This is a genomic window from Dyella japonica A8 (assembly GCF_000725385.1).
GTDB classification, from domain to species: Bacteria; Pseudomonadota; Gammaproteobacteria; order Xanthomonadales; family Rhodanobacteraceae; genus Dyella; species Dyella japonica_C.
This window is the reverse complement of record NZ_CP008884.1, coordinates 400,766-457,516: the sequence shown is the minus strand read 5'-3', so window position 1 is coordinate 457,516 and position 56,751 is coordinate 400,766. Positions and strand designations below refer to the sequence as shown.

53 protein-coding genes, 1 pseudogene and 1 riboswitch (2 of these 55 only partly in view) are annotated in these 56,751 nt (G+C 61.8%); of the genes and pseudogenes, 34 read left to right on the top strand and 20 right to left on the bottom strand.

The window, feature by feature from the left end; genetic code table 11:
* A protein-coding gene (locus HY57_RS22010; protein ID WP_235186602.1) for a hypothetical protein crosses the window boundary here: on the bottom strand, nt 1-593 show its 5' portion. It extends 172 nt beyond the left edge of the window; only the first 593 of its 765 coding nucleotides appear in the window; its start codon is at nt 591-593; its stop codon lies beyond the left edge, outside the window.
* On the opposite strand from HY57_RS22010, the gene HY57_RS22005 reads away from it, so the two are divergent.
* From HY57_RS22005 to HY57_RS01905, 4 genes are all read left to right on the top strand, one after another.
* Nucleotides 580-1,737: a YadA family autotransporter adhesin gene (locus tag HY57_RS22005; protein WP_235186601.1), complete on the top strand. Its 1,158-nt coding sequence runs from the start codon at nt 580-582 to the stop codon at nt 1,735-1,737. The two genes, HY57_RS22010 and HY57_RS22005, sit on opposite strands and share 14 nt — an antisense overlap.
* Before the next feature lie 221 nt (nt 1,738-1,958).
* Complete coding sequence (locus tag HY57_RS01915) at nt 1,959-3,098, top strand: DUF2827 domain-containing protein (RefSeq protein WP_019465253.1); 1,140 nt, start codon at nt 1,959-1,961, stop codon at nt 3,096-3,098.
* Nucleotides 3,095-4,285: a DUF2827 domain-containing protein gene (locus HY57_RS01910; protein ID WP_019465254.1), complete on the top strand. Its 1,191-nt coding sequence runs from the start codon at nt 3,095-3,097 to the stop codon at nt 4,283-4,285. Before HY57_RS01915 ends, HY57_RS01910 begins: the two co-directional genes overlap by 4 nt.
* Nucleotides 4,282-5,424 (top strand): DUF2827 domain-containing protein, encoded by a 1,143-nt coding sequence (locus HY57_RS01905; RefSeq protein ID WP_019465255.1) that lies wholly within the window; start codon nt 4,282-4,284, stop codon nt 5,422-5,424. Before HY57_RS01910 ends, HY57_RS01905 begins: the two co-directional genes overlap by 4 nt.
* A 121-nt stretch (nt 5,425-5,545) precedes the next feature.
* On the opposite strand, the gene HY57_RS01900 is transcribed toward HY57_RS01905, so the two are convergent.
* The 6 genes and pseudogenes from HY57_RS01900 to HY57_RS22245 all read right to left on the bottom strand — a co-directional run.
* Nucleotides 5,546-7,750 (bottom strand): putative bifunctional diguanylate cyclase/phosphodiesterase, encoded by a 2,205-nt coding sequence (locus HY57_RS01900; protein ID WP_081500646.1) that lies wholly within the window; start codon nt 7,748-7,750, stop codon nt 5,546-5,548.
* A 23-nt stretch (nt 7,751-7,773) separates the two neighbouring features.
* Entirely contained in the window at nt 7,774-7,953 is a 180-nt protein-coding gene (locus HY57_RS21445; RefSeq protein ID WP_144240748.1) for a hypothetical protein, read from the bottom strand.
* A gap of 283 nt (nt 7,954-8,236) precedes the next feature.
* Nucleotides 8,237-8,917, bottom strand: a complete 681-nt coding sequence (locus HY57_RS22200; RefSeq protein ID WP_026033922.1) for a response regulator transcription factor — start codon at nt 8,915-8,917, stop codon at nt 8,237-8,239.
* A gap of 201 nt (nt 8,918-9,118) precedes the next feature.
* Nucleotides 9,119-9,517: an STAS domain-containing protein gene (locus HY57_RS21065; protein ID WP_081500647.1), complete on the bottom strand. Its 399-nt coding sequence runs from the start codon at nt 9,515-9,517 to the stop codon at nt 9,119-9,121.
* Between the two features lie 760 nt (nt 9,518-10,277).
* The gene (locus HY57_RS22250) at nt 10,278-10,712 is read right to left on the bottom strand and encodes a ThiF family adenylyltransferase (protein WP_318024221.1); all 435 of its coding nucleotides are present in this window, start codon (nt 10,710-10,712) and stop codon (nt 10,278-10,280) included.
* An 18-nt stretch (nt 10,713-10,730) separates the two neighbouring features.
* A pseudogene (locus HY57_RS22245) lies at nt 10,731-11,152 on the bottom strand (DUF6791 domain-containing protein); the annotation flags it as partial.
* A gap of 226 nt (nt 11,153-11,378) precedes the next feature.
* Here HY57_RS22245 and HY57_RS01885 point away from each other — a divergent pair.
* The 3 genes from HY57_RS01885 (at nt 11,379) to HY57_RS01875 (ending at nt 13,572) form a co-directional block, all read left to right on the top strand.
* On the top strand, nt 11,379-11,882 hold the full coding sequence (locus HY57_RS01885; RefSeq protein ID WP_019465259.1) for an AAA family ATPase: 504 nt from the start codon (nt 11,379-11,381) through the stop codon (nt 11,880-11,882).
* A 330-nt stretch (nt 11,883-12,212) separates the two neighbouring features.
* Nucleotides 12,213-12,584 (top strand): TIR domain-containing protein, encoded by a 372-nt coding sequence (locus tag HY57_RS01880; protein WP_019465260.1) that lies wholly within the window; start codon nt 12,213-12,215, stop codon nt 12,582-12,584.
* 13 nt (nt 12,585-12,597) lie between these two features.
* Nucleotides 12,598-13,572 (top strand): caspase family protein, encoded by a 975-nt coding sequence (locus HY57_RS01875; protein ID WP_019465261.1) that lies wholly within the window; start codon nt 12,598-12,600, stop codon nt 13,570-13,572.
* A 77-nt stretch (nt 13,573-13,649) separates the two neighbouring features.
* Here the strand turns inward: HY57_RS01875 and HY57_RS01870 are convergent, their stop codons facing one another.
* Both HY57_RS01870 and HY57_RS21440 read right to left on the bottom strand, forming a co-directional pair.
* Nucleotides 13,650-14,531, bottom strand: a complete 882-nt coding sequence (locus tag HY57_RS01870; RefSeq protein ID WP_026033923.1) for a hypothetical protein — start codon at nt 14,529-14,531, stop codon at nt 13,650-13,652.
* Between the two features lie 10 nt (nt 14,532-14,541).
* Nucleotides 14,542-16,257, bottom strand: a complete 1,716-nt coding sequence (locus HY57_RS21440; protein WP_144240747.1) for a hypothetical protein — start codon at nt 16,255-16,257, stop codon at nt 14,542-14,544.
* Nucleotides 16,258-16,474: 217 nt separating this feature from the next.
* On the opposite strand from HY57_RS21440, the gene HY57_RS01865 reads away from it, so the two are divergent.
* On the top strand, nt 16,475-16,954 hold the full coding sequence (locus tag HY57_RS01865) for a toll/interleukin-1 receptor domain-containing protein (RefSeq protein WP_019465263.1): 480 nt from the start codon (nt 16,475-16,477) through the stop codon (nt 16,952-16,954).
* A gap of 118 nt (nt 16,955-17,072) precedes the next feature.
* Here HY57_RS01865 and HY57_RS01860 read toward each other — a convergent pair whose 3' ends face one another.
* Nucleotides 17,073-18,080 (bottom strand): hypothetical protein, encoded by a 1,008-nt coding sequence (locus HY57_RS01860; protein WP_144240746.1) that lies wholly within the window; start codon nt 18,078-18,080, stop codon nt 17,073-17,075.
* 746 nt (nt 18,081-18,826) lie between these two features.
* Nucleotides 18,827-19,039, bottom strand: a riboswitch (cobalamin riboswitch).
* 1,268 nt (nt 19,040-20,307) lie between these two features.
* Here HY57_RS01860 and HY57_RS01850 point away from each other — a divergent pair.
* The 7 genes from HY57_RS01850 to HY57_RS01820 all read left to right on the top strand — a co-directional run bounded on the left by HY57_RS01850 (nt 20,308) and on the right by HY57_RS01820 (nt 25,977).
* Entirely contained in the window at nt 20,308-21,348 is a 1,041-nt protein-coding gene (locus tag HY57_RS01850) for a Dyp-type peroxidase (protein ID WP_019465267.1), read from the top strand.
* Complete coding sequence (locus tag HY57_RS01845; RefSeq protein WP_019465268.1) at nt 21,341-22,144, top strand: family 1 encapsulin nanocompartment shell protein; 804 nt, start codon at nt 21,341-21,343, stop codon at nt 22,142-22,144. Before HY57_RS01850 ends, HY57_RS01845 begins: the two co-directional genes overlap by 8 nt.
* Nucleotides 22,145-22,232: 88 nt before the next feature.
* Complete coding sequence (locus tag HY57_RS01840) at nt 22,233-22,430, top strand: hypothetical protein (protein ID WP_019465269.1); 198 nt, start codon at nt 22,233-22,235, stop codon at nt 22,428-22,430.
* 87 nt (nt 22,431-22,517) lie between these two features.
* Nucleotides 22,518-22,790: a hypothetical protein gene (locus tag HY57_RS01835; RefSeq protein ID WP_144240745.1), complete on the top strand. Its 273-nt coding sequence runs from the start codon at nt 22,518-22,520 to the stop codon at nt 22,788-22,790.
* A gap of 114 nt (nt 22,791-22,904) precedes the next feature.
* On the top strand, nt 22,905-25,184 hold the full coding sequence (locus HY57_RS01830) for an FdhF/YdeP family oxidoreductase (protein WP_019465271.1): 2,280 nt from the start codon (nt 22,905-22,907) through the stop codon (nt 25,182-25,184).
* A gap of 32 nt (nt 25,185-25,216) precedes the next feature.
* Nucleotides 25,217-25,432, top strand: a complete 216-nt coding sequence (locus HY57_RS01825) for a DUF2945 domain-containing protein (protein WP_019465272.1) — start codon at nt 25,217-25,219, stop codon at nt 25,430-25,432.
* Entirely contained in the window at nt 25,429-25,977 is a 549-nt protein-coding gene (locus tag HY57_RS01820) for a DUF488 family protein (protein ID WP_019465273.1), read from the top strand. Before HY57_RS01825 ends, HY57_RS01820 begins: the two co-directional genes overlap by 4 nt.
* Before the next feature lie 28 nt (nt 25,978-26,005).
* Here the strand turns inward: HY57_RS01820 and HY57_RS01815 are convergent, their stop codons facing one another.
* Nucleotides 26,006-27,028, bottom strand: a complete 1,023-nt coding sequence (locus HY57_RS01815; protein WP_081500649.1) for an alpha/beta fold hydrolase — start codon at nt 27,026-27,028, stop codon at nt 26,006-26,008.
* A gap of 130 nt (nt 27,029-27,158) precedes the next feature.
* Complete coding sequence (locus HY57_RS01810; RefSeq protein WP_026033925.1) at nt 27,159-28,142, bottom strand: GlxA family transcriptional regulator; 984 nt, start codon at nt 28,140-28,142, stop codon at nt 27,159-27,161.
* Between the two features lie 386 nt (nt 28,143-28,528).
* Here HY57_RS01810 and HY57_RS01805 point away from each other — a divergent pair, with 386 nt between their 5' ends.
* Both HY57_RS01805 and HY57_RS01800 read left to right on the top strand, forming a co-directional pair.
* Nucleotides 28,529-28,939: a nuclear transport factor 2 family protein gene (locus tag HY57_RS01805; protein WP_019465276.1), complete on the top strand. Its 411-nt coding sequence runs from the start codon at nt 28,529-28,531 to the stop codon at nt 28,937-28,939.
* Entirely contained in the window at nt 28,936-29,547 is a 612-nt protein-coding gene (locus HY57_RS01800; RefSeq protein ID WP_019465277.1) for a LysE family translocator, read from the top strand. Before HY57_RS01805 ends, HY57_RS01800 begins: the two co-directional genes overlap by 4 nt.
* Nucleotides 29,548-29,571: 24 nt before the next feature.
* On the opposite strand, the gene HY57_RS01795 is transcribed toward HY57_RS01800, so the two are convergent.
* The gene (locus HY57_RS01795) at nt 29,572-30,039 is read right to left on the bottom strand and encodes a hypothetical protein (protein WP_019465278.1); all 468 of its coding nucleotides are present in this window, start codon (nt 30,037-30,039) and stop codon (nt 29,572-29,574) included.
* A 113-nt stretch (nt 30,040-30,152) separates the two neighbouring features.
* On the opposite strand from HY57_RS01795, the gene HY57_RS20710 reads away from it, so the two are divergent.
* Together HY57_RS20710 and HY57_RS01785 are read left to right on the top strand one after the other, a co-directional pair.
* Complete coding sequence (locus tag HY57_RS20710) at nt 30,153-31,277, top strand: sensor histidine kinase (protein WP_051821630.1); 1,125 nt, start codon at nt 30,153-30,155, stop codon at nt 31,275-31,277.
* Nucleotides 31,274-32,026, top strand: coding sequence for a LytR/AlgR family response regulator transcription factor (locus HY57_RS01785; RefSeq protein WP_019465280.1), 753 nt, complete (start codon nt 31,274-31,276; stop codon nt 32,024-32,026). The genes HY57_RS20710 and HY57_RS01785 overlap by 4 nt, the downstream gene beginning before the upstream one ends.
* 35 nt (nt 32,027-32,061) lie before the next feature.
* On the opposite strand, the gene HY57_RS01780 is transcribed toward HY57_RS01785, so the two are convergent.
* Nucleotides 32,062-32,403, bottom strand: coding sequence for a GDSL-type esterase/lipase family protein (locus HY57_RS01780; RefSeq protein ID WP_019465281.1), 342 nt, complete (start codon nt 32,401-32,403; stop codon nt 32,062-32,064).
* Nucleotides 32,400-32,783, bottom strand: coding sequence for a DUF5329 domain-containing protein (locus tag HY57_RS01775; protein WP_026033927.1), 384 nt, complete (start codon nt 32,781-32,783; stop codon nt 32,400-32,402). The genes HY57_RS01780 and HY57_RS01775 overlap by 4 nt, the downstream gene beginning before the upstream one ends.
* A 256-nt stretch (nt 32,784-33,039) precedes the next feature.
* Here HY57_RS01775 and HY57_RS01770 point away from each other — a divergent pair, with 256 nt between their 5' ends.
* Entirely contained in the window at nt 33,040-34,605 is a 1,566-nt protein-coding gene (locus tag HY57_RS01770; protein ID WP_038579219.1) for a phospholipase D family protein, read from the top strand.
* Between the two features lie 42 nt (nt 34,606-34,647).
* On the opposite strand, the gene HY57_RS21885 is transcribed toward HY57_RS01770, so the two are convergent.
* On the bottom strand, nt 34,648-34,791 hold the full coding sequence (locus tag HY57_RS21885; RefSeq protein WP_019465284.1) for a hypothetical protein: 144 nt from the start codon (nt 34,789-34,791) through the stop codon (nt 34,648-34,650).
* Between the two features lie 211 nt (nt 34,792-35,002).
* On the opposite strand from HY57_RS21885, the gene HY57_RS01765 reads away from it, so the two are divergent.
* Nucleotides 35,003-35,263 carry a hypothetical protein gene (locus tag HY57_RS01765; protein WP_019465285.1) on the top strand — a complete coding sequence of 87 codons (261 nt, stop codon included), beginning with the start codon at nt 35,003-35,005 and terminating at the stop codon, nt 35,261-35,263.
* Between the two features lie 13 nt (nt 35,264-35,276).
* Here HY57_RS01765 and HY57_RS01760 read toward each other — a convergent pair whose 3' ends face one another.
* Complete coding sequence (locus HY57_RS01760; RefSeq protein ID WP_019465286.1) at nt 35,277-36,110, bottom strand: helix-turn-helix transcriptional regulator; 834 nt, start codon at nt 36,108-36,110, stop codon at nt 35,277-35,279.
* A gap of 167 nt (nt 36,111-36,277) precedes the next feature.
* Here HY57_RS01760 and HY57_RS01755 point away from each other — a divergent pair, with 167 nt between their 5' ends.
* From HY57_RS01755 to HY57_RS01740, 4 genes are all read left to right on the top strand, one after another.
* Complete coding sequence (locus tag HY57_RS01755; RefSeq protein WP_019465287.1) at nt 36,278-37,147, top strand: isocitrate lyase/PEP mutase family protein; 870 nt, start codon at nt 36,278-36,280, stop codon at nt 37,145-37,147.
* An 8-nt stretch (nt 37,148-37,155) separates the two neighbouring features.
* Nucleotides 37,156-37,458 (top strand): hypothetical protein, encoded by a 303-nt coding sequence (locus HY57_RS22240; RefSeq protein ID WP_019465288.1) that lies wholly within the window; start codon nt 37,156-37,158, stop codon nt 37,456-37,458.
* Nucleotides 37,459-37,641: 183 nt separating this feature from the next.
* Nucleotides 37,642-38,916, top strand: coding sequence for an MFS transporter (locus HY57_RS01745; protein WP_019465289.1), 1,275 nt, complete (start codon nt 37,642-37,644; stop codon nt 38,914-38,916).
* Between the two features lie 36 nt (nt 38,917-38,952).
* Entirely contained in the window at nt 38,953-39,420 is a 468-nt protein-coding gene (locus HY57_RS01740; RefSeq protein ID WP_019465290.1) for a GNAT family N-acetyltransferase, read from the top strand.
* Between the two features lie 3 nt (nt 39,421-39,423).
* Here the strand turns inward: HY57_RS01740 and HY57_RS01735 are convergent, their stop codons facing one another.
* A complete protein-coding gene (locus tag HY57_RS01735; protein WP_019465291.1) occupies nt 39,424-39,864 on the bottom strand; it encodes a hypothetical protein in 441 nt (146 codons plus the stop codon).
* A 206-nt stretch (nt 39,865-40,070) separates the two neighbouring features.
* On the opposite strand from HY57_RS01735, the gene HY57_RS01730 reads away from it, so the two are divergent.
* From HY57_RS01730 to HY57_RS01710, 4 genes are all read left to right on the top strand, one after another.
* Nucleotides 40,071-40,913, top strand: a complete 843-nt coding sequence (locus tag HY57_RS01730; protein ID WP_026033930.1) for a class I SAM-dependent methyltransferase — start codon at nt 40,071-40,073, stop codon at nt 40,911-40,913.
* Between the two features lie 49 nt (nt 40,914-40,962).
* Nucleotides 40,963-41,367 (top strand): GFA family protein, encoded by a 405-nt coding sequence (locus tag HY57_RS01725; RefSeq protein WP_026033931.1) that lies wholly within the window; start codon nt 40,963-40,965, stop codon nt 41,365-41,367.
* Nucleotides 41,368-41,710: 343 nt separating this feature from the next.
* On the top strand, nt 41,711-42,169 hold the full coding sequence (locus HY57_RS01720) for an Hsp20 family protein (protein WP_019465294.1): 459 nt from the start codon (nt 41,711-41,713) through the stop codon (nt 42,167-42,169).
* Nucleotides 42,170-42,381: 212 nt separating this feature from the next.
* Entirely contained in the window at nt 42,382-43,854 is a 1,473-nt protein-coding gene (locus tag HY57_RS01710) for a DUF2252 domain-containing protein (protein ID WP_192813451.1), read from the top strand.
* On the opposite strand, the gene HY57_RS01705 is transcribed toward HY57_RS01710, so the two are convergent.
* On the bottom strand, nt 43,851-44,879 hold the full coding sequence (locus tag HY57_RS01705; RefSeq protein ID WP_019465296.1) for a PHB depolymerase family esterase: 1,029 nt from the start codon (nt 44,877-44,879) through the stop codon (nt 43,851-43,853). The two genes, HY57_RS01710 and HY57_RS01705, sit on opposite strands and share 4 nt — an antisense overlap.
* 107 nt (nt 44,880-44,986) lie before the next feature.
* Here HY57_RS01705 and HY57_RS01700 point away from each other — a divergent pair, with 107 nt between their 5' ends.
* Both HY57_RS01700 and HY57_RS01695 read left to right on the top strand, forming a co-directional pair.
* Complete coding sequence (locus HY57_RS01700; RefSeq protein WP_019465297.1) at nt 44,987-46,732, top strand: alkaline phosphatase; 1,746 nt, start codon at nt 44,987-44,989, stop codon at nt 46,730-46,732.
* A 431-nt stretch (nt 46,733-47,163) separates the two neighbouring features.
* Complete coding sequence (locus HY57_RS01695) at nt 47,164-49,494, top strand: TonB-dependent receptor (RefSeq protein WP_019463570.1); 2,331 nt, start codon at nt 47,164-47,166, stop codon at nt 49,492-49,494.
* 213 nt (nt 49,495-49,707) lie between these two features.
* Here HY57_RS01695 and HY57_RS01690 read toward each other — a convergent pair whose 3' ends face one another.
* Nucleotides 49,708-51,015, bottom strand: a complete 1,308-nt coding sequence (locus HY57_RS01690) for an alpha/beta hydrolase family protein (RefSeq protein WP_019463571.1) — start codon at nt 51,013-51,015, stop codon at nt 49,708-49,710.
* Nucleotides 51,016-51,261: 246 nt separating this feature from the next.
* Between HY57_RS01690 and HY57_RS01685 the strand changes: the two genes are divergently transcribed.
* From HY57_RS01685 to HY57_RS01675, 3 genes are all read left to right on the top strand, one after another.
* A complete protein-coding gene (locus HY57_RS01685) occupies nt 51,262-52,332 on the top strand; it encodes a glycerophosphodiester phosphodiesterase (RefSeq protein WP_019463572.1) in 1,071 nt (356 codons plus the stop codon).
* Nucleotides 52,333-53,450: 1,118 nt separating this feature from the next.
* Nucleotides 53,451-55,757: a TonB-dependent receptor gene (locus HY57_RS01680; protein WP_019466040.1), complete on the top strand. Its 2,307-nt coding sequence runs from the start codon at nt 53,451-53,453 to the stop codon at nt 55,755-55,757.
* Between the two features lie 652 nt (nt 55,758-56,409).
* Nucleotides 56,410-56,751: the 5' portion of a lysoplasmalogenase gene (locus HY57_RS01675; protein WP_100218239.1), read on the top strand. The gene runs 369 nt beyond the window's last position; 342 of the gene's 711 nt are visible here — the first part of the coding sequence; it begins with the start codon at nt 56,410-56,412; the stop codon falls past the right edge of the window.

The window sequence follows — 56,751 nt, the reverse complement described above, 5'->3', positions numbered from 1 at the left end:
AGCAACGTCGCGTCGTTGTCGTCGGGGCTGAGCACGACCAACAGCAATGTGGGATCGCTGTCGACCGGCTTGAGCAGCACCAGTAGCAGCGTCGCATCACTGTCGACATCCACGTCGTCCTCGATAGCGACGGACCAGAGCAATATCACGTCGCTGTCGTCGGGGTTAAGCACGACCGACAGCAATGTGGGATCGCTATCGACCGGCTTGAGCGGCACCAACAGCAATGTGGCGTCGCTCTCAACGGGCCTGAGCGCGACCAGTAGCAACGTTGCGTCGTTGTCGACGGGACTGAGCACGACCAACAGCAATGTGGGATCGCTGTCGACCGGCTTGAGCAGCACCAATAGCAATGTGGCGTCGCTCTCAACGGGCTTGAGTGCGACCAGCAGCAACGTCGCGTCGTTGTCGACGGGCTTTAGCACCACCAGCAGCAATGTCACATCGCTATCAACGTCGACGTCTTCGGCAATCTCCACGAACACGAGCTCTATCGCGTCACTTTCATCGCTGACATCAAGTGGCTTGAGTACAGCCAGCAGCGGTATCACGTCGCTTTCAACGAGTATGAGTGGCGTTGTGAATAACGTCACATCTTTGTCGACGGGATTGAGTGCCGCAAACAGCAATGTGAAATCGCTATCGACCTCGGTTTCGACCGGTATATCCACGAATGCAAGTGACATCCAGTCGCTGTCTATGTCGACGTCGAGCGGATTGAGTACAGCCAATAGTGGAATTACATCGCTGTCGACTGGACTGAATACGATCGGTAGCAATGTCAACTCGTTGTCCACATCGACAGCGAGCAGCCTGAATACTGAGAGCAGTGGTATCGCTTCGTTGTCGACGGGATTGAGAAGCAACAACAGTGCCGTCGCTTCACTGTCGACAAGCGTAACCACGACCAACGGCAATGTAGCCGCACTATCGACGAGCCTGGGCGCCACCAATACGAACGTCAACAGCCTGTCTACCAGCGTGTCCACGGCATCCGTGCAGATCCAGGCGCTCGTGAATGGCCAAGCGGGTGTTTGCACGGTGAGCAATGGCGCTATGACGTGCTCTGTGATCGGGCAACAACCAGCCCGTGCCAGTGGGATGGGTGCAGTCGCGCAAGGTATCGCCGCCAATGCAAACGGCTCAGGCGCAATAGCGGTGGGTCAGTCGGCGCAGGCCACTACCAGTGGTTCGGTGGCTATAGGCCAGGGCGCTCAGGCCACAGGAGATCCAACCGTGGCGATAGGCAATAACGCCGTAGCCAGCGGCGCCAATAGCGTAGCCCTGGGTGCCAATAGCGTGGCCGCGGGTGCAAATAGTGTAGCGCTTGGTGCAGGCTCGGTGGCCAACGAAGCCAACACGGTTTCCGTTGGTTCCGCCGGCAATCAGCGCCGCATCACTAACGTGGCTCCAGGTATCAATCCCAATGATGCGGTCACTTTGGCGCAGCTTCAGCAGGCAACGGGTAACGCCACCAATCTGACTACCACTGTCAACAATCTGGCTCGCTCCACCTATTCAGGCATAGCCATGAGCGGTGCGTTGGCCGGCATTCCGGCCGTCGGCAAGGACGATCGATTCATCGTCGGCGCAGGTGTTAGCAAATACGCCGGATATTCGGCGGTGGCGGTAGGAATGGGTGCGCGCATTGGTGACAACATACAGGCAAAGTTTGGTGTCAGTGCGGGAGACGGTAACCATGTCATGGTGAACGCGGGCGTCGGAATTTCGTGGTAATGCTGGCTTATGGCGCAAGGCTACAGGGTTCGTTTGATCGTGCTATCCAACACAAGTCCTTGGAATGTGCGTGGCAATGGCCCTGTGCCGCGCCTTCGGTCGTGGTGACGTGAACGCAATTTGCAGCGCTTCGCGTCCTGCGAGCGCTGGGGCGCCAGCTGCTTGGATGGTGATTGCCTTAACACGCAAGGCGTTCGATGCCGGATTGGTACAACTAACTTATGTCCAATGATTCAGATCTTCTTCGCATCGGTATCACTATCGGATTGTCCAGCCCAACGGAGACGTTGTGGAATAACGGCATCAAACAGAATGCCATTTACCTGGCGGAGACGCTCAGGCAGTGCCCAAACGTCGGTTCGGTGACGTTGGTCAATACGACTTCCGTGCCGCTTGAAGAAAGCATGCCGTGGAATACGTCTCGCTGGCCCGTAAAGGGGCTGGGTGAGATCAAGGATTACTTAGACGTATTGATTGAACTGGGTGGTCAGGTTGGTGCCGACGCAACCGATTACTTGAAGCAACGCGGTACACACCTGGTGTCTTATTGCTGCGGTTTCGAATACGTCCATGCCATGGAGTCGATCCTATTTAAACGGCCGATGTGGGGATATAACTTATTCGTGAACCAGCGCTACGATGCCATTTGGATGGTGCCTCAGGTTGATTACATAAGCCGTCACTATTTTCAAACCCTGAGGCGACGTCAGGCGCGCACCGTACCCTTTGTGTGGTCACCAGTTCTTCTCGATCAGCGCTGTCGTGAGCTGTCGAAAGTAGCCGAGTATGTTCCACACCGGGATGCAAAGCGGCTGAGCATCATGGAGCCCAACCATGACATCGTGAAGTTTTGCCTGTATCCGATTCTGATTGCCGAGGAGGCATATCGACGCCGGCCCCAGGACATAGCGAGCCTGTATGTCACCAATACCGAATCCATGGCAAGCGATAGCGCCGAGTTCATCGCACTGATGAATCACCTTGACCTAGTGCGTGACCACAAGGCCACCTTCCTTGGTCGCTATGACACGCCCTACTTCTTGAGCGAATTCACAGACGTGGTTGTATCGCATCAATGGGAGAATCCGCTTAATTACTTCTACTTCGATGTTTGTTGGATGGGTTATCCGTTGGTGCACAACGCGAACATGTGCTCCGATCTTGGCTATTACTACCCTGACAATGATGTCCAGATCGGTGCCGATACTTTGCTCCATGCAATAGCGACGCATGACCAGCAGTGGGAAGAGTATCGACGCCGGCAGCGAACGCTCATTACCCGCTATCTGCCACAGAATAGGTCCGTCATAGCTCAGTACGCACAGCTCCTGACGGAACTCAGGATAACCCCTCCAATATGACTAAAGCTCCATCCCTGAAGGAAGGTCAGTTGGGCCGTAAAATCAATGTCGGCATTTCCGTGTTTGCCGTGCAAGGCGCTGAGCTTTGGTCAAGTGGACTCAACCAGAATCTGGCATTCCTGGTGACACTGCTGCGCGACAGCGAGCGGGTAGGGCGCATCGTTTTGCTCAACGGTGGTGATCAGCCACGGCTGCCGGCGGGGTTGAATTTTGATCTATTGGACACCCCTCTTGTGGCGCCCTCAGAGGTCACTCATGAGCTGGATCTTGTTATCGAAATGGGAGCGCAGCTTCCTTTGGAGTGGCTTCGCCATGTGCGTGCGCTAGGCACCAAGATCGTCACCTTCTTCGTGGGACATACATTCGCGGATCTCGCCGAAAGTCCGCTCTTTGGGAAAGAGGCCGGGCACATTTTTAATGGCACTCCATGGCACGAAGTCTGGACGTTGCCGCACCACATGAAGACCAGCGGACCCTTACTGAAGACGGTGACGCGCGTGCCCGTGCACGCCGTGCCACACATATGGGCCCCCACTTTTATTCAGAAGCGACTGCAAGGCCTTGGCGAAGTAGGTCGGTCCTTCGGCTTTCGGCCGAGGCAGCCTGGTGCGGTTCGCCACGGCTGGCGTGCTGCCATCTTCGAGCCCAACATATCAGTGGTAAAGAATAGCGTTCTACCAATGCTGGTATGTGAGAAGGCCTATAGAAGCAAGCCTGAATCGATTGCGTTGATGATGGTTATGAATAGCTACCATATGAAGGAGCACTACACCTTCAATCGCTTTGCTTCCAATCTCGATTTGACTCGCAACTCTCATGCAAGTTACGAACCTCGTTTGGATTTTGCTGACTGCATGACGCGGTATGCCATGGACGTCGTCGTCTCGCACCATTGGGAGTGCGACATGAACTACCTGTACTACGATGCTCTCTATGGTGGATATCCTCTCGTGCACAATTCGCAATTTCTACGAGGTCACGGCGCAGGGCTGTACTACCCCGATTTCGACGCCGCTACGGGTGGCGCTTGTCTCATTGAGGCTTGGGAGAAAGACGCAGACTACTGGAGCGATTACGCCGCGTGCGCGCGACGCTTGCTGGCACGCCTTTCCCCGGGGCATCCCGACAATATTAGTGAATTTGTCCATCGCATCGAAATGCTAGTCGACAACGTGGTGAGCGAATGAGCGAACAAGCTGGAAGAAGGATTGATGCCAATCGCTTGAAGGTGGGCGTTACTTTGCATTTGCGTGAGAACGTTCAATCGATATGGGAGAACGGGATCTTTCAGAACTGCGTCTTTCTAGTTCAGCTTCTCAAACTGAGCCCTGTCGTCGAAGAAGCAGTGTTGGTGCGTGGGGGAGAGGGCAAGGTGGCTCATCCATCCATGATGCTGGAAGGTACGGGAATCGAGTTGATGGAGGTGGGCGATGCCTACGAGAAGCTCGATGTCGTTATCGAGATGAGTTCTCAGCTTAGTGATGATTGGGTCAAGGCTTATCGTCAATCGGGTGGGCGATACGTATGGATGAGAGTCGGCAATGACTATGTGATCGATATAGAAAGGGCAATGTTTAACAAGCCGCACAGTGGTCTGTCGAGCGACAAACCTTACGATGCCGTTTGGACCATTCCTGAGTACGAGCGGAGTTGCGGAGACTATTTTTCCATGATGGCACGTGCACCTCTTCGCATTGTTCCACATCTATGGAATCCATATTTTCTTGACCGCGCGATCGCTACGCTTCCAACGCAAACACCTTGGGGGTATCAGTCGGGCAAAGACCGTTGGCGAATGTGCGTCTTTGAGCCCAACGTATGCATGGTCAAGACGTCATTCATTCCCATGCTTGTGTGCGAGGAGGCCTATCGCGCCAGGCCTTCAATGTTTGAATCTGTGCGCGTATGCAATAGCCTGCATATGAAGGACCACGTGAAGTTTCTTCACTTCGCGAGGAGCCTTGACATCGTCAACCACGGCTTGACCACGTTTGAGGGACGCTACCCGCTGGCTGATTTCATGGCTAGTTGCGGAGACTGCGTGATCTCCCATCATTGGGAGAATGGCCAGAACTATCTATATTATGAGGTCCTGTACGGTGGATATCCGTTGATTCACAACTCCGAATTCATTCGTAACTATGGCTACTACTATCCCGACTTCGACTGCCAGGAAGGAGGTCGCATGCTTCTGCAGACTTTTGAGCGACACGATTCTGAAGTGGGTGACTATCGTCGAAATGTGATGGCGCTGTTGAGTACGCTGGATGTGGCCAACACAGAAAATGTACTTGCATATACGCGCGAGCTACAGCGCCTGTACTGAATGATGCTGGCTGCTGGTTTTATCAACTGCCGTATTGCCATGTGCTCATGCTTTGGCTTCAGATGGCCTTTTAAGACATGTCTTGACGGCTAAAATGATCTAGTTTGTTTGTCCCAACAAATTAAGGCATGTTCTTCTTGGAGTTTTGCAAGAAGCTCGTGACGTCACCTGCCGATGTGGGAGCACTGAAATAGTTACCTTGTGCGTAGTCGCATCCAAGGACGTGAAGCAGTCGGCATTGCGCCTCAGTCTCGACGCCCTCCACAAGGGGATCCATATGAAGGTGACGTGCCATGGCAATAATACTGGCCAACATACCCTCCGCACGAGCGTTGGCCGGGGCGTCATTGATAAACCTACGATCGATTTTTATGAGGTCAACGGGGAACTGTTGAAGATAGGCTAGCGACGAGTAGCCAGTGCCAAAGTCGTCAATGGCCAGAGTAACGCCTAGCTTCTTGATATCTTGAAGAACGTCCCTGGTACTTGAATGGTGTTCCATCAGGGTGGTTTCTGTAATTTCCAGCTCCAGCATTTCTGGCTGCGCTCCTGTTGATGCCAGAGATGCGCGGATCTGCGCAATGAGATCGGGGCTGGTTAAATGGCTTGGCGAAAGATTGACGGAGATGCGGAAGCCCGAAAGGCCAAGGGACTGCCACGCCGACAGTTGCTTGCAGGCTTGCATAACAACCCATTGACCGATCGGTACAATTAGGCCGGTCTGTTCGGCATGAGCTATAAACGCAGCGGGAGAGACCATGCCTACACCAGGACGATTCCACCGCAGCAGCGCCTCAACGGCGCGAATTGCTCCCGTTGCGAGACAGATCTGAGGCTGATAGTAGAGCTCGAACTCGTTGAGCTCCAGCGCACGCCTGAGGCTGGCGTCAAGGTCAAGGAACTGCCGCGCGACGTAGGTAAGTGTCGGGTTGTAGAAGCAAAACGAATTCCGCGCTTGCCTCTTGGCATGTGACAATGCAGTGTCGGCATTCGTTAGCATCGTAATGCTATCGCATCCCCCAGTGGGGTAGACGCTTATACCGATCGTGCAGCCGATGTAGACGTCATTACCGTTGACATCGAACGGGCTGGACATGGCGGCGATGATCCTTTTGGCGGTGTCTTCGACCTCTGCCAGGCCCGAGCGCCCGGCTAGGATGATGGCAAATTCGTCGCTTCCCAGCCGAGCTACGGTGTTTGCGTCAGGAGACGCACAAGAAATCCTTTCCGCCACATGTTGAAGGAGCTTGTTCCCGGCGAGGTGACCGAGGCTCTCATTGACGCGTTTGAAGAAGTCCAGATCAATCAAAAGTACCGCCAGCTTCTCGTCACCCTTCAGGCCGATGCGAATGCGGTGATCGATCTGCTCCATTGCCAATGTACGATTTGGTAGTCCGGTGATCTCATCGTAATGCGCTTTGTAGTCGAGCTGGTCTTCATAGCGCTTAATGCGGCTAAGGTCGGTGGCTACGCCTGCATAGTGAGTCGTATTTCCGTTGCGATCCCTCACCGAATTGATGGCCCATCGGACGGGATAGCGCTCACCATTCTTGCGCTTATTCCATATTTCGCCCTGCCAGGTATGGGTATGGCGAACGGATGACCAAATGGCCTGCATGAGCCCGAAATCCCGGTCTGCAACGTCTAGCAATCCGGGTGTCTGCCCGAGGACTTCTTGCTCAGAGTAGCCGGTGATGGTGCAGAGTGCCTGATTTACGGAGATGATCCGGCCGCTTGTATCGGTGATCATCACCCCTTCACTGGTACTTTCCACGACCTTTGCGGCCTGACTAAGCCGCTCTTCGGCACGCTTTCGATCAGTTATGTCTCGAGCGATACCGAGTACGCCAAGGAGATCGCCATTGGCGTGGTACACAGCCGTCTTTATAGATTCAAGAACATAGACGTCACCCGTCCTAGCGTCGACGTACTTTCCCTCGGAGGTGACGGACACCTCTCCCGCGAGGATGGTTTGATCCACGGTGAGATGTCGGCGTGCCGTTTCGCAATCGAAGAGGTCGGCGTCCCTCTTCCCAATTACGTCGTCAACCTGAAGGCCGAGATTTCGCGCAGCTCGGGAATTGCACGCAATATATGTTCCATCGTGGTCCTTAATCCACATCGCATCGGGGCTGCTTTCCAACAACGCACGCAATAGCGCCTTCTGTCGCCCCGGCTTAGCGAAAGGCTTTCCCATGCGGCCGATAAATGAACGGGCGCCTTTGAAGGTTGGCATGCAAAATTGCGAGATGACACGATTCCACCGTTCTCTCGTGCGCCCGCTAAGACGTTTGATGGGGTCGATAGTGCCAAGTAGAACATTCATGCGACGGCTGCCTTGCTGGTCCTTCAAATGGCGTTGTCATTGGTATTGAGGGTAGTGCTGGCAGGTAAGTGGAAAAGTAGAGAAAGCAACCGTTGAGGCCGGCTAGTGCGCCGTTTCCCACAAGGAAAACCGGCCGCAGCACCTGCATTCCTGAGAATGCTATTGCCGAAAAACTGGCCAAAACGCGTTTCCAGGAAACTCATGATGCCGAGGCTCCATGAGCAAATTCAGGCCGCCGGGACCAAAAGGGGGTAGATCCCGGCGGCCTTCGGCGACTTCGCCGACGCATACGCGTTTCACGCATGCGGAAAACGGTCGATACTCAAGTTGGGGAAAATTTGCCGATCAATGTGCCCGGCAGCCTCAGCTGCCGAATCCAAAGTATCACTGCAAAAGTGGAGTTGATATTAGATCAATCCGAAAAACGTGGTTTGGAAAGTGGGTTAGTTTCAGCGCGATTGATGGAACACTGGCACGTCGACTGGGTTACAGCAGTCCGCTGGTTTTGGCGTACTCGTAAAGTTCCGTATTGTTCGAGATGGCCAACTTACGCATGGCATCGCATTTTTGCTTGCTTACAGTCTTAATGCTTCGACTGAGGCGGTCAGCGATCTGTGTCATTGTCAATCCAAGAGCGAATAGGCGTACAACTTCTGCTTCGCGTCGGGAGAGGTCGCTGCGATGCGATCGCTCATGAATCAATCCTTCGCCATGGACGTGCAGGTCAACTGTCCCCTCCAGGTGGGATCGCCAGGCATCGCATAGGTAAACACGCCCTTGCGTAACTGCTCTAACGGCAAGGACCAGTTCGTTCATCATTGACGCCTTTCCTACCAACCCTGCAATGCCTGTAGCAAGCATGCATCGAATCAGTGACCGGTTATGAATCATCGTTAGGACGATGATGGGAAGTTTTGGATAGGTTCGCCGCAGCCGACGGAGGAGAATGAGGCCATCACCGCTCGCATGCGCGAAAGGCATAGAGAAATCCGTGATCAATAGATCGCAGGGACGAGATCGGAGCATGGCCATTAGCTCCTCGCCATCGGCAGCCTCACCCACAATCTGTATATCGTCCACATCCTTCAGGAGTGTTCTAACCCCAAGCATGACTACAGGGTGATCATCTGCGATTACGACACGGGTGCTCGAGTGACCATTTTGCATAAACTGGACCCGCAACATAGTACTTGGCTGGCAATTTCGATCGCTTCAGTGATTTGCCGAAGACACTTCTAGGTGACTGATTCTGTCGGCACGGCGCATGACATTAGTCTGCGGATCGATATCGGCCCTATCTTCTCTATCGGCTCAACGCCTTGAGTACATTTGGCGATATTCGAGGTCGCGACGAGCAGAGAAGGATACTCATGAACTGTTATCATCATCATCTCCATGGACGATCTTTCCTTGGATGTGATCAAGGTAGTGGTCTAGTTCCGCCAAGCTCGAGAACACGTCGTTAATAGGCGCTGCTTTGATGATCTCGAATACCCTACGAACTTGAGCCTGCGGATTGGCGAACAGGATTTGACCGTTGCGTGCCCGCATCGATCTTCGGAGTTTTGCAATACTTCGCAATCCCGCACTGCTAATGTATTCAAGACCAGAGAGATCCAGAACGACTGTGCCACCCATGGGCATCGCTTGAAGTACAGTGACGACCGCTTCGTCGAATTCACTAAACGTGAGCGAGTCGAGCCTTCCTCGTAAGTGGATTGCGGCATATCTCGGCGAACAATTTTCCGTATCTAGGTCGATCGTCATGGTCGCACTTGCACTCGGATGGAGTGACTTGGGCTAAGTCGAATGCAACTCAGCCTCTCGTCACTGATGTCGTAGAGAGCTATGTCTTCCTTGAGCTTGGAGTGATGCTATGTCTGATGTCCTTAACCTGCGTCTCTATGGCCGACGCAAACTCGTTGAAGCCGGTTCATGCCGAGATTCGGCGGTGACTGCCGAAACGTATTGCGGGTAGGATCGAGCGTCTTGGACTGATCAGTTGCGTCTATTAGATGTAGGGGTGTTCCTGAGGACTCTTCTGGCAATCTCAGGATTTCAGTCCACTTTGATCGGCACCGCAGGTAAAGCGAATACACGGGGGGTTGGTATCCGCTTCGGCACATCCTTATACAGCCTACGGTGTCGAGAAAAGCAGACTATGGATCAGGCCTGCATTCGGATGCTTGGAGAATCATTACGAAGCAACTGACGCTGGTGGCCTCCGGTAGAATCGACCCTTCAATGGCGTTCCGCGTCGTTAATGGCGCGGAGTTCCTGCACGTTTCATGCGTTACGGTTACATGCGTTACGATTAGTGCGTAAGAAGGCACTAGAACCCATCTTTCAGCGATGAGCGCATCCCCACCTCTACACTTCGACAAGAAGCGCAAGATATACGCGACTAAGCAATTTGGCTGTCCGCTACGCCGAGATCAGAATGGCGAGATAAGGACGTGTTTATCTACGTAAAAAATGAAAAAACCGGCCTTTTACATGTACCTCGTGGTGATGTGAGAGAGGCGATTCAATGTTGCAGCGTGCGGGCTGCCCTAAGGCGTCGGGCGTCGGCTCGGTCGACGCAGGCGAACACGTAGTCGAAGTCGCGAAGGAGATGAGCGTTGTCCGCAGTGATCATTTCCGCGTGCGGGACGATGTGCCGGCGCATGGCCTGATAGACGCCGGCCAGATACCCGACCTTGGTCGGCGTCGCTTGAAGGGTCTCGATGGGCGCCGCACCTGGATAGCGAAACACGTTGTGCTGCTGGAGAACATCGCCGTCCCAGAGATCGATCTTGGCGACAGGCGTTCTCGCCACGAGGTCGAGCACATAGGCACCGGTGCCCCCCAGACCAACAATCGCGATGCGCCGCGATTTCAGGCGGCCGGTGGGTACACCAATGTGGGCTCGCGTCGAAGCGGTGTCTTTGTATGCGAACGCGGACTCATTGCCGTCGGCCAAGACGAGCGGAAGCGTACGCGCACTGATCCCTGGCGAGAGGTGCTTGGCATGCCCTTCGAGCTGCGCCACATACTTGGTGACCTTCTCGTAGTAGAACCGATAGAGAAGGTCAGCCGTCCGCGGTTTTGCCGAGAGATAGTGGTTCACGGTGATGCTATTCACCACCGTGGTCGCGCTGTTGTTGATGATGGCCGACAACGGATGTACCTGCGTATCGCAGGGACGTTTACCGATGAAATAGGCCGTGTGCTCCTGCGGCTTGACCGCGATGGCGCCGGTCAAATCCAGGCGGAACGCAAGCGTTCCGCGCTCCACACCGCGTCCGAGTTGACGTAGGGCGCGTCGTGGACGAGCAGATAGCCATCCTGCACCTCCAGATGAAAGCCCTCATTCCGCAGGCGCAACAGATCAGGACTACGAGCGGTCAGTGAGGAAGACATCGAATTCCATGCCCTGCTTGAGGTGGGCGGACTGGCCCTTGACCAACGTGCCGCTCGGGTTCTGTTTCGGTCCCTTGGGGTGTCTCGCTGCTTGTTCTGTCGGCGGCCGAATGGGGTAACTTGACCCTCCAGTTCTTGCGAATGGTAAGGTCTGCTTTCGACCCAAAGCCGACCCTTTGCTTTGGCATCGCCACCTACTTACACCATCAAGGAAGACTTCACCGAAATGGCAACGATTCACCTGGTTGAAGGGCCGGTTGGCGCCGGCAAATCCACGTTCGTCGCCGAACTCCGAAAGCAATACGCGGCACCGGGTTTTATCCTGGATGCGTGGTTCGTCAGGCTATATAGCCCGGATCGTCCTGCGACGAACGCGATGGAGTGGTACATCGCCAGGAAGGCGCGTTGCCTTGATCAGATCTGGATGGCGGCCCGGGAGGTTCTGGATGCGGGCCATGATGTCGTCCTTGAGCTCGGGCTGGTCGAACGGGCTAGCCGCGAACACTTCTACGCACAGGTGAGCGAGGCCGGATACGACTTGGCCATATACTTGCTGGATGCCCCGCGCGAGGTGCGACGGGAGCGTGTCCGCAAGCGCAATCTGGAACGAGGCCCGACATACGCGATGGACGTGCCTGATGCGTTTTTCGAGCTGGCAAGCGATCACTGGGAGCCGATCGGAGAGGTTGAACGTGAAATATATGATGTACGTGTAGTTGGTTTAGCTTGAAGGTCTGCTTTCGACACAAAGCGGACATCGGAAAAGGGGGGCGATGTCATTTTCTAGATGGGCCGGGCTATTTGCCTCACTGCTTTTGGGCGGCTGTTGCTACTTTGGGCCATGCGATCGGCTTACCTACGTAGCGGGCGTGGTGAAAGATGCCAAATCCGCCCAGCCAATTGAGAGCGCTTCTGTCCATACTTGAATCCGAGGACACGCATCTGCTGGTGTCGACTCCAAGGCGGGTAGCGCGGACCTGTTCTCAAGGTTGACTGCGCTTCAGTGCTCTAGTCGCCAACGGAGCGTTCCATTGTCACTGCTTCACATAGGGAGATCAGTATGGCCGAAAAAAAGGTTGTATTTGTGGCTTTTGCAATTGAAGACGAGCGCTCGCGCGACCTACTTAAGGGGCAGTCTCTGCATACAAAGTCTCCCTTTGAGTATATCGATATGTCTGTCAAGGAGGCCTACACCTCCGAGTGGAAGGAACACGTTCGCAATCGAATAAGACGATCTGATGGCGTCATTGCGCTAGTAAGTAAGAACTCACTAGCGTCTACCGGCCAGAAGTGGGAGATAGCCTGCGCTCGCGAGGAGAAACGTCCGGTACTCGGCCTCTGGATCTACAGTCATGACCGGACCGTTATCCAAGGACTGAAGACGGTGCCTTGGACTTGGGATGCAATCAAGGACTTTATCGACGGCCTTTAGTTTGGGAGCTAAAATGCGAATTGCGCTGATTGTTGGAATCGACTTCTACGAGCATCTAAAGCCGCTCACCGGTTGTGTGGCAGACGCCTACTCGGTGCAATCCGTTCTTAGTCGTCACGGTGACGGAACGGTCAATTTTGATACAACCTTGCTCACCAGCGTGGGGCCTGAGCAGAAGGTAGACCGGCGACAGCTCAAGGAACACGTCAGAAAACTATTCAATGCCAAAGCGGAGATTGCGCTGTTTTATTTTGCAGGCCATGGGCAAGTGGAGGCGACTGGCGGATATGTGGTGGCGTCAGATGCCACGCAAGGAGACGAAGGACTGTCCCTCTCTGAGATCATGACGCTAGCAAACGCCTCTCCCGCCCAGAACAAGATCATCGTCCTCGATAGCTGCTACTCGGGAGCTGCCGGAGCGATCCCTGGTGTGAGTAACCTCGCGTCGCTGTCAGAGGGGATGACGATTCTCACCGCATCCACAGCCGATCAGCCTGCGATTGAAGAAGATGGTCGGGGGGTATTCACAACACTTCTTGTAGACGCACTTTTTGGGGGAGCGGCAAATCTTACCGGCGATATCACTCCTGGAAGCGTCTACGCACACGTCGATCAATCGCTTGGCGGATGGGAGCAGCGTCCGGTGTTCAAGACAAACGTGCAGGAGTTTGTATCGCTTCGTAAGGTTGCACCCCCTATTGACCTAAGTGATCTGCAGCGAATCTCGGAGTTTTTTCCTTTTCCCGGTGCCGAATTCGGGCTCGACCCATCGTTCGAACCGGAGATGAAGGGGCGCGATCCAGGTATGCCCAATCCCGACCCCGAGAACACTTGGCGATTTGCAATCCTTCAGCGTTACAACCGTCTCAATTTGGTCGTGCCAGTCAATGCGCCCCATATGTGGCATGCGGCAATGGAGAGCAAGAGCTGCAAGCTAACTGTTCTTGGAGAGCACTACAGGCGACTTGTTGCCAAAGGTCGACTTTGACAATCTCGATGTAAGCACTACGCGATACGGATCGGTTCGAGCAGCACTCGGTCGCCCCAGTTCGTGGCTGAAGGCGCTTAATCGGATATGGCGTCGTAGACCCACTGCGCGACAACTGGGTCATCGAAATATCCCGCGATGCCATGGCAATTCGAAGTGTGATTGAATACGTCGCTCTTATTGATGATCGATGGCTTGATATCAAAGTTGACGTTGTCCAGTGGGTATAAGGCCACGACATCTCGCGGGTCTCTAGCGTTACGCCATTCAAAAACGCAGGGCGGATGCTTGATAGGGCTAAGCTTTTCGCGGATAGAGCGAATTCCTAGCGGCGATCCCAGGGTGACTAGTAGCGGGATTTTTACTTCTTTGGGGTCCAAGTCCCTAAGAACGTTGTAGGCCACAATCGTTCCAAGTGAATGGGCAACCACGACGCTACAATCACGAATCGCCTTACGTACTCCATCATTGATGTAGGTGCGCGCTCGGTCATTTGTGAGGTAGATGTATACATCGTAGGTTGCCAATGCTATCGCTGCACCTGTGCCCGGAAGGCGTTGGTCCATGACTCTGAGCGCTGCCTGGACCCAAGGCAAGTTCTGAATTCCGCGCTGTATGACTCGGCGTTGATCGACAGGTAATTCTTCTGCAATCTCGGCATCGGTGATGCCCAATCCATTGACGTAATCTTCAAGCATCCGATTGATAAACGAAGCTGATGTAATGTCGATCTCCGCTCCGCGAACAATAATTCTGGCTGCATCGTCGACGCTACTTCCGTTGGTCAGATCGAACAGAGAGTCGCCGTAGTAAGGGAAGTGAATGCGCGAATCAGTAATGGGTACATCTAGGCTGTCTTTGCCAAGACCTCTTGCCCAGGCATCTACCCAACTGGCTTTCAATTCGATCGCATTTTTCCCTTCCTGCGAACGACCATGAATCAGCACCAGGTCTTTCATGATCTTCTCCCTAATAATTAGCCAGTAGTTCGCCGCCCATTTGATCGAACCATTGATCAAGTAGGCGCACTCCATCGATCGAATACAATGACCAGGTCGACGGAAGAATGTATGGGCGCAGCTGTGACAATTTTTCCGCGTGCGATCCGCCTAGCGCACTAACTAGAGCCCAGCCTCGGGTGAGCATGGGCGTCGTTGGCATTGTCGGCCGGCTATCTCTCGGCTCCATAAGAAACTGCCGAGACAAAAACGCTGCATCAAAGATGTCCATACCCAACTCATTTTTCAGGTACCGTCGCATGTTGACAATCTTTGTTGTCTTGCCGAGCTGGTGGTAGGCGTAGGAAGCGTAAATAGCCAACGCCGGATCACCAAACTTGTGGGACCTCATTAGATCAGCAAGCCGATTCGCGCCTTCGACGTCGGGCGAGAAGACTCCTAAGGAAATTGCATCTGCGATGGCTGTTCTCAAAGGGGCTATTTCGCGTCTGCTTACTCGAGCAATCTCCGGATGGGCCGGCTCATACCACACTTCCGCGAGGCTACTTCCGTTAAATCGGAGCAAAGCAAAGTATCCGGGAATGAGGGGAATGGTTGTTCCCGTACCGTCTACAAAGGTAAGGAGCGTTTCCACAGGCGTGCTCAAATCCTGGAACAGCACCGCCCGTCGTTCAAATGATTCTGGAAGGATCTGCGATCCTGCTCGCCCACGTCTGAATCTGATCGACCCAAGGTATTCTCCGTACACTTCAAGACCAGATAATTCTCTGTACCGAGACGGGCTGAGGTTCCTCGCTTCAATAAGAGAGTGAAGAAATGACTTTGGGGGCTCGAGTTCCCCTAGTGAAATGCGGGTCCCGTCGCGGGAACTGTCTAAAAGCCTCTCTACTCTCTTCTCTGCCAAGACAGAAGGAGGCTGTTGCTTCGCGGGATCTGTTCTCTCGTTGGTGCGAGACTCACTCCTTTTTTCGCCTAGGCTGAAGCGAACTGTGGGGCCTGGCGACTGATTCAGAGTGGTGGGTGTACTACTGGACAACCTAGATATCCATGCAGATTCGTCCGAGGTAATGCGACCATCCGGGGTCTGGTCGGTGAAGATAGACAAGCCCTTCTCATGGAGGCTCTTACGCACAACCTCAGGGAGTGCTCTTTTAAGTGGATGAGGCCTTACATACATTCCGGTGACTGCTTGGGCCACTCGACCATTGAGAGCCTCGACGAGTACTTCGGTGAAAACAGCGTTGTACGCCTCACCAGTTTCGTCTTTGACCTCCAGTGCAGGGGAACCAAGAGAGGTTGCAAAGAAGACGTCGACGGGTCGCTCCAACGATGCATTCGTCGCGTTGGGAAATATATCGCTCCCCCGTATTTGACCAAACTCGATGCTCTGGGTTTGTGTTCGGCAGGCGTCCGAAATCAATACGACGTGAGAAAACCGCCCCATGCGGGCGAGGACAATATTTGCTTCAAGATTGATCGCTTCGTTGGCGTTGTCTGGCGCCCCAGACAGAAGCCAGTACTCCTGCCTGCTGTTAATGACGCCATGCCCGGAGAAATAAACGATCAACTGCTCTACGGTCGAAGGTAGGCCATGTATTGCATCAAAAATTTGCGCAATGGTGACGCGACAGCCTTTGGCATCCGAGCATACGATGATGCGATCTTTGGCTATTCCCTGATGTACTGCCCATTGATACATACTTTCAACGGACTTATCGACTGCCATCAATGGCCGTAGCCCGCCTGCGGCCCGACTGACTCCAATGAGGATAATTGCTCGTTCCATAGCTAACGAAGAGGTTCCGTTGGAGTTTCAGGTTGATGTGTCGCGAAAGTGGGTAATGCGTAGCGAACTATAGCTGTCGATTGGTCTATTGAGAAAGCAAATCTAAACGATTATCTTCCTTCGTCTATCACGCACCCAAGATGCAAGGGAAAGCACAGTGAAGGTATTCATTTCGCACCAAATGGAAGATGCGCCGCTAGCCATCCGAATTGCCACTCGTCTGCGTGATAACCATAAGGTCGAATCCTATCTGGACGTTATGGATGATGGCGCGAAGGATGGGCATCAGCTCGCCATGCACTTACGCGAGAAGATGCGTGGTTGTAGCCATCTACTGGCAGTCGTTTCGGGCTCGACGCAGCGCTCTTGGTGGGTGCCGTGGGAGATTGGCGTCGCATCTGAGCGAGACCTTCCTCTAGCAACTTTTTCCGAGGGTGGCGCCAGCCTGCCAACTTATCTGCAGAAGTGGCCGTACTTGAGTCGCGCGGAGCATTTGGATTCATATGTGGCAGCCGCTCAGCAAGCGGGGTTGACTGCCATTCTCGAGAGTCGAGGTGTCCATAAGGAGGAGGCGGTCGTGAAGCGGCACTCAACGGATCTGTTCTATGAAGATCTGCGTCGTCGACTGGGGCAGTAAACGTACAGTGAAAGGGGCGCCAGAATATTAGCGAGTCGGCGTTCGCTGATGTCCAATCTATGGGCACTGGGAATGAATCGTGGTCTGGAAGTATCTGTTGCTTGACGTCGTCCATTCATCAGACACCGACAGCCTCAACGATTTGCTTGAATTCTTTTGCTTTGAGTTCAAGTTGTACCAAGCGCGGCGCTAGCAACGAGACTCGACGCGACACGGTCTTTGCTCTTGAGAAAGTAATACCGTCTCCGTGCGCCGTCTTCGAAGAGATGACACATCCGGCATGGCGTAAAAGATCTTTGGCGGCCACGAAATTTTCACCGCGGACCCCTTCGTTGGCAGTTGGGTACGGGAAGATGAAGACTGACTTGGCAAGCCAATCTCCTTTGGATATCACCTGGGTGGTCTCCCAGGCGGTCCCCGACTGTTTACTGCCATATATGATGATTGCGCTCGCGGCCTCGGCAAGCACGGCGAAGTCATTCCGCCAGTTTTCTTCTGTCGTTTGAAGGCGGGTGGCGCCGATCTGACCCGCTTGGTCGCCAATGGCGATAAGTTCACCATAGCCCTTTATTGCAATCGCCATTGCGTCGTCCAAGGAAGTCACGGATGGCACTGCGAGACTGTAGAAAGGTATCAATCGTTTCCAAGGACTAACCGGATTGACGACCTTAAAGTCGCGGTCAAGAACAAATGGCCTGAGAAACAGAATGATGCACTTCGTAGAGCCTTTTCGGCCGAATCGTTTCTCGCTACTGGACCGAGCATGCACCAAGTCTTGGTTAGAAATGGATTCCCCCAGCTCATAAGTTTGTAGGCCGTCGCAGGACTCGTGGCCGCCGTGCAACGGCTGTGCAAGAGAGCCGTCGATTTCAATCGCAGCATCCGATAGCACTGGGCTTTCACTGTCGTCATGCTCTCGCCCAAGAATTTCGTGGTAGACGGAAAGCATGTCTGCCTGGAAGCGTTTGTTCTTTTTCGTTTGATACGAATTTCTATCTATAGCGATGCCTATTCGTACGATGGTGACTATCCCGCCAAGCATTACCGCCGTCTCAAGGCCAGAGAGGTGGTGGTTGAATGTGAGATAGGTGACAACGGCAATAACAACCGATATCAACGTCGCCATGGTGGCCTCCGTCCCGGTATTTGTGGTTGCAACGCGCATTGACAAGAAAAGCTGAGGCAGTTCCGTTCCTTTTGCGGTCGTAAGCCTGGATAGCGTCGCGGGAGGTCCCATCCATGGCACACGGCAAGTCGCGGCATGCATAGGGCAGGCAATCTCCGGCTTACGATTGCCTCGAGATAGTGCCTCTCAGAGAGGGCACTAGAACTTGATCAAAGGGCTAGAGGCTATCCACCGTGTGGCCGATTCCAGCGAGGGATGCTAATCCTTTGAAATAGACTTTCGACCAGTCTTCGAACCCAGACAAACGACGTACCCCCGCTTTTCAGTAGCACGGCGATTTGGAGTCCAATCCCTCAACCGACGGAGATTGGATGTGAAGACGCATCAGCACCTCTGTGGTTTGGATGACTAAGTAGTGAGCCGTCGACTTTGTGGGCGTTTTCAGCCCGCTGCGAAGTGGGAATGATGACGCCGGGAACCAATAGGCTCCCGGCGCCACATGCTTACTTACGGCGATCCGTCTCCACTTTGATTTCGATGCTAGCCGGGCCAAAACGCAAAGCCAGGGCACACTTAAAACAACGCAGAGAGCGTAGCCACTGCAGGAACAAGAGCAAATACATGACCATTGGAATGCTCCAATGAAATTGATCGAAGCTCGCTCCCGCGCGCGAGTCCAACATGGAAGGCCGCGACGTGGCATGGCGTCACCGCCCCCCTGCGTCAAAGGCTCATTCGTTGCGGCGCGTTGGCCGCAGCTGTCGGCAGGTCTTCGGACTTGCGGACGAGGGTCTTTCGACCCGCCTACTCGCTCCCGCCTCCCAGTCACCTCGGACCAGTGCGTTGATGGCTTTCGTTTCCGCTTACCGCTGCGGGGCAGTCCCGGATTTGCACCGGATTCCCGTTTTAAGCCAGTCCGACCATGGGTCCGAGAGTGGCACCGACGGGGCACAACATATCGGCCTGTTCAGGGCTGGTCAACCCAATAGTTTGTGGATCGGGCGTGGATAAGCCGAAAAGCCCAGCCGGATAATGGGGTTAGCGGGTGGTAGGAACTTTTCATGGACGAATGCAGTAGAGCTGGCCTGCTTATGTACAAACTCCTGCTCATTCGTCGTTTCCATACGTGAACCCTGGGGTTGGCGAAGGCGCGCCTGCTGCTCGGTGTCGGCCTGCTGGGGCCACTGAGTGGTCCTGAGTCAGAACAATTCGTAGCGCCTTTGGCGCCGCGACTCACGGTGAAAGTTCGGGCGCCGCGGGCATCTGTCCACAGGCGATTTCCGAACCGCGCGACTCCGAATTGGCCAAACTATGCGAGACGGGTGCGGCCAAACTATGTGAGATCGCGCACTTGCTGCCTGATCCATCAAAGTTTGTCCGTCTTGGCCAATCTTCGATGGAAGGCGGTATCTGCTTTTTTTAAGCCACTCCGCTGCAGCCGAAACGGCGGGCAGTGAACAGCTTCCGCAGGATTGCATAGACAACTGCGGGAACTCTGGGGCCGTCGAGGAGGTTGAAGCGATGGTCCGGAAGGTCAGGGGTTTATCTCGAGGTCAATGATGTCCGCTTCCGACGCGAGGCAGACATGACAGCTCTTGATCGGTTCTCCGAGCTGGGCGATTTCATCGACGTGCCGCTGCGCACGTAATCCACGGGCATGCAGCTGCGCCTGGTCTTTGCCGTGTCCATCATCCTTCGTCCGGAAAGTCTTCTGATGGACGAATGGCTATCCGTGGGCGAGGAGGGATTCAAGCATCGTTCGGAAGCGCGTCTGCTCAGCATGGTGAAGGCCACTCGCATCCTGGTGATTGCCTCGCATTCCCGCGAGCTCATCTTGAATTGCGTGCAACCGCGTTATGTGGCTGGAGCATGGGAAGCTCGGGATGATGGGCGACCCCAAATCGGTGGCGGACACGTACTTCAGGGTTGTACCCAGCGAGCTTCACACCGCCCGAGGGGGCACAGGGCGCGGCGCTGATGCGGGCAGGGCCATGGAGCCGCTCGCCCCTGTCCGGCTTAGCTACACCCGGCTTGTGGAAAGCGCGGCGCCCCCGCATCAGGACTGAAGCACGGTTGCCCTACGGGTGACGTTCCGGTGCGAATCGCTGCGAGTTCGGTGGCCGGCATACGGTTCAGTCACCTCCTTGGGTATTGAATGTTGCTCCGCATGGGTGCTTCATGGCGTGATTGCCATGCCTCGGCCAGACCCCGTCATAAGGAGCAGATTGTGTCTTCCATCGTTTCGCAGCCGGTTGCCGAGAAATTGACGCAATCGGCCATCTTCCTCGTGGTGACGCTGGCGCCGGAGCCGCGGGTGGATCAAGCCGTGCGGGCGCTCTGCGCCGATCTGTCGTCGTTGCTGCGCGGCATCGGTTTCCGCCATCCCACGCGCAAGTTGTCGTGCACCATGGGCTTTGGTTCGGACACGTGGGATCGCCTGTTCGGCGGACCGCGTCCGGCGGAGTTGCATCCCTTCCGGGAGATCCGGGGAGAACACCACGCCGTCTCCACGCAGGGCGACCTACTCTTCCATATCCGTGCCACGCATATGGATCTGTGCTTCGAACTGGCGTCCCAGATCATGTTACGACTTGGTGATGGCGTGACCTCGGCCGACGAAGTGCACGGTTTCAAGTACTTCGATGAGCGTGATTTGCTGGGTTTCGTCGATGGTACCGAGAACCCCTCGGGCCAGGCGGCGCTGGATGCCACCCTGATCCGCGACGAGGATCCGGACTTTGCCGGCGGCAGCTATGTCATCGTGCAGAAATACCTGCACGACCTCACCGCCTGGAACAAGCTGCCGGTGGAGCAGCAGGAGCGCATCATCGGGCGGCACAAGCTGTCGGACATCGAGCAGGCTGACGCCGCCAAGGCCAGCTATGCGCACAACGTGCTTACCAATATCGAAGAGAACGGTGAGCAGTTGCAGATCCTGCGCGACAACATGCCGTTCGGCGACGTGTCCAAGGGCGAGTTCGGCACCTACTTCATCGGCTACGCGCGCTCCCCCTCGCGCATCGAGAAGATGCTCAACAACATGTTCGTGGGCAACCCGCCAGGCAACTACGACCGCTTGCTGGATTTCAGCAAGGCGGTAACGGGCTCGTTGTTCTTCGTTCCCACTGCCACCTTCCTTGACGATGTGCCGGTGGATGAAACCCCGGCTGTTACGCCTGCGACGGATGAAGCAGCATCCGGCGCGGCGCCGTCGCCTGACGGTTCGCTCGGTATCGGTTCGCTCAAAGGAGAGCCCGCACATGAATAATCTTCACCGGAAGCTCGCGCCCATTTCCGAACGGGCGTGGGACCAGATCGAGCAGGAAGCCGCGCGCACGCTGAAGCGCCATCTGGCGGCGCGGCGGGTGGCCGACGTGCTGGGCCCCAAGGGCAGCGAGTTCTCGGCGGTCGGCACCGGACACGTGGCGAAGATCCACGCGCCGGATGGCGGCATCGAAGCCCACCTGCGCGAGGCGAAGCCGCTGGTGGAGTTCCGCGTGCCGTTCGGGCTATCGCGTCGTTCGCTGGATTCGGTGGAGCGCGGCGCGAACGATCCGGACCTGCAGCCACTGAAGGACGCTGCGCGCAAGATCGCCTTTGCCGAGGATCGCGCGGTGTTCGAGGGCTATGAGGCCGGCCACATCGAAGGCATCCGCAAGGGCACCAGCAACGAAGCCATCGCGCTGCCGAAGGATGTCGCCGGTTATCCCGGTGCCGTGGCGCGCGCGGTCAGCCAGCTTCGCGAGATGGGCGTCAACGGCCCGTACACCCTGCTGCTCGGCGAGCAGGCGTATACGGCGGTGAGCGCCGCCACGCAGCACGGCTATCCCGTGGCGCGCGACATGCGCAACCTGGTGGATGGCGAAATCATCTGGGCGCCGGCCATCCAGGGTGGGGTGGTGCTCAGCACGCGCGGCGGGGATTTCGAGCTGTATCTCGGCCAGGACATCTCCATCGGCTATCTCAGCCACAACGAGGAGACGGTGCAGCTGTACTTGCAGGAGTCCTTCACCTTCCTGCAACTGACGGCTGAAGCGGCGGTGGTGTTGACGGCGGAGAAGTAGGAGGGCGGTGGTGTGGGACGGCCATGAAGCGGTGCATAGTGTCTCGACGCTTCAATGCGCCGTTGAACCAGACAGAGGAGGGCTCCCCATGGACGAGTTCGACCTGTACATCAACCCAGCCAAGCCCACGCTCGGGCTCTACGTGCGCAAGGGCGCGGGTCTGCCGGATCTGGCGGAGCCGGGTCAGTGGCAGCTCGAAGGCCATGTGTGGGCCAACGAGTTGCCGCCAGCGGTGCTGCAAGGGCTGGAAGCCAACGGGCATGCTTTCCAGGAGTTGGGAAGTTGAGCATTCGGCGCATCGCATTCGCCGGTGTGGGTGGACGCGATACGCGCTTGCGGCGATGCGACAGGCATCGCCGGTGAGGGCAAGGCCATGCTGAAAGGCCATTTGAAAGTTGCGGTGCCGATGCCGCCGCCGCCGGGCGACGACGATCTGGCCGCGTGGGACGTCACCGATTCCACGCCCACGGGCGTCGATTTCGATGGCGCCGACTTCCAGCCCGTGCCAGGGCACCCGAACATGTTCAGTGCTTCGGCGGCGGCGGAGTTCAGGCTTACCGTGACGGCAACCCTGATGCCCGATGGTTCGATTGCGCTGGGATATTCGCGTTACGTCGACGAATCGGAAAACAAGCTGAGCTCTTAGGGTTCCGGGTGCGACAGCACGTGTTCATCGCACGGTCTTGCGCTCCAACCGTGCGGCAGCAGCGTTTTGTGTATAAAGGCCGGGTATCCAGATCAGGCACCAGGACGTTGCTTCATGGCTGAGAAAGACATTCCGGGCATCCGCACCTACGATGCCCCGGCCGGTGGTTGGGGCGCGTTGCGTGCTACCGCACGCGCGGTGCGCGAGCAGATGGATGCGGGCGACGCCACCGTCACCCTGCTGCGCACCAACAAGCCCGAGGGTTTCGACTGCCCCGGTTGCGCCTGGCCGGACAAGAAGCACACCTCCACCTTCCAGTTCTGCGAGAACGGCGCCAAGGCCGTGACCTGGGAAGCGACCAACAAGCGCGTGCCGCCGACCTTCTTCGCCGCCAACAAGATCGGCGAGCTGTGGCACTGGAGCGATTACGAGCTGGAAGACGAGGGGCGCCTCACGCACCCCATGGTCTACAACGCCGACAAGGACATCTACGAAAGCATCCCCTGGGATGACGCGTTTGCGCGCATCGGCGAGATCCTGCGCGGCCTGGGCGACCCGGACAGCGTGGAGTTCTATACCTCCGGCCGCGCCTCCAACGAGGCGGCGTTCCTGTACCAGATCTTCGCGCGGGAATTTGGCACCAACAATTTCCCCGACTGCTCCAATATGTGCCACGAGGCCACCAGTGTGGGCCTGCCGCCGGCCATCGGCATCGGCAAAGGCACGGTGTCGCTGGAAGATTTCGACCATTGCGAGCTGATCATCGCGATGGGCCACAACCCCGGCACCAACCATCCGCGCATGATGGGCACGCTGCATGAAGTGGCGCGTCGCGGCGCGCCCATCATCGTGTTCAATCCGCTGAAGGAGCGCGCGCTGGAACGCTTCGCCGATCCGCAGAGCCCGGTGGAGATGGCGACGCTCGGCTCCACGCCGATCGCGACGACTTACCTGCAGGTGAAGATCGGCGGTGACGCGGCGGCGCTCAAGGGCATCATGAAGGCGCTGCTGGAGATGGACGCGGCGGCGGGTCCGGGCTCTACCGTGCTCGATCACGCCTTCATCCGCGAACACACCAACGGCTTCGCTGCGCTGGCGCAGGACGTGGGCAGCGCGACATGGGCGGACATCGAGCGCACCTCGGGCCTCACCGAAGCCGATCTGCGTGCCGTGGCCGAGGCGTATGCCAAGTCCAACGCCACCATCATCACCTACGGCATGGGCATGACCCAGCACCGCACCGGCACGCAGAACGTGCAGCAGGTGGCGAACCTGCTGCTGTTGCGCGGCAACTTCGGCAAGCCGGGCGCGGGCATCTGTCCGTTGCGCGGGCATTCCAACGTGCAAGGTGACCGCACCGTCGGCATTACCGAGAAGCCAACCGCCGCGCTGCTCGACGGCATCGAGAAGACGTTCGGCTTCCGGCCACCGGCCACGCACGGCCATGACGCGGTGGCGGCGATGCAGGCGATCGCCGAAGGCCGTTCCAGGGCGCTGATCAGCCTCGGCGGCAACCTCGCCGTGGCGATGCCGGACCCGGAAGCGTGTTTCGCCGCCGTGCGCGGACTGGAGCTGCAGGTGCATATCGCCACCAAGCTCAACCGCTCGCACCTGCTCACCAGCAAGCACACTTTCCTGCTGCCCTGCCTGGGCCGCACCGAGCGCGACATGCAGGCCGGTGGGCCGCAGGCCGTGACGGTGGAAGATTCCATGTCCATGGTGCATGCCTCGCGCGGCAAGCTGACGCCGGCATCCGAGGCGTTGCGTTCGGAGCCCGCCATCGTGGCCGGCATGGCGTCCGCCACGTTGCCTGACAGCAAGGTGCCGTGGATGGAACTGATTACGGACTACGACCGTATCCGCGCTGCCATCGAGTCCGTCTTTCCGGATTTCAGGGATTACAACGAGCGCATCCGCGTGCCGGGCGGTTTCCGCTTGCCGATTCCACCGACGCAGCGTGTGTGGAAGACGGCGTCCGGCAAGGCGGAGTTCCTGTTGTTCCGTGGCCTGGAAGAAGATCTGGTGCACACTGATCCGGGTGTGCTCAAGCTCACCACCGTGCGCAGCCACGACCAGTACAACACCACCATTTATGGTTTTGACGACCGCTATCGCGGTGTCTTCGGGCGGCGCGACGTGGTGTTCATGAACAAGGACGACCTCGCCGAACTGGGTATCGAGGAAGGTGACGCGATCCGTGTGGAGACCGCGTTCGGCACCGGCAAGGAGCGTCGCCTCGACAACGTCATCGCCGTGGCCTATGCCATCGCGCGTGGCTCGGTGGCGACGTACTACCCCGAGGGCAATTGCCTGGTACCGCTGGATTACCACGACAAGGTCAGCGGCACGCCGTCGTACAAATCGGTGCCGGTGCGGGTGGTGCGCGCGGCCTGAGCTGGGCCACTTCACACAACAGCGGGAGTCGCATGATGACGACGATGTTCAAGGTGGGCGACCACGTCACGTGGAATTCCGAAGCCGGTTGGGTGAGCGGCACCATCATCAAGATCCACACCCGCGATTTCGACTATAAGGGCTATACCCATCACGCGACCGCGGACGATCCGCAGTACGAGATCAAGAGCGACAAGACCGACCACATCGCGGCCCACAAGGGTCGCGCGCTTCGACTGTCGACGTGACGGAAGCGATCTACACCATCGGGCATTCCGATCGCAGCTTCGATGAGTTCGCTGCGTTGCTGCGCGAGGCCGGCATCCAACATCTCGTCGACGTGCGGGCCTTTCCCATGTCCCGCACCAACCCGCAGTTCAACCAGGACGTGCTCCCCGATGAGCTCGCCGCCGTCGGAATCTCGTACGAACACCTTGCGGCACTGGGCGGGCGGCGTCGCAAGTCCAAGACCGTGCCGGTCGGGGTGAATGCGTTCTGGACGCACCAGAGCTTCCACAACTACGCGGACTACGCGCTGTCGGCGGAATTCCATTCAGGGCTGGACCATCTGATCGCGCAGGGCCGCACACAGCGTTGCGCGGTGATGTGTTCGGAGGCGGTCTGGTGGCGCTGTCATCGCCGCATCATCACGGACTATCTGCTCGCACGCGGCGAAACGGTGATCCATATCCTTGGGCGCGGCCATCTGGAACGCGCACGCCTGACGGAAGGCGCGCGGATCCAGCCGGACGGCACCATCGTCTATCCGGCCGCGGAAAGCGCGGACCCGTGAGGACACCTGCCCGCCGCGCCAGGCGTCGTCATCGCCAGGCGCCGGTGGCGGCGCGGTGGGAAACGAATGCCTCGTATGCCTTGTCCAGTGCGGGGCGCGAGTCGCGGGGAAGATAGCTTCCCGTCCGCGCAGATGCCGCCACGGCGTGGCTGGCAAGGAAGCTGCCTACCTTTTCCACCACGGCGGGGTCGCGCAGCACGCGCCGGTGCCCGAGCCCGCGCGTGACCACCAACTGCGCGAATGGCCAGGAAGCCGCCAGCGCACGGGCATGCGCCACGGGCACTTCCTTGTCTTCCTCATCGTGGATCACCAGCAGGCGGTGCGGCTTGTGCGCATCGTCCAGCGTGGTGATATCCAGGGACGACCACGACTGCCCCAGCCAGCGCTCGACGCCCATGCTGAACTCGGCCACGACGCGATCGTTCGCGCCGATGGCGTGGGCAAAGTCGGCAATCGACGCGGCCGGTTGGACAAACGGCGCAACGAACACCAGGCTCGCCGGTGGCGCCCATCCCGCACGCAAGGCCAGCGACACGGCGGTGCATCCGCCGGAGTGGGCGACGATACCCGCCACCGCCGTTTCTCCAGCGGCAATGACCTGCAGCGCCTCGGCGAACTCGAAGAACGTGACGCGGCGTCCGCCGTGCTTGCTCGGCGCGGATGCGCCATGCGCCGGTGCATCGAAGGCGACCACGCGGAAACCCGCCTCGCGCAGCGGCAACACGAAGGCCTGCAACTGGCCTGCGTGGCCGCCCCAGCCATGCAGCAGGATCACGGTGGGACCTTCCTCACCCCACGCCCATGCCACGACCTTCCGCCCGTGCACGTCGAAGGAAAGCCGGTCGCCACCATCCAGTACGGCCTGGTCCGCCGCGCGTGGCGTCGTCCTGGGCGCCGAGAACCACAGGCGATCCATGACGCGTGCCGCGCGGGATGGACTGAGCGCGCCGAGGATGCGCACGGCCGTTCGCAACAGGCGCTGGCCCGGCAGGATCCACGCCGGTGTCGCGGAACGTTTTGCGGGTACGAGAGATGGATGCTGCGACGTCATGGTGATCACGCTGCCCGTGGGGAAGTGCAGGGAGGTTGGTGGCGTGAAGGACGTTAGCAGTCGTGCCACACCCGGACAGCGGGCGGCGCGGCCAGATTGATGGGCGGGTTCGCCATCAACGCGCGACGCGTCAGAACACCGTGACGTCGGCGGTCTGGAAGCGCTTGCGGAAGGCGGCGGGCGTGAGATGCGTGCGACGCGTGAACAACCGGGAGAACGTCGCCACGTCGAGATAGCCCACTTCGGCGGCCACCTGCGCCACGCTGAGCGTGGTGGTTTCAAGCAGCAGTTTGGCGCGTTCCACGCGAAGATCGTGCAGCATGTCCAGTGGAGAGCGGCCGGTTTCGGCGCGGAACCGGCGCAGTAGCGTGCGGCTGGAAAGATTGAACGCGTCGGCCAGCGTGTCCAGCCGGTAGCGCTCCGCCAGGCGCTTCTCGAACCACGTGCTCACGGCGCGGGCGAACGATTCCCGGCGCTTGTGGCTGAAGCGATGATCGAGATAGGTCGCCTGGCTGCGCGGGCTGTGGTCGATCAGGCTGAACCTGCCGACCGCGCGGGCCAGGCTGGTGCCGACGCAATCGCGGATCAGTTGCAGCGCAAGATCGCCGTACGCCGTGAACGCGCCGCAGGTGACGATCTCGCCATCGCGCACGAGCACGGCATCGGGCACCACTTCCACTCTGGGGTAGCGTCGCGCCATCTCGCCGGCGAGCGCCCATGCCGTGGTGGCCTGCCGCCCGTCCAGAATGCCCGCTTCGGCCAGCAACAGGCTGCCGCCGCAGATGGAGGCGACCTTGCGTTGCTCCGCCGCATGACGGATCAAAGTCTTCTCTTCTTCCAGACTGTCCAGCGCTGCGCCGATGTCCTCGGCATTGTTGAAATCGAAAGCGGGCACCACGAGCAGGTCGAACGGCGCCGGCGCGGCGACGGTCAATTGCGCGCCACCGGCCAGGCGTATCTGGCCGGCCCGCGTGCCGATGATGGCCACGGAGAACGGCGCGGGCGCGTCCGGCGTGCGCAACGCGCTGATGCGATTGGCCACGAGCAGCACGTCCGACAGTCCAAGAACCTCGGCGCCCATGCACCCGTCGTAGGCAAGAATGGCGACCCGCACGGCGATTCCCTTTGATCATTCCCTGCGCCAAGCGTGGCGATTTTGCCCTGCACGTCAAGCATGTCCTTGCCGGCGGCAAGGGCGTCGACACCGCCGTGACGGGCAAGAAATACCCATGTAATCAAGTGGCTATGCGTGGTCAGGCGCGGTGATGCAGACCGGCCCTTGGCGGCGAAGGCAAAAAGATTGGCGGGATCGCCCATGGCCCCCGCCAACGTGCGGCGGGATCGCCCTCACATCTGTCGCTATGGGCGCGTGACGGGGCCATGCCGCCAACCTAGGCTGGCACCGATCGATTTCCCCGCCGATCCGGCGTGCGGCCGCTGTCCCGGGACCGTGCGCTGCCCATCCCCCTTCGCAGACGTTCCCGTCCCCCTGGAGCAGCCATGCCCGAGCGCCAAGTCGTCAGCAGTTTCGTTTCACTGGTGGAAAGCGGCCGTTTCATCGAAGCGCTGCAGCGCTACTACCATCCCGCCGCGGTGGTCTGGGAGAACCGGCAGCAGTCGCGCATCGGCCTCGATGCGTTGATCGAGAACGAGCATCTGGTGCTGAACCGGTTCACCACCGTCACGGCGCGCGCGCTTCACGTGCTGGTGGATGGCGAGCACGTCAGCATCAACTGGCGGTTCGAGTTCTCCAACGAGGCTGCCCACGTGACCCTGGACGAAGTCGCCGTACAGCAGTGGGTGGACGGAAAGATCGTGCATGAGCGCTTCTATTACGACCCTGCCCAGTTGCGACCCGATGCGGCACCCACGCAGGCCCATGACGCGGTGGGCGAGGCGGTATCCCCATGAGCATGGCCTTTTTCATCACGGCGCTGCTGGTGGTGGCATCGCCGGGCACCGGCGCGCTCTACACCATTTCCGCCAGTCTCTCGCAAGGCGTGCGCGCAGGCCTCGTCGCGGCGGCGGGCTGCACGCTGGGCATCCTGCCGCACATGCTGGCCGCCGTGCTGGGCCTTGCCACGGTATTCCGCACCAGTGCGCTGGCCTTCGAGGTGCTCAAGATCGTCGGCGCCGCCTATCTGCTCTACATGGCGTGGCAGGCACTGCGTGATGCGCGCTTGCTGGAGGTGGGAGACGGGAACGAGAAGAAGGGGGCGGTGAAGATCATCGCTTCCGCCGTGATGGTGAACCTGCTCAACCCCAAGCTGCCGGTGTTCTTCCTGGCCTTTCTCCCGCAGTTCGTGGCCGCGGATGATCCCTCGCCCATCACCACCATGCTCGCGCTCAGCGCGGTCTTCATGGCGATGACCTGGGTGGTGTTCGCGATCTACGGCGTGTTCGCGGCCATGATGCGCAAGCATGTGCTCACGCGACCGGCCGTACTGACGTGGATGCGCCGGAGCTTTGCCGCAGGCTTCGCGGTGCTCGGCCTGCGGCTGCTCGTCAGCCAGCGCTAGCGGCGGCAGTCGCGTCCGCAGGCCCTAGCGATGCTGCATCGAACGGCTCGTCATCCACGCCAGCGGCAGGCCGACCAGCACGGTGTGGCTGAACACCTGCTCGGCCAGCGAAATAGCGGTGAAGTGGGGAAAGAGCGCAGGCCAGCGCAGCGGCAGCACGATGAGGTTCATCACCGCCCAGAGCACAAGGCCATAGATCAGGCCCGAGGTGACAGGCCGCGTGGTGAGCCAGGGCATCTTCCGGGCTGCCGCGACGAACACCGCCACCATCACCAGCATGATGGCGAAATGCAGCAGCACGCCGACCAGCAGCGCCGGGGCGCCGGCCTTCACCGCGCCCGGCCAGATCGCAGAGGCGATGCCCACGGGTACGGCGAGTGGATTCTTTCCCGCCATGACCGCATAGGTCAGTGCCGACAGGATGTCGAGCGTGCCGGCGATCAGCGTTGCGCGAATCAGCAGGCTTGTCGGTTTTTCAACGGTGCTTTGCATGGCGTTGCTCTCGTGGCGTGGAAGGCCCGCGCAGTAACCAGCGCGAGGCGAGTCATGAGGTTAGGGCGGCATGCGCCAGCGGCACACCGGTTTTCGACCAGCGGACCGCTTTCATGGGTCAGGCGGTACGGCGGGTGCAGGGCATGAGCCGCATGGCGCCCGGCCACGCTTCGTCCGGACGTCCGCATGCCTGGCTCATCCAGTGGGCAGGATGGCTCGCCTATGGGTTCATCAGCACCTTGGGGGCCTTGCCTTACCGGCGCGCGTATCCCGTGGTGATCTATTTCGCGGGCACCACGTTCGCTGCGTTCCTGGCGAGTTTCGTCATGCGCGCGCTGTGCCGCCGGATGATGGCAAGCCGGTGGCCGTGGCCCAAAGCCATGGGCATGATCCTCGGCAGTGCGTATCCGCTGGGCATGCTGTGCTCGTTGTCGGGCGCCACGCTGGAAGTGCTGATGAGCCACGCAGGTCCAGCCGCCGCCAGCTGGCGGGCCGTGGCGGTGGCCGGCCTGGCCAATGCCTTCAGCCCCGCGGTCATGCTGGTGGCGTGGAGTGCGCTGTACGGATCCGCTCAGCATTGGCAGGAGGCGAGGCTGCGCGAGCGCCAATGGCTGCTTGCCGAGTCGCTGGCACGCGAGGCCGAGCTGAAGGCGCTGCGCTACCAGATCACGCCGCACTTCCTGTTCAACACGCTCAACGGCATCTCCACGTTGGTGGGCGAGGGCGATGCGCCATCGGCCCGGCGCATGATCGCCCTGCTGGCCAGCTTCCTGCGCTCCACGCTGGAGCCGGCACGCCAGGGCGACGTGACTATCGCGCAGGAGCTTGCCCAGGTGCAGCAATACATCGAGATCGAACAGATCCGCCTGGGGCGGCGGCTGGTGGCGGCCATGCATTGCGAGCCGCCGGCTCGGGAGGTTCTGGTGCCGCATCTGTTGCTACAGCCCTTGGTGGAGAACGCCATTCGCCATGGCATCGCGCCGAGCCTGCGGGGAGGCAGCCTCTCCGTGGCCGTGAGGTGCCGCAACGACACGGTGGAGATCGCGATCCACAACAGCGTCCATCGCCCGCGTGGGCGTCCGCTGCCGGGCGGCGGACTGGGGTTGGCCAACACCAGTGCGCGCCTGGCCGCCCGTTATCGCGACGCCTGCCGTTTCTCCGCCCATGGTGACGGGCAGCACGGCTGGCGGGTGCTGATCGAGATCCCTCGCCAGACTGCCATGGAGAACGCCGCATGATGCGCATCCTGATCGTCGACGACGAACCCTTGGCGCGACGTGGCGTTCGCGTCTGCCTGCGCCGCGCGCTCGACGTGGATGTCATCGGCGAAGCCGAATCCGGCGAGGCCGCCTTGCGGATGATCGAGGCGCATCGGCCCGACGTGGTTTTCCTCGACGTGCAGATGCCCGACATGGACGGCTTCGAGCTGCTGTCCAGGGTGGATGGCGATGCGTGTCCCTTCGTCGTTTTCCTCACGGCCCACGTCGGCTACGCGCTGAAGGCGTTCGGCGTCCACGCCGTGGACTATGTGGTGAAGCCCATCGACGACGGTCGCTTCGACGATGCCCTGCACACCGTCCGCCAGCGCGTCATGGATCGGCGGGCGCACGGGCCAGTGGCGCGCGGTGGGCAGCTGTTCCGGCAATCGGGGTGGGAAACGCGCCTTGCGGTACGCAGCGGGGGACGAACGACCTGGGTGGCCGTGGATGACATCGACTGGATCGAAGCCAGCGGCGATTACGTCACGCTGCACGTCGGCCACCGGCTGCACATGATCCACGAGAGCATGGATGGCATCGAACAACGCCTGGATCCGGTGCGCTTCGCCCGCATCCATCGGTCCACCATCATTCCGCTGGGTCGCGTGCAGGGCCTCAGCCTGCTGCCCACACGGGATGCGCTGGTGACCCTGCGCAACGGGACGGAGCTGCGGGTCAGTCGGCGTTTCCGTCATCGCATCAGCGTGGAGGGCCTGCGACGGGGCTAGTGCCTGTCAACGCCATGCGCGCGGCTGCGCCGTCCTTAGTTCCGGGACAGAACGGCCTGCACCGCCGTGTTGGCCAGCGGCTCCATCACGGCATAGCCCTTCCTGGTGGGGTGCACGCCATCGTCCGCCGTGCCCGGCTTCATCGCGCCGTCCGCCGTCGCGAGGGCGCCGTAGTAGTCCACGTAGGTGAAGCCGTGCTGCGCCGCGTAGTTCCTGATCCACGCGTTGAGCGCGCGGATGGTGTCGACGGGCTGCACCTGGGGGCGCCAGTTGAAGCGCGCCGCGGGAGGAACCGAGGCGAGCATGACGCGGATGCCGTGGGCCTGCGCGAGCTCGGCCATGGAAGCGATATTGCCCTCGATCTGTTCCGCCGTCACGGCCCGCCCTGGCGCAGGCGTTGCAGTTCATCCTTGAGCCACGCCGCCGAGGTCTGTTGCCTGCCGTCGCAGACAACCAGGTAGGGTTCGCCGCTGAGGCTGCTTTGCGTGCCCGCGCGGTCGATGAAATCCTCCGCCGTGTCCACCTTGTCCATGCGCAGCAGCACGTGCAGCTTGTCCTCGAGATGGCCTTGCGCCTGGCTGGCGCCATACGACTTGCCATTGCGGATGAAGCTGCAGTGGCTCTGTCCGACGAAGGCCAGCAGCGCGGCGATTTCGTGCTGCGCCCTGGCGTCGGGTTCCGCCATGGCGGGCAGGGCGATGCCGGCCTGCATGGCGAGCAGCGCGCATGTCACGACGAAGCATCGAATGGGTGGCATCGCGGCACCTGCGAATGGGCGACGGGACCGGTGGATCCCGCAGGCACCTGGATTATGCCTGCCGTGCCGGTGGAACGGGCGTGGACGCCATGTTGCGCCGCGTGCGTGGGAATACCGCGTGCCACCCAGCGCCACCTGTCTGCCAGATGACTGCCGGCAGTCAGGCGGCATAAGGCCGGGGCGTGCTACACCGACCACGGTCATGGCGGCCTGGGGAGCCATGCGCCGTGATGTGCGGCTCTGCTCGGGGTGCCTCATGCGGACAGATCGATGGATCGTCGCCAGGGTCTTTGTTCTCCTTTGCCTGTGGCTTCAGGCGTGCACTACCTTGCCGGCCAACGGCGGCAAGGAGGAGACGCATCATCTGCCGCCGGCCAGGGACACGCCGACGGCGCAGTACGCGCATGCCGAGGTGGCGAAGCATCAGGGCCAGTCCGGTTTCCGCCTGCTCACGCTGAGCACCAACGCACTGCTCAGCCGCGTGGTGATGGCCGACCACGCCAAGCATTCGATCGACCTGCAGTACTACATCTTCGCCAACGACATGACCGGTCACCTGCTGATGCAGCACCTGTTGGCCGCGGCCGATCGCGGCGTGCGGGTGCGCATGCTGATCGATGACAACAACTTCGACGACAAGGATCACCTGTTCGAGGCGCTCAATGCGCATCCGAACATCGACGTGCGCCTGTTCAACCCGCTGCAGACGAGGAACCCCTCCACGCTGTCGCGTGCCACGCAGTTCATGCTGGAGTGGCGGCGACTGAACCGGCGCATGCACAACAAGTCGTTCATCGTGGACAACACGGTGGCGGTCATCGGTGGACGCAACATCGGCGACCCATACTTCGACGCCGGCAGCGACACGCACTTCCGCGATCTGGACGTGGTGGCCATCGGCCCGGTGGTGCCGCAGGCGTCGGAGGCGTTCGATGCCTACTGGAACTGCGCGGCGGCCTATCCGCTCAACCAGCTCGCCAAGGACAAGGCATCCGGGCAACGCCTCGCAGCGGCCCGGCAGCTGCTGCAGCACGACGTGCGCAGCTTCGCGCAATCGGACTACGCGCAAACGGCCCTGGACCAGTTGCCGGACGGACCCACGGCGGATCGGCAAGGCGCCTGGTTCTGGGGCGATGCCGAGCTGGTGGCGGACCAGCCGGAGAAGATCGAGGCCGACGGCGACGTGCCCGCGCTGCGCATCGGCCCGCGCCTGAAGACGATGCTCGATGGCGCGCAACATTCGGTGATCGCCACTACGCCGTACTTCATCCCGGGTGAGCAGGGCACTCGGCACCTGGTATCGCGCGTGCAGAGCGGCATCTCGATCCAGATATTGACCAACTCGCTGGCATCCACCGACGAACCGGCGGCACACGCAGGCTATGTGCACTACCGCAAGGCGATGGTGGAAGGTGGCGTGCAGCTTTACGAGCTGAAGCCGTCGTCCGGCCAGGACCAGCCGTCCACCGCGATGGGCAAGTCGTCCGGTATCAGCCTGCATGCCAAGAGCATCGTGGTGGATGGGCGACAGGTGTTCATCGGCTCGCTGAACATGGACCAGCGTTCCAAGCTGCTCAACACCGAGATGGGGGTGATCGTGGATTCACCGGGGCTGGCGAAGGCGATCACGGACTTCTTCCATACCGCGACGCAGCCGTCCAACGCCTATCAGGTCACGCTGGATCCGGCTTCGCACCAGTTGGTGTGGCATGCAGAGGACAAGAACGGGCCTGTCACCTACCAGAGCGAACCGGAGGCGACCGCCAAGCGGCGCACGGAGGTGACCTTCCTGCGCCTGCTGCCCATCGATAGCCTGCTTTAGGCAGGAAGGCACGCAGGCTGCACGGGCCTGCGTGCCACACCATCACACGTTGGCCTTGGACTGCGCCTCGCGCAGCTTCTGGGCGCATTCCTCGCAACACACTTCCACCACGCGATGACCCACGGTGACCTTGATGGCGTTGTCATCCAGGGGGTAGTCGCACGCGGCGCAGGTTTTCTCACTCATGTCGTTCTCCTGATGTCACCCGATGTCGGGTGGATGCAGGAAACCACGCACGTGCCCGGGTGCGCTGTCGAATTCTTTAGTTGTTTCACGAGCGGCCGACACGGTGGGGCGGGCGGTGTTCCGCCGTCAAACTCAGAAACCTCCCATGTTGGCGGTCGAAGACGATTTTTAAGCTGCATGGCGATTTCCATCGCTTCGTGCAGGCATTCCCATGTCCAACATGCAGTCCAACGAAAACGACAGGCCTGTCGCCCCGACGGGCCATGCGCCCGTGCTGAAGGCATGGGCACGCGCGGGCGGTCTGTTGTTTGCGCTGGTCACCGTGTTCCTGATGGCGTACTCGGCCGAGTGGAAGTTCGGCATGATGTTGTTCGATCCACTGGTGTGGATGGTGCTGCTGGTGGCGTTGGCCGCCGGGCTGGTATGCGGATACGCGGTGGGCGTGCGCGTGCACGAGCGGCCCACCAGGTGAGGCGCCGGCTGGATCAGGCCGGGCGGCGCGAGGACTGCCGGAATTCGGTGGGCGATCGCCCGTAGGCCTGGCGGAACGCGTTGGCGAAGTGGCTGTGGCTGGAGAAGCCCAGCTCCGCGGCCAGGGCGGAGAGATCGTCGGTCTTGCCCAGCCGGTCCAGCGCGCGCGCCAGCCGCAGTTGCAATTGGTAGCGATACAGCGGCATGCCCTCCACCTGCTTGAACACCTGCGTGAGATAGACCGGCGAGCTGCCGATTTCCTCGCCGATCTCCGCCAGCGTCCAGCGACGCGAGAGATCGCTGGACAGCAGCATCTTCACCCGGTCGGCCAGTCGACGCCGCGCGTGCGTCGATGCGGGTGCACGCGAGGTGCGCGGCCCCAGGCTGCGGCATACCAGCGTGAGTGCAAGCGCTTCGGCTTCCAGCGGCTCGATGCTGCCGTTCTCCAGGCTGTGGCGCAGCAGGGCGACCAGCGCCTGCGCGCGCGCATCGATGCGCAGCGACTGGGAGCGGAAGGTGAGCCCCTCCTCGGAGTGGATCAGTTCGCGCGGGGTCAGCTCGACCAGCAAGGCTGGCGACAGATTCATCGACAGGCAGGCGTCGCCGCCATCCAGCGGATGGCTGACCTGATAGCCCTGCTGGCGGTTGAAGAACAGCACATGGTTGGCGTCGGCCACGGTCTGGTCCGACGACACATGACGCAGATACAGCCCGCGATAGGGAAACACCAGCTGGGTCGACGCCGCGCACTCCTCCGCGCTGCGGTGGCGGCAGGTGCCGCTGCAATGCACGTCGCGCAGGGTCAGCGTTTCCGTCGACAGCAGAACCTGGCTGGTGATGGTCGACATGGGGGCGCCGCTGCGGCTCTCCGGGGCAATGGCCGGAGCATAGCAAGGGCGGGGGTGACCGGCTTGTGTCGCCGGGCGGATAGCTAAAGATTCTGACAGCGGCCCCTGGGGCGGTGGTGGTCTCCTAGGCAGGCCCGGAGTGCGGGCTTTCCCCCAAGGTCATCGCCATGAATCACGTACAGACAGCCCGCGCGCAAGCCTTCCATCAGCTGCATGCCGGAACCGAACCGCTGGTGCTGCCCAATGCGTGGGATGCCGCCAGCGCCCGCATCATCGAAAAGAGCGGCGCAAAAGCCGTCGCCACCAGCAGCGCCGCCATGGCCTGGGCGCTGGGCCGCCCCGATGGCGAGCAGCTGCCGCTGGACGACCTGCTCACCGCCAGCCGTCGCATCATCGAAGCGGTCGACGTGCCGGTGAGCATCGATATCGAGCGCGGCTACGGCGACGATGCGGAAGACACCGGCGGTCTGGCCGGGGCGCTGATCGAGCTTGGCGCGGTAGGCATCAATATCGAGGATGGCAAGGATCCGGCCACCGGCCAGCTCGCGCATCCGCGTATCCTCGCCGAACGCATTGCTTGCATTCGCGCGGTGGCTGAGCATCGTGGCGTGTCGCTGTTCATCAATGCGCGCACCGACACCTATCTCACCGCGGGGCTGTCCGGCGAAGCGCGCTTCAAGGAAACACTGGAGCGTGCGCTGGCCTATGTCGAGGCGGGGGCGGACGGCATCTTCATTCCAGGCCTGGCCGATGCTGCTGAGATCGAACGCCTGGCGGCAGCGCTGCCGGTGCCGCTGAACATCTACGTGGGCTATCCCGGCGCACCGGACGTGGCGACGCTGCGTAGCCTCGGCGTGCGGCGCATCAGCCTTGGCTGCGGCACCATGCAGGCCGTGCTGGCGCATCTGGCGCGCATCACGGAAGAAGCGTTGGTGCAGGGGCGGTTCGACCTGATGGGCAGCAACATGCTGAGCGTGGGCGAAGCCAATGGCTTGTTTGCGTCAGCGCCGGTGCCGCCGATGCAGCGCAGGGCGTGAACTCAAGGATGGCCCGACGCGTTGCGCGCCTTGATGAAATCCACAAAGGCGCGCAGCGGTGTCGGCAAGTTCTGCCGGCCCGGGTGGTGCAGGAAGGGACCGCTGAAGCCCTGTCACCACGGTTCCAGAATCGCCTCGAGCGCGCCGCTGTCCAGATGCGGGCGCAGCATCGCTCGCCCAACATCCTGCTGATTCCCTGCACCTCGTCGGTCGCGCATTTGCGGGAGAACATGAAGGCGGCGGCATTTGCGTTGCCGCAAAATGTGCTGGCGAGGCTGGATGCGCTCGTGGGGCAAGCAGTGTCGGCGTAAACCCGGCTCCGGTTCGAACAAGCGTCGCCATGGCAAAGCGCCCGTTCCTGCGAACGGGCGCTTTGCTGTTATGGTTCGGAACATTATCCATGCGATGCCAGGCGCCTGTGCCGCGACATCCGGCGAGGCACATCCGACGTGGTCCGCGCATGGCAGATGGCGAAGCCTGACGAAGGAGAACTGATGGCGAGCGAAGGGCAGGGCGATGCACCCATCACGCGTGCCTCGATGGTTATCGCCGCGCTCTCCACCGTGGTGGAGTGGTACGACTTCACGCTCTACCTCTACGTGGCCACGGTGCTGTCGCGTGTCTTCTTCGGCGGCGGCGATCATTCGCTGCTCGCCACGCTCGCGGGCTTTGCCATTTCCTATGCCATGCGCCCGCTGGGCGCGCTGGTGTTCGGTGTGATCGGTGACCGGCTGGGGCGTCGTCGCACGCTGTTGTCGTCCATGGCGATGATGACGGTGGCGATGCTGGCAACGGCGCTGCTGCCTGATTACCGCCACATGGGCGTGATGGCGGGCTATCTCTTGCTGCTGCTGCGCTGCCTGATGGCGTTCTCCGTGGGCGGCGAGTACACCGGCGTGGTGGCTTACCTGCTGGAAGGTGCGCAGAAGCGCCATCGTGGCCTGGTGACGTCGCTGGCGTCGGCGGCCAGCGAGATCGGCGCGCTGCTGGCGGTGGCCGTGGCCGCGCTGACCGTTGGACTGTTGAGCCGCCAGGATCTGGACGCCTGGGGCTGGCGCGTGCCGTTCTTCGTCGGTGCCGCCCTGGCCGGCAGCGTCTGGATAGCGCGCTCGGCCATGCAGGAGTCGCCGGATTTCGAGCGGCAGCAGCGGCGCGGCACCGTGCCGGAGACTCCCGTGCGTGACACGCTGGCCCATCACCGCGCGGCGATCGCGCGGACGTTCGCGATCTCGGCGCTGGGGTCCATCACCTACTACGTGGGCATTACCTACGTGCCGGCCTTCCTCAGTTCCACCGGCACGCTGGGCGAAGGCGAATCGCTTGGCCTGTCGACGGTGGCGGCGGTGGCGGTGATCCTGGTGACGCCGTGGGCGGGCTCGCTGTCCGACCGCATCGGGCGCAAGCCAGTGCTGGGGGTGCTGGCGGTGCTGAGCGCGGCGCTGCCGCTGGCGATGTTCGCCCTGATGGCGCACGGTTCGCGGCCGCAGATCGTGATGGCGGCGGTGGTGCTCGCATGCGTCGCTGGCGGTGTCAGCGCCGTCGGCGCACCGGCGACGGCGGAGCAATTTCCCGGCGAAGGCAGGCTGAGCGGGCTGGCCCTCGGCGTGACCGTGGCCACGGCGATCTTCGGCGGCATCACGCCATTCCTCGCCGAATGGCTGGTGTCGCGAACCGGTTGGGCCGCGGCGCCGGGCGCGATGATCGCGGCCATCGCGCTGGCCGTGCTGCCCGTACTGCTCACCATGCCGGAAACCCGCCCGGAAGACTGACCGTTGGTCGATCCCGTTCCGCCCAAGGCAACGATGATGCATATCAGGAAAGCGACCATCGACGACGCACCCGCGAGCTTCGCCGTGCGTCGCGCGGCGATCCTCGCACAATGCGGCGACCACTATCCGATGGAAGATCTGGTGACCTGGACATCCGGCGCCATGTCCACGGCCTTCGCGCAACGCGTCGCCGGCCATTTCCACGTGGCCGTGGTGGAGAACGAGGTGGTGGGCACCGGCATGCTCGACCTGACGACGGCCAAGATCGACGCGATCTTCGTGCTGCCCGGCTACATGGGGCAGGGTGTCGGCCGTGCCCTGATGGATCATCTGGAGGCCATCGCGCGCGATGCCGGCTTGGCGCAGATCGAGCTGGAGGCGACCCTGAATGCTGCGCCGTTCTACCGAAAGCTCGGTTTCGAGGGCGATGGCAGGAGCGTGTACCACTCCTCCCTGGGCGTGAGCCTGGCTTGCGTGCCCATGAGCAAGCGGCTGGGCTGCTGAGCCTCAGGCCGCGCGGACAGCGATGCCTTCGTCGTCCAGCTGCCGGAGCGCAATGCCGAGGCCGATGCGATAGCTGCAACCGATATCGCCGTTGATGATGACGGTGGCGACCGGGGCATGGTGCTGGCCCGGCTGGATACCCAGCTCGGTACTGGCGTCCTCGTGTACCTCGACATAAGGCGTGTCGACCTCGTCCAGCGCATCGCCCAGACCTGCCTCCGGATGCGCCATGGCCTGCAGGCCCAGCTCACCCGGATCCAGCAGCATGAACTCCGATGCGCGGCGCTTCGCCGAGCGCACGCAGGCGACGAAGTCGCGCAGTTCGTGGCAGCGGAACCATTCCAGCGTCCGGCCGGCGGCAAGGGCCAGCGGCTGCAGGTTGCGCTGGAGCTCGCCGCTGGCGAGGCCATGGGCGTGGGGGCCCTGGATGATCACGATGCTCACGGCAGTTACCGTCGTCGCCCCTTGGGGCGGATGCGGACATGCTGAGGTCGCTTGGTGTAAAGGCGCTATCCGGCAAGCGGGCAAGCTGCGTAAATTTTCCGCAACGGAAACCTCGGCCTGCGACGCGCATGGTCGGCACTCCTTATCGGCCACGCGTCGGGCGTTAGCGCATAAAATGCGCGGATTCGCTCCTGGAGATGTCCCTCGTGTCGCATTACACCGGCCCCCTGCTCACGCGCCTCGTCGGCGAGGCCTTGCTCGCCGCGCGTGCCGCCGGCAATGCCGAATGGAAGGGCTCGATGGATCTGGGCCGCTCCACCGGCAGCGCATCGCTGCAGGCGGAGGACTGGCAGTGGAACGGCCAGCGCTATCCCTACCCGGGCAAGCTGAAGGACCGCACGATTTATTACTGGGACGGCGAGGACTTCTCCTCCGTGTCGTGCTTCTCCCACTCGCTGATCAAGCTGGTACCCACCGAATGGGGCGCGCCCACGTTCGAGATCGACGGCATCAAGATGTTGCCCACCTCGAAGGAGTCGCCGTTCGAGGACGCGCGTCGCAAGGTGGCGCTGGTCGAACCGCGTGGCAAGGTGGTGCTCGACACCTGCGGTGGCCTGGGCTATTTCGCGGCGTGCTGCCTGGAGGCCGGCGTGGCGCGCATCCAGTCGTTCGAGAAGAACCCGGACGTGCTGTGGCTGCGCACCATCAATCCGTGGTCGCCGGATCCGGATGCCGCTTCCAGCGGTGGACGCCTTGCGTTGAACCACGCCGACGTATCGCAAGCCATTGCGCAGGTCGGTGACGCGTCGGTGGATGCGTTGCTGCACGATCCGCCGCGCTTCGGTATCGCCGGCGAGCTGTACTCGCAGGCGTTCTACGACCAGCTTGCGCGCGTGCTTCGCCGTGGCGGGCGCCTGTTCCATTACACCGGCAGCCCCAACAAGCTCACCAGCGACCGCGACGTGCCGCGTGAAGTGGCCAAGCGGCTGGAGAAGGCAGGCTTCCAGGCCCAGCTGGCGCTGGATGGCGTGCTGGCGACGAGACGCTGAAGCGCGCAAGATGATCGCCCGCGCCATGCGTGGCTCCACGGAGGTTTCCATGTCCAGCAGAACTGCAAGCTGTTATTGCGGCCAGTTGCGAATCGACGTGCAAGGCGAGCCGCTCGGCGTGGGCGTATGCCACTGCCTGGCCTGCCAGCAGCGCACGGGTAGCGTGTTCGCCGCGCTGGCGGCCTTCGCCGAACCGTACATGGTCACCGGCAAGGCGACGGAATTCGTGCGCACCGGCGATCATGGCGCGCAGTTCCGTTTCCGCTTCTGTCCCACCTGCGGCAGCACGGTGTTCCATACGGAGGAAGGCGTGACCGGGCGCGTGTCCGTGGCCGTGGGCGCGTTTGCCGACCCGACCTTTCCGCCGCCGGAAGACTCGGTCTACGAGCATCGCCGGCACGCCTGGGTGACGTTGCCCACCGACATCGTGCGTCATGACGGCGATCCGTCGTGACGCGCGTGCCGCCCGCCATCATTTCTTGATCGCGCCGAATCGCCTGTGCCGGGTGCGGTGGCCTCTTTGGTGCCAGCTCTCGACGGTCAGGCCATCCGTTACGCGGTAGATAGCGATGCAGTCGCTCGCCTGTCCCTTGAGATCACATGCACCGTGCCCATGGGGCACCACTCACGCCATTCAAGTGCCTGGCAGCCCCATGATGGATGGCTAAACGAGGGCTGAAATCGCCGGCTTGAATCGAAAAGCAGCAGCCACATTTCCCTGCCACCGGTCGCTTCGGGGCCGGTGCGCCGCTGCATGTCGCGCGGCGTCTACCTGTTGCTCATCGGAGAATATGGTTATGCGTACTGTTCTGGATTTCTCGCCGCTGCATCGTTCCAGCATCGGCTACGACCGCGTGTTCGACCTGCTCGAGGCGGCTGCCCGCACACAGTCGAACGACAACTGGCCCCCGTTCGACTCGGTGAAGCTGAGCGAGGACAAGTACCGCATCACCATGGCGGTGGCCGGTTTCAGCCGCGAGGACATCAACATCACCGTGCAGGGCAACATGCTCACCGTGACCGGCGAGCGCAAGGGCGAACAGGAAGGCGAAGTGCTGCACCGTGGCATCGCCAACCGTCCGTTCAACCGCCGCTTCGAGCTGGCCGACCACATGCTGGTGACCGGCGCGCAGATGGAGAACGGCCTGCTGGTGATCGACCTCAAGCGCGAGATTCCCGAGGCGTACAAGCTGCGCCGCGTCGAGATCGGCCAAACGGCCGCGCCGGCGACGCAGATCCACAGCCAGGCTGCCTGATCGCAGGCAGGGGACTTCCGCCGATGGCACGAAGGGGTGACGCTCGCGTCACCCCTTTTTTTGCAGGTCGACCCAGCGGCGTGGCCCGCGGCGAACGGCGTCCATGGGCCGGCATAGGTATTTTTTCTGTTCCCCTTGGGAAGTGGTGGGCGTCAAATGAACCGCTGATGTGATTTCATTGGCCCTGGTACGTTCCTCGCGAGGTGGAAACCATGTCGACGACGACAGATGAGCAGGCTCCCCGTGTAACGCGCAAGCGCCCCGCGAAGGCGGGCAAGGACGTTGCCCACGCACATGCCCCGCAGCAGGAGGGGCCACTGTCGCAGGCGACACTGCTCAAGAGTCCCAGGGAACGCGAGGCCATGGCCAAGGCGATCCGCGAGAAGGTGCCGCGCAAGTCGCTGGGTGGCTGGAAGGCACCGAAGAACCGCGTCGATCCCGTGGAGGTGCTTATCCAGTCCTCGCAGGGACGCGTTCCTTCGCTGGTGCCGATACGCAACGCGCGCATGATGGCCTCGCCGTTTGCCTTCTACCGCGGCGCGGCGGCGGTCATGGCGGGCGACCTCGCCACCACGGCGAGCACGGGCGTCCACCTGCAGATCTGCGGTGACTGCCATCTGGTCAACTTCGGCGGCTTCGCCACGCCCGAGCGCAAGCTCGTGTTCGACATCAACGATTTCGACGAGACGGCCATCGGCCCGTGGGAGTGGGACGTCAAGCGCCTGTGCGCCAGCCTGGTGGTGGCTGCGCAGGCCAATGGCTTCAACGCCGATGACGCCAGGGACATCGCCTGGGCCGCCGCGACCGCCTACCGGGAGCGTCTTGCCGGCTATGCCGAGATGCCGCTGCTCGAGGCGTGGTACGACCACATCGACCTGCAGGACGTCATCGACCGCATGCAGGACGAGGAGATGCGGAAGCTTGCCACCAAGAGCGTGCGCAAGGCGGTCGAGTACACCGCGCATACCAAGGAATTCATCAAGCTCACCGTGGCGGGCGGCTCGCCGCCGCGCATCCAGGACGAGCCGCCGCTGATCTATCACGACAACGACGTGCACAATCACGTGTCGGAGGAGGAGCGCCAGCAGGCCTACGACTATTACCGCGAGACGCTGCTGCCGGAGCGCCGCGTCCTGCTCGACCGCTTCGCGCCCGTGGATTCGGCGGTGAAAGTGGTGGGCGTGGGCAGTGTGGGCACCTATTGCGGCATCATTCTGCTGGTGTCGGGCAACGGCGACCCGCTGTTCCTGCAGTTCAAGGAAGCACGGCAGTCGGTGATCGAGCCGTTCGTGGGGCTCAGCCCCTATAAACACCACGGGCAACGCGTCGTGGCGGGCCAGCGGCTGATGCAGTCGGCCAGCGACATGTTCCTTGGCTGGACGCAAGGGCCAAGGCGGCAGTTCTACGTGCGCCAGCTGCGTGACGCGAAAATCTCGCCGCAGGTCGAAGTGATGCGCGTGCCCAACCTGCGCCGTTACGGCCGCCTGTGCGCGCACGCGCTGGCCCGCGCGCATGCGCGATCGGGCGACGCCGTGCTGCTGTCGGCCTACCTGGGCAAGAGCGATGCGTTCGCCGATGCCATCACCTCGTTCTCAGTGGCCTACGCCGTGCAGAACGAACGCGATCACGAGGCGCTGGTGAAGGCGGTGCGCGCCGGCCGTCTGGAGGCGGCGACGCTCAGCTAGGGCTTGGCCAGTCGCGCCGCCAGCGCCACGCTGCGCGGTGCGGCAAGGCCGCCGTAGCGTTGGTCGATCGCCTCCAGCCGTTTCCTTGCTTCGTCGGCGTGGCCGGCATCCAGTGCCGCGGTCGCCTTGGCCAGGTCGTCGTCCAGGCTGGCGCTGATGCCTGAGCGGCAGGCCGTGAGTTTCGCCGCGTCCGGCGCGTGCGATGCTTCCAGCGAGGTCAGCGCGTAGTCCAGCGCTGCAGGCTCGGCCAGCGCGTGGCCCTTCCATGGCATCTCCCGTGTGACGATGTCATCGACGCACCAGTCGCGCAGTGACTGCCGGCTCACGCGGTCCGACGCCAGGTTGCTCGCATCCATCTGCCCGGTCAGGAAGACCACGTGCGTGCCCGCCTGGAACTGTTCCAGCAAGGAGGCCGGCGGCAGCGGTATGGTCTTGCCGAGGGGGTCGCTGCCGGCATTCAGCAGCGCGCCGTGGAACAGGTCCGGATAACCCAGCGCCAGTCGCTGCGCCACGCGGGAACCACCGGAAAGACCCCCGACGTACACGCGCTGCGGATTCACGCGATAGCCCGCCATGACATTGATGGCGGCGAGCAGCGACACCGGATCGCGCCGGTCCAGCAGGCTGGTGTCGTTGCCGATGTTGGCGGCGGTGACGAGGATCATGCCGTGGCGGTCCAGCACCGGTGTCCAGCTGGGCGGCACCCTCGCTTCGTCCCAGGGCGGCACGAAGACCAGCAGTGCGTAGCCATCCGGCGGTGCCTGCGCAGGCACGTACATGGCGAAGCGCTCGCGTGCCAGGTCCACCGGCTGGTCGGCGATGGCCATGCCATTGGCCGCCGCCTGCTGCTGCAGGCGCCACGCATTGAGCGGCGTAACCAGCCGGCGTGCCAGTTCCGCGCTGCTCGAGTAGTCGCCATAGCGCGAGAACACGACGTCGTTGAGCGTGCCCGTGGGTGCCTCGCCGGCCGATGCGGTGGCGATCATCCATGCGAGGCAGGCCAGCGGAAGCACGCGACGGTTCATGGCGGCAGGCTAGCGCAGTCCGCCACGGCGCTGTCACAGCAAGTTCTTGCGGGCACGGTAGGATCGATGGTTCGTCCGTGCGACATCTATCGACCAAGGGGTAGCCGATGTTCCGTCCCTCGCCGCTGGCGCGCCGCGCCACGTTGCTTGCTTCCTTCTCGCTGCTCGGCGCCTGCGCGGGCCAGGCCGTCACGCCTCCCGCAGCCACGGCCGCCATCGACGTGCCGGCCATCCCGCGTCCCGATGGTGAGACCCCGCCGTGGTGGTTCCGCCAGGGCGCGGCATCCGCGGCACAGCTGTCGGCGCAATCGAACAGTGGCACCCAGCGCGCGAAGAACGTCATTGTCTTCCTCGGCGATGGCATGAGCCTGCCGACCATTGCGGCGGCCCATGTGCGCGCGGGGCAGCTGAAGGGCGTGGATGGCGAAAGCTACCGCATGAGCTTCGAGCGCTTTCCCTTCAGCGCCCTGAGCCGCACCTATGAAACGGACCAGCAGACGCCCGATTCGGCCGGCACCATGACGGCGATCATGAGCGGCGTGAAGACGCGCGCCGGCTTCATCGGCGTGTCGCAGGTGCCACGCCGCCAGGATTGCACCGCCTCGCATGGACAGGAACTGGTGAGCACGCTGGAACTCGCTTCAGCCGCCGGCATGAGCACGGGAGCCATCACCACCACGCGCATCACCCACGCCACGCCAGCGGCGACATACGGCCATCTGCCGGAGCGCAACTGGGAAGTCGACGCCGATCTCACCGCCGATGCCAAGGCACAGGGTTGCAAGGATTTCGCCGCACAGCTCATCGACTTCCCCGGCAACGGCCTCACCGTGGCGATGGGCGGTGGGCGCACGGAGTTCATGCTCGCCGGCGAGGACGATCCGGTGGAGCAGGGCAAGGTCGGCCAGCGCCTGGATGGGCGCGACCTTATCGGTGAATGGAAGCGCCGACATCCCGATGGCGCCTATGTGTGGAGCGGCCAGCAGCTGAAATCGCTGGACCTTGCGCGCACGAAGCAGGTGCTGGGCCTGTTCAACGCCTCGCACCTCAGCTACGAGCACGAGCGCGTCAACGACAAGCTCGACGAGCCCAGCCTGGCGCAGATGACCGCCAGCGCCATCGATGTGCTCAAGCAGAACCCCAACGGTTTCTTCCTGATGGTGGAAGGCGGTCGCATCGACCATGCGCTACACGCCGGCAATGCCTATCGCGCGCTGGACGAAACCATCGCCATGGCCGACGCCGTAGAGGCCGCGCTGCAGCACACCGATCCGCGCGACACCCTGATCGTGGTGACGGCCGACCACAGCCACACCATGACCTTCGCCGGTTACCCCAGGCGCGGCAACGACATCCTCGGCCTGGTGCAGGGCCACAACGACAGCTACGACGAGGAAGGCGGCGCAGGCCTCGCGCGCGATGCCGCCGGCAAGCCGTACACCACGCTGGGTTTTGCCAACGGCCCGGGCTACACCGGTGCCAGCGATACACAGCCGGAAGGCAGCAAGACCTTCCCGCACAGCGCGCATGAGTACTCGTATGCCACCAAGGGTCGCCCCGACCTTGCCAGGGTGAAGACCAGCGACCCCGACTACATGCAGGAATCCATCCTGCCGATGAAGGCCGAGACGCATGGTGGCGAGGACGTGGCGATCTTCGCCAACGGTCCCGGCGCGGCAGCGTTCCATGGCGAGCTGGAGCAGAACGTGATCTTCCATGTGATCGTTCAGCACACGCCGCGTCTGCGCGACGAGCTGTGCAAGCTGGGCAGTTGCAACAAAGAGGGTGTGCCGGTGGATCGGCCGACGTATCAGGCGTGGTTGCAGCAGGTGGGATTGCCGGCGGTGCGGTGAAGGTGGCGAGGGCTCGAAAGGGCCAAAACATTTCGCAGGTGCGTGGCGCGCGGCGTGCGCGTCCGCGTCCGCGTCTCCGCGTGTGCCACCACTCCCGCTCCCCCTCACCGTCATCCCCGCGAAAGCGGGGATCCAGCGTCTTTCGTTCTAGCCGTGCGCCTAAAAAGGCACTGGATCCCCGCTTTCGCGGGGATGACGGTGAGGAGGGGATGACGGTGAGGAGGGGATGACGGTGAGGCGGGGATGACGGTGAGGGAAATGTACGCAGAGGGGAATGCGTGGAGGAAAGGGCATGGCGAGCCGGCCACACCCACGCAAGTCTTCACGAAGCTGACGCGTGAAATTTTCATGTAAACGTAATTTCACACGACGCCCGCAGGATCGGGGTATCCGCTGCACGCGGATTCCCCATCCCCCGGAGTTCACGCTCAATGAAGAAGCACGTGCTCGCTGCCGCTGTTGCGGCGGCCTTGGTCGTTTTGTTGCCCAGCGCTTTCGCCGCCGAGAATCCGCAGCCCGCTGACGGCGCCGCCGCGTCAGCCAGCGCGGATGGCGCGAAGAACCTGGAAAGCATCTCGGTGATCGGCCAGGGCGAAACCCGCCAGGTGCAGCGCGTCACCGTGCAGGACACCAAGGTATTGCCGGCCGGCACCAGCATCCAGAAGGTGCTCAACCGCATCCCGGGCGTGAACGTGCAGTCCAACGACGCGTTCGGCGCCAACGAGGAATCGCAGACCATCAGCCTGCGTGGCTTCAATACCGTGCGCCTGGGTTACACGCTGGATGGCTTGCCGCTGGGCGACAATGCTTACGGCAACTACAACGGCCTCAACATCAGCCGCGCCATGCTGGCGGAAAATTTCGGCGGCGTGGAACTGGCCTCGGGCATCGGCAGCCTGGGCACCGCGTCCACCAGCAATCTCGGCGGCACCGCCCAGTACTACACCGACGATCCGTCGATCACGTTCGGCGGCCGCGTCAGCCAGACCTTCGGCAGCGACCAGAACCGCCGCACCTACCTGCGCCTGGACTCGGGCGACTACCACGGCTTCTCGATGTACGTGTCCGGCATTCGCGCCACCGCCGACATGTGGGCGCCGCCGGCGTCGCCGACCACCACCAAGCAGTTCAACACCAAGGCGGTGTACCAGTTCGACGGCGGCAAGATCACCGCCTACGCCGACAACTCGCGCACCTCGCAGGCCGACTACGCCTACCTGTCCAAGAGCGGCATGGCACGCGGCCTGGGCTGGGACTGGAACCTGTATGCGCCGGACTGGCAGCGCGCGGTGTCCGCCGCGTACTGCGCGCCCATCTACACCAAGGGCGGCCAGCGTGACGCGCGCTGTGCGTTCTCCGGCGGCGTGGACAACATCGACGATGCCTACTACCAGAGCCGCGCGCTGCGTCGCGATGACTTGTACTACCTCGCCGGCGACTTCTTCCCCAGCGACACGGTGACCTTGCACGCCCAGGTCTACCACCACGAGAACGGTGGCCAGGGCCACTGGTGGGCGCCGGGCCAGCCGTCGTACCCGGGCACGGCGCAGGAAGTGCCCATCTCCATCCGCAGCACCAACTACACCATCAACCGCAATGGCGCGATCGCGTCGGCGACGTGGGATATCGGCGGCCACCACGTGGAAGGCGGCGTGTGGTACGAGAACAACCACCACTCGGTGCAGCGCAACTTCTACTGGATCACCGGCCCGGTCAACGACGACAACTACCTGAGCGATCCGAACCGTCGCCTGTTCTACCAGAAGTACACCATCATCACGCGCCAGGCTTACCTGCAGGACAGCTTCAAGCTGCTGGATGACCGCCTCAGCATCGACGTGGGCGTGAAGAGCCCGCACGTGAGCATGAGCGCACAGGAAGTGCCTGGCGTGGCGGTGGAAGCACCCGTGGCCAACGGCCGTCTCAACGCCAGCAAGGCGCTGCTGCCGGAAGCCGGCATCGGTTACCAATTGGGCGCGGGTCAGGAAGTGTTCCTGTCATACGCGAAGAACATCGCCGCGTTCCAGGGCGGCGGCGCCAGCGGCCCGCTGCTGGTGACGCAGTCGGCGTTCAATGCCACGCAGGGCAACCTCAAGCCGGAACAGTCGCGCACCATCGAAGGCGGCTACCGCGTGGTGCAGCGCGAGTTCGAGGCATCCGTTGCCGCGTATGACGTGAAGTTCGACAACCGACTGCTGTCGCTCAACCCCTGCCCGAGCATCCAGCAGGGCACCACGCCGCTGTGCACCACGCGCTTCTACAACGTGGGCTCGGTGAGCAGCCACGGTGCGGAGTTCACCTTCATCTGGAAGCCGTTCGCGCACTTCGAGTGGTACAACTCCGCGTCGTTCAACCGCTCCACCTACGACGACAACTACCAGCAGAACGGCGTGACCGTGCCGACCCGGGGCAAGGTGACGGTGGACACGCCCAACAAGCTGTTCGCCAGCGAGATCAGCTGGGTGTATGGCCCATGGAACGTCGGCCTGCGCGGCAAGTACACCGGTACGCGCTACTACACCTACACCAACGACCAGGGCTTCGGTGGCTACACGTCGTTCGACTTCGGCGCGGGTTACGACTTCGGCAAGGTGTACGGCCTGACCGATGTGAAGCTCTCGCTCAACGTCACCAACCTCACCGACAAGCGCTATGCGTCCAACCTCACCGCGTTCACCAATGCCGACCCGGCGGGCCGCGCGCTGGCCTTCCATGCCAGCGCGCCGCGGCAGGGGTTCCTGACGCTGGATGTGAAGTTCTGATCGATGGTTGAACGTGGTGGCACGGCCTCGGCCGTGTCGCCGCGAAGGCGCCGCCCTTGTGGGAGCGCACCCTGTGCGCGACCGCGGCGATGATGTTCAACTCAGTGGTCGGTCATCGCCAAACAGGATCACGGCGACGGTGTCTTCATGCGCCTCGCGAGCTGGCGTCGCGCACAGGGTGCGCTCCCACAGGATGTCGCGGGCGTTGTGGCGTTACGGGGTCGCCGCGTTTCCCGGCATCACCACCTTGCTTGCCCCATACGGCGGATGCCAGGTGCCCTTTGCATAATCGATGGTCATCTGCATATAGCCCGCCGAATACCGCGTGCTGACGCGCTCGCGGCCCTTCATTTCGTACTCGGTCATGCCGTGCTCGGCATGCGGGAAGAGGGCGGTGGTGATGGGCAGTCCCTTGGCTTGCAGGGACGCGAGACGACGCAGGGTTTCCCCGCTCGGGGCATCGATGTCGTCTTCGCCCAGTTCCCACAGCTGCGGGGTCTGGAGCTTCTCCAGCACCGGCATGGCGTCGTAATGCCAGGGCACGTTCCACGACAGGAATGCCTTGCCCTTTTCGCGAATCTCATCATCGCTCATCGGCAGCACCATGTAGCTGAAGTCGCCGCGCACGTCCTTGTACCAGGGCTCCTTGCCGTACTTGGCCTTGGCCGCGTCGAGCTGGTCGAAGCCCTGGGTGAGGTTGCTGGAAAGGACCAGGCCGATGGCATCGGAGAGCTCCCAGGCCTTGTCGATTACCGACTGGTCATAGCCCTTAAGCTTGAGATCCAGTGCGACCGCCTCGCGATCCTCTTCCAGCGGCGATACGGCAAGGCCGTAGCCGACGATGACGAAGTCGACCTTGGTGCGCGTCGCGGCCAGCGGCGCGACCCAACCACCCTGGCTGCCGCCGCGGTAGCCCACGCGGCCGGCGCGTGCGCCGGCCAGGCGACGCGCCTCGGCGACGGCCGCCACGGCGTCGCTGGCGAGCACACCGTAGTCCTGCGTATACGAACCCGCGGACGAGCCCGTGCCGCGCTTGTCATACACGAACGCTCCGACGCCCTGGGCGGGAAGCTCGCGCTGCATGGCGTCGAACTGCATCGCCGAGTCGTGTTCCGCGCCGTGCACCAGCACGACCACGGGGACCTTCGCCTGGCCGGGTGGCAGGATAAGGCGGCCCACCAGCCGCGTGCCGCCATCGCCGGCAAAGCTGGTTTCCTGCACCTGCAGCGGCATACGCTGCCCCGACTTGCCGTCGAAGCTGAGCTTGCCCTTGGCGCAGTCGACGAAGCGGACGTCCTTGCCATCCGGGCGGTCAGTCCAGCCTAGCGTGCTGGTCCACGTGTCGTTGGCAGCGCGGGTGAGCTTGCCGGTGCTGCCGTCGATGTGCCGCCAGCGCAGTGCGTCGGTGTCCGTGGGGGCGATGTCCAGCGTGCTGCCGTCGCTGAGGCGATAAGCGCCGATGTGGCAGTCGGCGGCGGGGGCTGAACCGGCGAGCAGGGCGGCGAGCAGCGTGGCGAGCATGGGTGTCCCGGCGGAGGATGGATGGGTGCACGCTAGCAGCGGCACGGCGGGTGGCCATTGGCCGCAAGTCACGATGGTGCCACCAGTCATGGCATGGCTGTCGGGCAGCTTGCGTTCAAACGCGGTGGCGCCATCCTGTCAATGAAACGACATGCGATGCCGTCACGATGTCTGGATCACTGCGCCGCACGGGCGCGTCGGGACACATGCAAAGGAGTAGCCGTGGGTCGTTTATGCTGGGCCATCATGATGGCGGGTGCACTGGTGATGTCGGTCGATAGTCAGGCCAACGAAGCGCCACTGGCGAAGAAGGTGCTGGTGATCGGCCATCGCGGCGCGAGCGCGCTGCGGCCGGAACACACGCTGGCGTCCTATGGCAAGGCCATCGCCGATGGCGCGGACTTTGTCGAGCCGGATCTGGTGATGACCCGGGACGGCGTGCCGGTGGCCCGCCACGAGAACGAGATCAGCGGCACCACCGACGTGGCGCAGCATGCGGAATTCGCCGCGCGCAAGACCACCAAGACCGTCGACGGCGAGAAGGTCACCGGCTGGTTCACCGAAGACTTCACGCTGGCGGAGCTGAAGACGCTGCGTGCTCGCGAGCGCCTGCCGCAGTTTCGCAGCACCGCGTATGACGGCCAGTTCCAGATTCCCACGCTGGACGAGATCATCGACTTCGTGGCGACCGAGTCGGCCACGCAGGGCCGCGTGATCGGCATCATCCCCGAGATCAAGCACGGCACCTACTTCCAGAAGGCGGGGCTGCCGATGGAAGACCGCGTGCTGGAGATCCTCGCGGCACACGCCTACACACGCACGGCGCCGGTGGAAATCCAGTCGTTCGAGATCGCCAACCTGCGCTACCTGCGCGGCAAGCTGGGCAAGGACCATCCGAACATCCGCCTGCTGCAGCTGCTGGGCGACGCCAAGGAAGAGCCGTACGACGTGGTGGCCGCCGGCAAGAAGCTGAACTTCGCACAGATGATGACGCCGGCCGGCCTGCGCGACATCGCCGGTTACGCCGATGCCATCGGGCCGAACATCCGCTCGATCATTCCGTTGGCCGCGGATGGCACCTTGGGCAAGCCCACCGCGCTCGCGCATGACGCGCACGCGGTGAAGCTGGAGCTGCACCCCTACACCTTCCGCCCGGAGAACTACTTCCAGGCCAAGAATTTCTGGAAGGGCAGCGACCCGAAGACGTTCAACGAGGAAGGCTCCATCGCCGAGATCCGCGCCTACCTCGATGCGGGCGTGGATGCGTTCTTTACCGACGATCCGGCAATCGGTCGCAAGGCGCTGGATGGGCGTTGATGCTGGCGCCCGTTCGCTGACGCTCACGCACATGACGTGAGCGTTCGCGCCACTCGCCGTTTTTCGGCGCCGCCTTGAACCGGCGGCGATGGCCGCAATTGAGCAGCCGTCGGTTATCCCTCATCGCCTTTTCGGTGAGGGCTGGAATGCAGAGACAGTGCCTCCATCCCTCACCGTCATTCCGGCGCGAACTGGAGTGCGGCGGCCACGCCTCTACCCCTCACCGTCATTCCGGCACGGACTGAAGTGCGGCGGCCGCGCCTCTACCTCTCACCGTCATTCCGGCACGGACTGAAGTGCGGCGGCCACGCCTCTACCCCTCACCGTCATTCCGGCACGGACTGAAGTGCAGCGGCCACGCCTCTACCCCTCACCGTCATTCCGGCACGGACTGAAGTGCGGCGGCCACGCCTCTATCCCTCACCGTCATTCCGACACGGACTGGAGTGCGGCGGCCACACCTCTACCCCTCACCGTCATTCCGGCACGGACTGGAGTGCGGCGGCCACGCCTCTACCCCTCACCGTCATTCCGGCCTGGACTGGAGTGCCTCGGCCACGTTTCTACCCCTCACCGTCATTCCGGCGAAAGCCGGAATCCAGCGTCTTTTCGCCGCGCAAGGCAAGTCACTGGATTCCGGCTTTCGCCGGAATGACGGTGGGAGGGTGTTGCGAGATTCGCACCTCCCGGCCCAACGAATGGCTTCGATATTGCTCGTTGTGTCGATATTGCTCATGGTTTTGAGTGATCTCCTTGCGCATGCGACGTCAGTTGCGCGAAGGCAAATAGACGTCCATTCGCGATATCACTCATATCGCCACATCATCCGTTACGAATAACGAAATCACACGCGCGTGTTTTAAATATGCATGTCATCTCGCATACACACGCGACCTTCACGATTTCCTAAGGAAGCGCTAAACAACTCGCCATCATGGCGACGCACGGACGCCCGCAGCTCTCTACGCAAGCTCGCGATGCCATCCGTTTGCCGTTAGCCGACGACAGCGATGCGTCTGCACTTTCCCTCTGGCCGTCCCATCGGTTTGGGCGGTCATCCCCTGTCTCTATCTATTGAACACGTGGATTCGTGGCGAATCCGCGTGCGAGGACTCGTCATGCCCAAGCTTTCCCTTCGCAGGACCGCGATCGCGCTGGCAACCCTGGCATCTCTCTATGGCGGTATCGCATTCGCCGACGATGTGAGCCCCGCCGCCGCGTCGGCACCTGCCGCCGACGCCTCGGCCAACACCAACCGCGACAAGGCCAAGACCATGGAGGCCGTGTCGGTGGTCGCCTCCGGCGAAACGCGCCAGGTGCAGAAGGTCACCAGCGAGGATCTGCAGCAGCTGGCGCCGGGCACCAGCCCGCTCAAGGCCATCGACAAGCTGCCGGGCGTGAACTTCCAGGCGGCTGATCCGTGGGGCGACTACGAGTGGTCCACGCAGATCACGCTGCACGGCTTCGACCAGAGCCGCCTGGGCTTTACGCTGGATGGCATTCCGCTCGGCAACATGAGCTACGGCACCACCACCGGCCTGCAGGTGACGCGCGCGATCTCGAGCGACAACATCAGCACGGTGGAGCTCGCGCAGGGCGCGGGCGCGCTGGGCACGGCGTCGAACACCAACCTCGGCGGCACCATCCAGTTCTACTCGGCCGATCCGGACCAGGTGGCCGGCGCGCGCATCAACCAGGTGATCGGCTCCGATTCCACCACGCGCACCTTCGTGCGTCTGGACTCGGGTGATTACCACGGCTTCTCCATGTACGTGTCGTACGACCACGCCTCCACCGACAAGTGGAAGGGCTACGGCGACCAGCGCGCCGACCAGGTGAACCTGAAATCGGTGTACCAGTGGGACGGCGGCAGCGTGAGCCTGTTCTTCGACAACTCGCGCCGCAAGGAATACGACTACATGGACCTGTCCCTGGCCAGCCAGAAGGCGCTGGGCTGGAACTGGGACTACCTGCAGCCGGATTGGAACACCTCGGTGCAGATCGCCAACGCGTACAACGGCAAGGGCGCGTACCCGTCGGTGCTGTCGCCGCTGCCGGCCGGCTATGACCTGGTGGACTCCACCTATTACGCGGGCGGCGGTATCCGTCGCGACAGCCTGGCGGGCCTGAGCGGCACGTTCAACCTCAGCGACCGCACCACGCTGAACCTCGGCACCTACTGCCACGACAACCGCGGCGAAGGTCAGTGGGCCACGCCGTACGTGGCGTCCTCGCCGACCGTGCCGCTGGCCATGCGCACCACCGACTACGGCCTGGACCGCTACGGCGGCACCGGTTCGCTGGTGTTCTCGCTGGGCAACAACGACATCGAAGTGGGCTTCTGGGCGGAGAACGCCAAGACCAACCAGGAACGTAACTACTTCTACCTCACCGGCGCGTACAACTACCTGAGCAACTTCTACGAGAACGAGGAGCCGTTTGCGCGCGGCTTCTTCCAGCACTACGTCACGCAGACGCGCATGGCGTATGCGTCGGACACCATCCATCTGATGGACGACCGCCTCACGCTGAACTTCGGCGCCAAGGCGCTGGGCGTGACCAACACGGCCGACTCGCTGGTGGCGACCAGCGCGCTGGCGGCCGGCCGCATCCGCGCCAGCGACGCTTTCCTGCCGCAGGTGGGCGCGAACTACAAGATCGACGCCAACCAGGAGGTGTACGCCTCCTACAGCAAGAACATCTCGGCCTATGGCTTCCTGCCCTTCAGCCAGTCGCAGAAGGCATTCGACGCCAGCAAGGGCTCGCTCAACCCTGAGCAGTCGCAGACCTTCGAGGCGGGCTATCGCGTACATGGCGATACCATCGAGGCCTCGGCCGATGCGTACTACACCCGCTTCACCAATCGCCTGCTGGCAGTCTCCCCGTGCAGCGCGGTGCAGACCTGCTCGGCCATCCTCAACAACGTGGGCTCGGTGAAGAGCACCGGCGTGGACCTGGCGGTGATCTGGCGCCCGGTGGAACACCTGCGCTGGCTCAACTCGCTGTCCTATGACAACTCCAAGTACCAGGACGACTATCTCAACAACGGTGTGGTCGCGACGGACGGCAAGTACGTGGTCGGCATCCCCACCTGGATGTTCACCAGCGACGTGAGCTACAGCTTCGGCGGCTTCACCGCCACGCTGGACGGCAAGTACACCGGGCGCCGCTATATCACCTATATCAATGACTCTCAGGTGCCCTCGTACTGGCTGTTCAACGCGGGCGTGAACTACGACCTCGGCGCGCTGTCCTTCGTGAAGGACCTGAGCCTTGGTCTGAACGTGACCAACCTGTTCAACAAGCGCTACTTCGCCACCACGGGCACCAACGGCTACGTGGCCTCGGACGCGCAGGGCTGGAACCAGACGATGATGGCCGGCGCACCGCGCCAGGTGTTCTTCAACATCAACGCGAAGTTCTAAGAGCTTGTTCAAAGTCCTTTGAGCGTCGAAACGCCTCATTTTTTGCTCGTCATCCCCGCGAAAGCAGGAGGCGCTCTTTCAACAGCCGAAGGGCTGGTCATCCAGCGACTTTATGGGCGGCGAAAAGGCACTGGATTCCCGCTTTCGCGGGAATGACGGTGAGGAAAATGGGTGTTCCGCGAGATGTTGTACAGGCTCTAAGAGTCCGTTCACGTTCTCCGTTTGATCTTGCAATAGACGCACATCGGCCCCTCACCGTCATCCCCGCGAAAGCGGGGATCCAGTGCCTTCAAGCGCCATGGGGAAAGACGCTGGATGACCAGCCATTCGGCTGTTGAAAGAGCGTCTCCCGCTTTCGCGGGAATGACGGTGAGGGATATAGGCGTTTAGGCGAGACTTTGAACAGGTTCCAAGCGCCCAACGCATGTGGAGGGCCTTCCCCCGCTTGGGGAAGGCGGAGGGGGGAACGCCGTCCCGCCGGCGTACCCGCTTCTTGCAAGCCCTCCCCCGGTGAACCGGGGGAGGGCATTTTTTTGTGTGGCCATGGCTACCCCTTCGGGCATCGCTGCCGGCGAATTTTTGCGCCGCGACAGCACCCCGTTAGCGGTTGGTTCTACCATCCGTGGGGATCGATGGATCGGGGAATCCATGCATGGCTGTTTCAAACGCAACGATGGGGTCTGCCTCGTCGCGTGGTATCGATGGCGTGACCGCCTTGCCGGCCGTCGGCGCCATGGTGGGTATCACGTTCGCAGTACCGGGTGAGATCGACGGTTGGCGCTGGCTGCACTGGGTCTGCAAGCCACTGGCCACGGTGCTCATCCTGGGGATGGTGCTGCGCACGGAGCAGGTTGTATCGCAGCGCTACAGGCGCTGGATGGCGGCCGGCATGGTGGCCTCGCTGGCGGGCGACATCTTCCTGATGCTGCCGGTGGACGCTTTCGTGGCCGGCCTTGTCTCGTTCCTGCTGGCACACGTGTGCTTCATCGTGGCC

Excerpts from the sequence above, each read along its gene's own strand:
- HY57_RS01915 (WP_019465253.1), top strand. The coding sequence starts at position 1,959 with ATGTCCAATGATTCAGATCTTCTTCGCATCGGTATCACTATCGGATTG.
- HY57_RS01910 (WP_019465254.1), top strand. The coding sequence starts at position 3,095 with ATGACTAAAGCTCCATCCCTGAAGGAAGGTCAGTTGGGCCGTAAAATC.
- HY57_RS01905 (WP_019465255.1), top strand. The coding sequence starts at position 4,282 with ATGAGCGAACAAGCTGGAAGAAGGATTGATGCCAATCGCTTGAAGGTG.
- HY57_RS01900 (WP_081500646.1), bottom strand. The coding sequence starts at position 7,750 with ATGAATGTTCTACTTGGCACTATCGACCCCATCAAACGTCTTAGCGGG.
- HY57_RS21445 (WP_144240748.1), bottom strand. The coding sequence starts at position 7,953 with ATGAGTTTCCTGGAAACGCGTTTTGGCCAGTTTTTCGGCAATAGCATT.
- HY57_RS22200 (WP_026033922.1), bottom strand. The coding sequence starts at position 8,917 with ATGCAAAATGGTCACTCGAGCACCCGTGTCGTAATCGCAGATGATCAC.
- HY57_RS21065 (WP_081500647.1), bottom strand. The coding sequence starts at position 9,517 with ATGACGATCGACCTAGATACGGAAAATTGTTCGCCGAGATATGCCGCA.
- HY57_RS01885 (WP_019465259.1), top strand. The coding sequence starts at position 11,379 with ATGGCAACGATTCACCTGGTTGAAGGGCCGGTTGGCGCCGGCAAATCC.
- HY57_RS01880 (WP_019465260.1), top strand. The coding sequence starts at position 12,213 with ATGGCCGAAAAAAAGGTTGTATTTGTGGCTTTTGCAATTGAAGACGAG.
- HY57_RS01875 (WP_019465261.1), top strand. The coding sequence starts at position 12,598 with ATGCGAATTGCGCTGATTGTTGGAATCGACTTCTACGAGCATCTAAAG.
- HY57_RS01870 (WP_026033923.1), bottom strand. The coding sequence starts at position 14,531 with ATGAAAGACCTGGTGCTGATTCATGGTCGTTCGCAGGAAGGGAAAAAT.
- HY57_RS21440 (WP_144240747.1), bottom strand. The coding sequence starts at position 16,257 with ATGGCAGTCGATAAGTCCGTTGAAAGTATGTATCAATGGGCAGTACAT.
- HY57_RS01860 (WP_144240746.1), bottom strand. The coding sequence starts at position 18,080 with ATGGCGACGTTGATATCGGTTGTTATTGCCGTTGTCACCTATCTCACA.
- HY57_RS01845 (WP_019465268.1), top strand. The coding sequence starts at position 21,341 with ATGAATAATCTTCACCGGAAGCTCGCGCCCATTTCCGAACGGGCGTGG.
- HY57_RS01840 (WP_019465269.1), top strand. The coding sequence starts at position 22,233 with ATGGACGAGTTCGACCTGTACATCAACCCAGCCAAGCCCACGCTCGGG.
- HY57_RS01835 (WP_144240745.1), top strand. The coding sequence starts at position 22,518 with ATGCTGAAAGGCCATTTGAAAGTTGCGGTGCCGATGCCGCCGCCGCCG.
- HY57_RS01830 (WP_019465271.1), top strand. The coding sequence starts at position 22,905 with ATGGCTGAGAAAGACATTCCGGGCATCCGCACCTACGATGCCCCGGCC.
- HY57_RS01825 (WP_019465272.1), top strand. The coding sequence starts at position 25,217 with ATGATGACGACGATGTTCAAGGTGGGCGACCACGTCACGTGGAATTCC.
- HY57_RS01815 (WP_081500649.1), bottom strand. The coding sequence starts at position 27,028 with ATGACGTCGCAGCATCCATCTCTCGTACCCGCAAAACGTTCCGCGACA.
- HY57_RS01805 (WP_019465276.1), top strand. The coding sequence starts at position 28,529 with ATGCCCGAGCGCCAAGTCGTCAGCAGTTTCGTTTCACTGGTGGAAAGC.
- HY57_RS01800 (WP_019465277.1), top strand. The coding sequence starts at position 28,936 with ATGAGCATGGCCTTTTTCATCACGGCGCTGCTGGTGGTGGCATCGCCG.
- HY57_RS01795 (WP_019465278.1), bottom strand. The coding sequence starts at position 30,039 with ATGCAAAGCACCGTTGAAAAACCGACAAGCCTGCTGATTCGCGCAACG.
- HY57_RS20710 (WP_051821630.1), top strand. The coding sequence starts at position 30,153 with ATGGGTCAGGCGGTACGGCGGGTGCAGGGCATGAGCCGCATGGCGCCC.
- HY57_RS01785 (WP_019465280.1), top strand. The coding sequence starts at position 31,274 with ATGATGCGCATCCTGATCGTCGACGACGAACCCTTGGCGCGACGTGGC.
- HY57_RS01775 (WP_026033927.1), bottom strand. The coding sequence starts at position 32,783 with ATGCCACCCATTCGATGCTTCGTCGTGACATGCGCGCTGCTCGCCATG.
- HY57_RS01770 (WP_038579219.1), top strand. The coding sequence starts at position 33,040 with ATGCGGACAGATCGATGGATCGTCGCCAGGGTCTTTGTTCTCCTTTGC.
- HY57_RS21885 (WP_019465284.1), bottom strand. The coding sequence starts at position 34,791 with ATGAGTGAGAAAACCTGCGCCGCGTGCGACTACCCCCTGGATGACAAC.
- HY57_RS01765 (WP_019465285.1), top strand. The coding sequence starts at position 35,003 with ATGTCCAACATGCAGTCCAACGAAAACGACAGGCCTGTCGCCCCGACG.
- HY57_RS01760 (WP_019465286.1), bottom strand. The coding sequence starts at position 36,110 with ATGTCGACCATCACCAGCCAGGTTCTGCTGTCGACGGAAACGCTGACC.
- HY57_RS01755 (WP_019465287.1), top strand. The coding sequence starts at position 36,278 with ATGAATCACGTACAGACAGCCCGCGCGCAAGCCTTCCATCAGCTGCAT.
- HY57_RS22240 (WP_019465288.1), top strand. The coding sequence starts at position 37,156 with ATGGCCCGACGCGTTGCGCGCCTTGATGAAATCCACAAAGGCGCGCAG.
- HY57_RS01745 (WP_019465289.1), top strand. The coding sequence starts at position 37,642 with ATGGCGAGCGAAGGGCAGGGCGATGCACCCATCACGCGTGCCTCGATG.
- HY57_RS01740 (WP_019465290.1), top strand. The coding sequence starts at position 38,953 with ATGCATATCAGGAAAGCGACCATCGACGACGCACCCGCGAGCTTCGCC.
- HY57_RS01725 (WP_026033931.1), top strand. The coding sequence starts at position 40,963 with ATGTCCAGCAGAACTGCAAGCTGTTATTGCGGCCAGTTGCGAATCGAC.
- HY57_RS01720 (WP_019465294.1), top strand. The coding sequence starts at position 41,711 with ATGCGTACTGTTCTGGATTTCTCGCCGCTGCATCGTTCCAGCATCGGC.
- HY57_RS01710 (WP_192813451.1), top strand. The coding sequence starts at position 42,382 with ATGTCGACGACGACAGATGAGCAGGCTCCCCGTGTAACGCGCAAGCGC.
- HY57_RS01705 (WP_019465296.1), bottom strand. The coding sequence starts at position 44,879 with ATGAACCGTCGCGTGCTTCCGCTGGCCTGCCTCGCATGGATGATCGCC.
- HY57_RS01700 (WP_019465297.1), top strand. The coding sequence starts at position 44,987 with ATGTTCCGTCCCTCGCCGCTGGCGCGCCGCGCCACGTTGCTTGCTTCC.
- HY57_RS01695 (WP_019463570.1), top strand. The coding sequence starts at position 47,164 with ATGAAGAAGCACGTGCTCGCTGCCGCTGTTGCGGCGGCCTTGGTCGTT.
- HY57_RS01690 (WP_019463571.1), bottom strand. The coding sequence starts at position 51,015 with ATGCTCGCCACGCTGCTCGCCGCCCTGCTCGCCGGTTCAGCCCCCGCC.
- HY57_RS01685 (WP_019463572.1), top strand. The coding sequence starts at position 51,262 with ATGATGGCGGGTGCACTGGTGATGTCGGTCGATAGTCAGGCCAACGAA.
- HY57_RS01680 (WP_019466040.1), top strand. The coding sequence starts at position 53,451 with ATGCCCAAGCTTTCCCTTCGCAGGACCGCGATCGCGCTGGCAACCCTG.